This is a genomic window from Methylobacter svalbardensis (assembly GCF_037671525.1).
GTDB classification, from domain to species: Bacteria; Pseudomonadota; Gammaproteobacteria; order Methylococcales; family Methylomonadaceae; genus Methylobacter_A; species Methylobacter_A svalbardensis.
This window is the reverse complement of record NZ_JAWPOH010000007.1, coordinates 57,394-109,069: the sequence shown is the minus strand read 5'-3', so window position 1 is coordinate 109,069 and position 51,676 is coordinate 57,394. Positions and strand designations below refer to the sequence as shown.

The window sequence follows — 51,676 nt, the reverse complement described above, 5'->3', positions numbered from 1 at the left end:
ACCTTGAGCAGCTTGCATTGCAGGGATAGCGCCATCGCATCATCCGGCGCTATCCATGTGTGTCGCTCCTCTATAGGCTGATCCCAGACTTTTTTTTAAGCCAATCCAACTCCATATTCAACTGCCCGATTTTGGCATACAGCCGATCCGGATCGCTCTGTGCATTGGTCGGCTTCGGCCCTCGTTTGCCTTCAAACAAGCTGCTTGCGTTGTCCATCAATTCCTTTTTCCATTGGTTGACCTGGGTCGGGTGCACGTTGTTATCTTGGGCGATTTCATTGATCGTCTTTGTGCCCCTAACCGCTTCCAATGCAATTTTGGCTTTTTGAGCCCCTGTAAAAATCTTCCGTTTGCTTTCGCTCATTTCCTGCTTCTCATTTTTCGACAGAGCATAGCTTAAACTATTGTCCGGAATTCGGGGTCCACTATACTGTCCCAATTTTTTTATACGAGAACTGATGTTTCTGTTGCCCCGTATTTATCCACAATCTTGGCGCCACCGCCCATTGCTGTTTGGTAGACCACGCTGGGGGTTTCATGCTATATGAGCCACAATCATCCCTATCGATTTATTCGCTTGGGCAAGAATATTGAACGCGTCGACATGACCAGCCGGATTCCGGATTTGGCCTCCTTGTTTCTGGCTGATTCGCGTAGCGATGAAATGCGCCAATACGAGACTATTTTGTGGGTGAATATGTTAAAGGCGCTCAACGCCCAGTTAATGTATCGGCAACATGTCAGAAGCAGCGTTAATGGCGACGATGTGCTCAACTTTTTATTACAGAACACCAGCCTGTCCAGATCGGTCAGCTGCTGTATCGCTGAAATTGCCGGTTGCATCAATGACCTGCCGAATAACGATGCCTTAATATTGAAGCTTCCTTATTTCCAAATGCTGACAATATTGGTGAAGTCATCCGTCCATGGCTTCATGTCGAAATATAAGGGCATTTTCTGCCATTTTCCGAGACGGCTTAGGCGTAGCGGTTCCAGCGTTTCGGCATGCTTTGCCATGACTACCCAGTCTGTCGCAACGATCAGCGGGATGTCCTGTTGCGGTTGGAATTCCTGAATCAAGGATGCCAAGTGCAAGGCTTCCGCATTAATCGACAATACTTTTTTCAGCGACAAATGGCGGTTGGTCATGTGAAATGCCAATATGCCGTCGGTTTTGAGTTTTTTAAAATAGAGCGTCAACGCTTCCTTGGTCAGCAGATGGGTCGGCACCGAGTCGGAACTGAATGCATCCATGACCAATAAATCAAAATGCTGATCCGGCTCTTTTTCCAGCGATAAACGGGCGTCGCCGATACGCATCGTGGCGTTGGGAGCGCATTGGCTCAGGTAGCTGAAATAGGCGGGGTTGCCGGCAATGTCTACCACCAGCGGATCGATTTCGTATAGTGTCCAGTTTTGTTGGTCTTTGGCGTAACAGGCTAAGGCGCCTGCGCCTAGCCCGACTATGCCGATATTCCAGGCTTGATCGTTACTGTCATATTCTTTAAACAGTTGTCCCATAGGCCCGGGACGACTGTAATAGGTCAGCGGTATTTGGCTCAGGTTTGCCGCAAGACGTTGCGCTCCGTGTTTGGTGGTGCCGTGAAATAATTCATGATAGCTTTCAGGCTGGCCTTGTTCATCGGTTAACACGGCTTCACGCACGGCCAGCACGCCAAAAAAACTGCGTTGCTGATAAAGCGTATGCGATGACAGCCCATGCAAGCCGAGAGCAAGGAAGATAATGGCTCCGGTCATTAACGCGTAGCCGACCGGACGGGCTCTGAGCAGGTAAGTCAACAAGGTTAAGCCCATCAGGCCGATGACAATAATGTCGAAATACTGGACTAAATTGTCGACGGTGGCATGAGCAATAATCCCGATAATAACCAGCAGTGCCGGGGCTATTATTTGCTGTAGGGGTAAATTTGTCATTCGCCCTGGTCGCAGCAGCAAAGCCGCAATAATCATGATCGGGTATTCATAGACGGCATTGAATACAAACGGCGCAACAAAGGTGTTGAACATGCCGCCCAACATGCCCGCAAAGGACATAATCAAATAGAAGGTGGTTAAATGCCGGGTATGCGGCCTTAGTTTAGCCAATTCGCCGTGACACACCATCACCGCAAAGAAAAATGCCAGCAGGTGCAAAATGAGATAGGCCCAATAAGGTAAATCCGCCGGATTAATGAAAGCGTAGGCGATAAACGGCAACAGGAAAAGCGGTTGCAGTTTGACCATTAACGGATGTATTTTGTCGTTCCATTTGGAAAAAACAATGACAAAAGATAATAAGTACAGCGTTAACGGGATAATCCACAATAACGGCACCGAGGCAATATCGGTACTGATGAAGTTGGTAAGTCCCAGCAGCAGACTGGACGGTACAAAGGCCAGCGCCAGCCAGTGTAATTTGGTGGCAAGGCTGAGATTATTTTCATCTGTAGCCGTAACGGCTTCTGCATCTTGTAGGGGCGAACTTATTCGCCCTGGGCGAATAAATTCGCCCCTACAATGTTGCCCTCTTTTCCACAGCGCAAAAGCGCAGCCTGCAATCAGCAGGCACAGCAGCAGATAGCCGACGCTCCAGTAATTTTTCTGGTTAGCCAGTCCGATATTGGGTTCAAGCAGGAACGGGTAGCTCAGCAACGCAATCAGGCTGCCGGTATTGCTGGCCGCATAGAGATAATAAGGGTCGTGACTGGTATGGTGGCCGACATTGGCGAACCATTTTTGAATCAGCGGCGCGGTGGTGGAAACCACGAAAAAAGGCAGGCCGATAGCCAGAAATAATGTCCAGAGCAGCCAGAAGGTTGGGTTGCTGTCGGTCGGCGGGACGGTATTTTCCGGCAAGGCTAAAGGCAGCGCCAGAAAACTGATCAGTATGAGCGCGGTATGGATCAGTATTTGACGGCGCTGTGTGTGGCGCGTAGAAAGATAATGCGCATAAAGATAACCCAGAAACAAGATGCTCTGGTAAAACACCATGCAGGTGTTCCAGACTGCCGGTGAACCACCGAGTAAAGGTAATAAAATCTTCCCGAACAGGGGTTGCAGCACAAACATCAGCGATGCACTGGTAAACAAGGTTACGGCAAACAGGAAGATCAGGGGTAAATTGCGGTCGGTTGTGGCTTTTGACTGGTGGCTCATTATTTTTATAGGTAGCCCTTGGGGGCTTTTAATTTTTAATGGGCTAATGATAATGCATTTGTTGCTGGATGGGGCAGTTGAAAAATAAAAAAGGCGGTGTGACCGCCTTTTTAAAATCAGAATTCAACGATTTTTTGGTGTTTAGATGATTAGCGCCTGTATCGCGGCTGTCCTTCCGGTAATTCTCTGGTTTTCTGGTTGATATTATCGATGGTTCTTTGTTGTATGTTATCCATTCTAGATCTGACATCATCTATATTTCTATCGACCGGATTTTGTTGGTTATATTGATTATAGCGCGGTTCCTGACCTCGCCAGTCATCAGCATCACGGGAATTATCATGGTCTCTGGATTGATTAATATCTTGTCTTTCGTCGGCCCTCTCCCTGCCGCGAAGATTGTCCCCTGTTTCTGACTGCTTATTGCTATTCAACAGTCGGGCATCAGGACCAGAGCTTTCATTGTGGTGATTGTCGTGAGTATTCGGTTGCTTGGCAATAGCCGCGCCAGATATGGATAGGGCTAAAACGGCTATCGGAAGTGACAAATAGTTTAGGGTTATCATAATGAGTACCTGAGTTATTATAACGAACCAAAATAAGCCGCTAACGCTTTAAAATCAGCCTCGGACAGGTTGGCGATAATGGCTTGCATCGGCCCGCTCTTACGTGAACCGTCCTTGAAGGCTTTTAATTGTTGCACAAGGTATTCAGGGTGCTGTCCGGCAAGCCTTGGGAACTGGCCGTTACCTTGAGCCGCGGAGCCATGGCATCCCAGACACATAGCGGCTTTGGCTTCGCCTGATTTTGCCAATGCCGGGTCGCCGCCAGCTTTGACAGGTTTCTGGCTGGAAAAATAACCGGCAAGGTTATTGATGTCTACATTGCTCAGGTCAGCGGTCATTGATTGCATCATGATATTGATGCGGTCTCCGGCCTTGAATGCTTTGAGTTGGTTGACCAGATAGGTTGGTTGTTGTGCCGCCAAGTTGGGCCATTGCGAGTTGCTGCTGTTACCATTAGGACCATGACAGCTGACACAGGAACTTGCTTTTTGTTCTCCGCCTGCACTATCTGCGGCTAAAGTCGGCAATGTAAAAAAAACAGCGAAAAAGAAAGATAAGATAAGCGATTGTTGTGGTAAGTTCATGGTTCACCTTATAGGATAGGGTTGTCTATCTGTTAGACTGGTTATTGAACGAATCTGCCTTTTCTGATAGGAACTTCACTATACAACCAAAAAGATTAACTGATAACAAAAAGTTAGAGAAACCTAGGATGGGAGTTGATTTCAGAGAATGTCATTTATTTTTACCATGAAGAGCACGAAAGGCATGAAGAATTTGCTGTATTTACTTCCTGCGTTTTTTCTTCATTATCTTCGTGCTCTTCATGGTAATAAAAACAAGTTATAAACTCAATAATAGATATTGTTACGCATCAGCCCCCCCTTAGGATCGAATTTGCAAGGGAGGTGAAATGTCTATGTGTTGTACGCAGGAGAAGAGTCCTATGTCCAGGACTCCTGAACATGGCAAAAAATACCGTTATTTTACGATGCGTAAATTGGGTTTGGCTGTCGGTTTTTTTACCGGCGGCGGTTCATCGTCACCATCGTTGTCTTCCTGATCGAAGATCATGCCTTTGCCGTTTTCTTTAGCGTAGATTGCCAATACTGCGGTTATTGGTGTGGCAATGTGCATGGGTTTTCCGCTAAACCGGGCATTGAATTCAATTTCATCGTTGCCGAGAGAAAGACCCTGTATGGCTTCCGGCCTGATATTCAAAACGATTTTTCCGTCTTCAATAAATTCGGTCGGTAAAATGGCGCGGGTATCTTGTGCATCCACAAGCAGATGCGGCGTCAGATTGTTGTCAATAATCCATTCGTAAATTGAACGAATTAAATAAGGCTTTAGAGAGGTCATGTTGCTAAGGTTTATTTTAAAGGCTCGATCATTTCTTTTTCGGCTTCGCTCAGGCTGCGTTTAAATGCGGCTCTGTTGAATATGCGCTGGGCATAATTGGTGATGACTTCACTGGGTGTTGATATGTCAATACCTATGCTCGGTAGGCGCCATAATAAGGGCGCGATGACGCAGTCTATCAGAGAAAATTCATCACTCATAAAATAGGGTCTGGCGGCAAAAATAGGCTCGGCAGCCAAGATACCTTCCCTGAGCATTTTCTTAGCGCGGGCTGATTTTTTCTCGCCGGAAAATAAAATTTCATCCAGTAACTGATACCAGTCCTGGTCGATACGCTTGATCAGCATTCTGGCATTTGCCCGTGAAACCGGATCCATTTGGTGCAATGGGGGGTGCGGAAAACGTTCGTCCAGATATTCCATGATGATGCGCGAGTCATAGAGAACCAAGTCGCGTTCAATCAGTGTTGGCGACGTGCCGTTGGGATTTAGCTCTAGTAAATCCTCAGGCGGCTCAGTCGGGTCGTAATATTCTATGTCTGCGACAACTCCTTTCTCGTGCAAAACAAAGCGGGCGCAGTGGCTCATCGCGCATGTTGGAGATGAGAAAAGCGTCATTACAGATTTACGAGTAATATTTGTCACGAATAACAACCTCTTTAAGACGTGTAGGGCGGTAAAAAAAAGCATTATAACATGGTTGTCGAGGTTTTTATTTTCAGTTGTTGGCAAGATGTGTTGACGACTGCATGGATGCAGAGTAATGCAGGAACAGCGTAGCGGTGTGTCGAGGTGCGCCGTGTAATGATGGGCTTTGTTTCTCAGTCCATCATTACACGGCGTTTCCCACCTCAAGAATTAATGGATATTTTTCCAGTATTCTTTCTTTAGCAGATAAGCTAAAACGATAAACATTAAAATAAAAAATAGCACATATTTTCCGATGCGCTGTCTTTCAAGCTGCACCGGTTCACCGACATACACCAAGAAATTAACCAAGTCATTGACGAAAATTTCAAACTCGCCTTCGGATAAGGTACCAGGCTCTTTAAGAACTAAGTTGGTATATTCATGACCCCATATATTTTTTCTAGGTTCTGCATGCTGCTCACCTTGCAATTGCCAGAGCGGGTTAGGCATAGCGGTATCCTCGAAAATCAGGTTGTTTACCCCTCTAGGGCTTTTGGGATCAATATAGTAACTTTTTAAATAGCTGTACAGCCAATCCGCACCACGCGATCTGGCAATTAACGACAAGTCGGGCGGCTGGGTACCAAACCATTTTTCTGCGTCGTGGCCATTCATAGCGCTGTGCATTTGATCATAGATATTGGCCCCTTCCGGCGCAATGTCTTTTAACACTTTCTTAGGGTCGACATCAATATCAAGAGCAATACGCAAGTAACGGATATGCTTGATTGAATGGCAGCCCAGACAATAAGTGACAAAGTGTTTTGCACCGCGTTGCAATGAATCATTATTGGAAAGATCAATACTCGCTTCTTGCAGCTTAATACCTTCCGAGGCGACAGCCCCAAAAGATAGTGATAACAATAAAAGCAATGCTGTTAAATTTTTCATATTAATCCAGACTCCCTTTTGCATTTTTTGCTAACCGGCTGATAAGGTTTTTTATGCCTTTGGGATTAGGTCTTATGGCAAAAAAAGAGCTTTGAAAAGCAGGGTGGCCGATTTCAGTAGATCCCGGTTTTATTTGGATGATTTCCTCAATTAATGCAGGCAACTGCTCCTCAATACTATGTACTGAGGTTAAGCGTTTTGGCACCGGCTTGGTTTTTTCCCAGCGGGTATACAGGGGCATCAACAAGAAGAAGCCGAAATAAATCGCGGTAAAAAATCGCGCGACGATTGTCGCTGTAGGTGTTGCAGGTTGTGTGCCTAAATAGCCTAAAGCTATAAAACTGATAACAAACAGCACCAAGGCTTTTTTGTAGATGCCGCCGCGATAACGAATCGATTTGACCGGGCTGCGATCCAGCCAAGGCAACAGGAACAATACGACAATCGCGCCGCCCATGCCGATAACCCCGGCAAATTTATCGGGAATTGCTCTTAAAATGGCATAGAAAGGCGTGAAATACCAGACGGGCGCTATGTGTTCCGGGGTTTTCATCGGGTCGGCAGGGATAAAATTGGCGGGCTCGAGAAAATAGCCGCCCATTTCCGGCATGTAAAAAATAACCGTGGCGAAGAACAACATAAACACGCCGACACCGACCAGATCTTTGACGGTGTAATAGGGATGAAACGGAATACCGTCGACAGGATGGCCCCAGGGGTCTTTGGAATCCTTGATTTCAATGCCGTCCGGGTTGTTTGAACCCACTTCATGCAAGGCAACAATATGCAGGAATACCAGCATGATCAAAGCCAGTGGTACAGCAATAACATGGAAGGCGAAAAAGCGGTTCAGGGTGGCATCGGAAACCACATAATCGCCCCGTAGCCAGAGTGACAGGTCATCGCCGATCACAGGAATGGCGCTGAACAGCGAGATGATAACCTGGGCGCCCCAGTAGGACATTTGTCCCCAAGGCAACAGATAGCCCATAAAGGCTTCGGCCATCAGGGCGACAAATAACAGCATGCCGAAAATCCAGACCAGTTCACGGGGATGTTTGAACGAACCGTACAGCAAGCCTCTGAACATGTGCAGATAAACCACGATAAAAAATGCCGATGAACCGGTCGAGTGCATGTAGCGAATCAGCCAGCCCCAGCTCACATCGCGCATGATGTATTCGACGGAATCGAAGGCCAGCTTGGCATCCGGTTTGTAGTTCATCGTTAAAAATATACCGGTCAGAATCTGGTTAACCAGCACCAGCAAAGCCAGTGAACCGAAGAAATACCAAAAGTTAAAGTTCTTGGGCGCGTAATAATGCGCCATGTGTTCATTCCAGAGTTTGGTCAGCGGAAAACGCGCCAAAAACCAGTCGTTACATTCAGTTATGCGGTTACGTTTCATGCGCTTTCTTCCTCTGGAGCTTCACCAATAATCAGCTGTGTCTCAGTAATATAGCGGTAAGGAGGTATTTCCAGGTTGGTAGGCGCCGGTACGCCGCGATAAACGCGACCAGCCAGATCAAACCAGGAGCCATGGCACGGACAGAAAAAACCGCCTTTCCATTTTTCGCCAAGGTCATTGGGGGCTATTTCAGGACGAAACGTGGGTGAACAGCCTAAGTGGGTACATAAACCCACGGCTACAAAAACTTCCGGCTTAATGGAACGCACCGGGTTTTTGCTGGATTCCGGTTGTATCGATTCCAGAGAAAGCGGATCTCTGAGTTCATTCTCCAACGTTTTTAGTGTTTTAAGAACCTGAGGAGTCCTGTTGAGTATCCAGACCGGTTTGCCTCGCCATGCGACTCTGATTAATTGGCCGGGTTCCATTTTACTGATGTCAACTTCAACAGGAGCGCCGGCGGCCATGGCCTTGGCGCTAGGTTGCATTTGAGCAAGAAAAGGAACGGCTAAATAGCCAGTGCCGACTGCGCCAACCACGGTCAAGGCCGAGGTTAAAAACTGGCGTTTGGACTGATCGACGCCTTCATTATTCATTATAGAACTCTCCTGATTAAGTCTGCGCTTCTTTAAGGGCGCATTATTTCTAGCGCCAATATACCATCAGAGCTTATAAGATTTGAAGTGCTTATGCCGCCGGTTTAGGTATTTGTTAGCTATTTAAAAGGGCTTAATGTAATGCGTGATACACAAGCCTATGATATTACGATATATTATTGTTTTGAAAAACACGATAACACAGTTAATTTTTTTATTTATGGGGCGCCTAGACATTTTGTTAGTGCGGTAATAAACGCTGTATTTTCTTCAGGTTTGCCGATGGTTACCCGCAGGCAATCGGCCAGCAAGCCGCCTTGAGCGCTAAGATTTTTAATTAAAACGCCTTGTTGTTTTATCGACGCAAAGATGTCGTTTGCCCGATTTTCTGGCGTTTTAAAAAGAATAAAATTTGCGGAACTGGGATAAACGGTAATGCCGTTCAGCGTATTAAGCCGGTTAAAGACGACCGACCGTTCAGCACAAATCTGTTGCGTTTGCTGATCAAACAAGGCTTTGTTGGACAGGGCAAAATCGGCGGTGATTTGAGTTAGACTGTTAATATTATAGGGCAGGCGAACTTTATGCAGTTGTTCAATGGTATCCGGTGTGCCTGCGATGTAGCCGAGGCGTAAGCCCGCCAGGCCCAGTTTCGATACGGTGCGCATGACCAGCAGGTTGTCATATTGTCCCAGGCTGCTGATAAAGCTGGCGTCGGCAAAAGGGGCGTAGGCCTCATCAATCACCACCAAGCCTTTGGCGGTTTTTATGATGTCCCGAATCGACGCTTCGGAAAATAAATTTCCGGTGGGATTGTTAGGATAGGCCAGAAAAATGACCGAAGGCTGATATTTTTCTATCGCAGCGAGCATGGCCGGCATATCCAGGTCGAAGCTGTCTGCCAGCAACGGGATGCCTTGGTAGTTGAGTCCCAGACACAGACTGAGCTGTTTATACATCACAAAACCGGGATCGGGCGCCAATACGCAGGCACTGGCAGGCAATGCCATCAGTAGCAGTTGAATGATTTCATCAGAGCCATTGCCCAGCAGCACATCGAACTGATCGGGTATTTGATTCAGGTGTTTGATGGTTGCCGTCAGCTGTCTGGCTTCAGGGTCGGGATAGCGGTTCAACGGACAGTCTTTCAGGGTTTCCAGCCAGTCTGTCTTGATGTCTTCAGGCCAGCTGTAGGGGTTCTCCATCGCATCCAGTTTGATCAAACCGGTCGCATCGGCCACTTTGTAAGCGGACATTGCCAGGACTTCTTTGCGGAATATGGAAGTGATTGTCATAGGTTTAAGATGAAAGATGAAAGGCACAAGGCGAAAGACCAAGGGCGAAAGGCTTGACACAAGCAGGGTTGTTTTCGCCCTTGGCCCTTCGTCTTTAGCCTTCTTTTAGTCTGTTTTTATTCTATATTCCGCAGATCGCGCATGAGCGGTCAGGCTTTCGCCCCGCGCCAATATCGATGCGGTTTTACCCAGCGTATCGGCACCTGCCTGGGAACAGTTGATCAAGCTGGAGCGTTTTTGGAAATCGTAAACACCCAACGGTGAAGAAAAACGTGCGGTGCTGGAGGTCGGTAACACATGGTTAGGCCCGGCACAGTAGTCGCCTAAGGCTTCGGCGGTGTAGCGGCCCATGAAGATGGCCCCTGCGTGGCGAATGTTTTTACATAAAGCTTCCGGGTCTTCAATGGAGAGTTCCAGATGTTCAGGCGCAATAATATTGGCCACATCAACGGCGGCATTTAAGTCGTTGACCTTGATTAATGCGCCGCGCGTAGTCAGCGATGTCCTGATAATCCCGGCGCGTTCCATGCTCGGCAATAGTTTGTTGATGCTTAGCTCAACAGCGTCCAGGAAAGCTACGTCAGTACTGATTAATATGGATTGAGCATTTTCATCATGTTCAGCCTGCGAAAACAGATCCATCGCAATCCAGTCGGGATTGGTTTGGCCGTCGCAGATAATCAGGATTTCCGAAGGCCCGGCAATCATGTCGATGCCCACTTGTCCGAATACCAGCTTTTTCGCAGTAGCCACATAAATATTGCCGGGGCCGACAATTTTCGCCACAGCAGGGATGGTTTCCGTGCCGTAAGCCAGCGCGGCAACGGCCTGAGCGCCGCCGATGGTAAACACGCGGTCTACACCGGCCAGATAAGCCGCCGCCAGCACCAGTTGGTTAGTTGCGCCATCCGGTGCAGGGACAACCATGATCAATTCGCCGACGCCTGCGACCTTGGCCGGTATCGCATTCATCAACACCGAAGACGGGTAGGCGGCTTTACCGCCGGGCACATAAAGCCCTACGCGATCCAACGGGGTGATTTTTTGTCCAAGAACGGTGCCGTCTGCCTCGGTGTATTGCCATGACTCCATTTTCTGGTGTTCGGCATAAGCGCGAATACGGTCTGCGGCGGTTTGCAGCGCTTGAGCCTGTTCGGCAGGTAAACCATTCCAGGCCGATTTCAGGGTTTCCGGCGACAATTCCAGTTCGGAGGCTCGCGTGACCGCGCGATGATCAAAGCGGTTGGTGTATTCAATAACCGCTTTATCGCCGTTGTTGCGGACATCGGCAATAATAGCCAGAACGCGCTGATGAATTTCCAGATCGTCGGCATCATCAAAGGCCAGCAAATCTTGTAATTGCCGGTCAAAATCGGCTGATGAGGCATCGAGTCGGGTGATATTTATGTCGGACATAAGATAACCAAAGTTTAGGATGTGTTGATGTTATGTATTGTCCACGAAAGGCACGAAAAGCACGAAAAAGTTTTTAAAACGTTATCGTTCCCACGCTCCAGCGTGGGAACGCAGTTGGCAATGCTCCAGCGTTGCCAAGCTTGGTGCTGCGCCTGTTCTTGTTAGTCATGGCAATGCACTTGTCATCTGTTAATAATTAAAACTGCTGCTGGCAGTCTCAAGCGGGGCAGCATATCCCGTCCGGGTTGTGGAAGACGCTGGAGCGTCAGTGACTGCATTCCCACGCCGGAGCGTGGGAACGATGCAAATCATTTTTCGTGTCTTTCGTGCTTTTCGTGGACATTAAATGAGTTGCTAAGATCTTTTTGCCAGAGTCTTCTCAAACTGATCCAGCAGCGATTGGATCGCCTGATGCTTCATTTTCATCGCCGCTTTGTTGACCACCAGTCTGGAGCTGATATGCATAATCAGGTCTCGTGGCTCCAGGTCATTGGCTTTTAGCGTGTTGCCGGTATCAACCAGGTCGACAATGCAATCGGCAAGACCGACCAGCGGCGCCAGTTCCATTGATCCGTACAGTTTAATGATTTCAGCCTGTATACCAAGGCTTGCAAAATAACGCTGGGTTATTTTGACGTATTTGGTCGCAACGCGAACGCGGCCGGCAATCGGCGGCGCGTCTTTATGCGCTGCGGTCATTAACCGGCAACAGGCGATGTTCAAGTCCAGCGGTTCATACAGGCTTTCTGCGCCATGCTCCAGCAGGATGTCTTTTCCGGCAATGCCCATGTCGGCGGCACCATATTCAACAAAGGTAGGCACGTCGGTGGCGCGGATGATGACCAGCTGCACGTCATCCCGGGTGGTGCGTAATATCAGTTTACGGCAGGTAAGCGGGTCGTCAATCGGCGTAATGCCGGCTTCTGCCAATAACGGCAGGGCATCTTCATAAATCCGGCCTTTGGATACGGCTATGGTTATCATAATAATAAAACCTTATCTTGGGACGCGGCGTATGGTCGCACCGAGTTGGGATAGTTTTTCTTCGATGTGATCATAGCCCCGGTCGATATGATAAATACGATCGACTAAGGTATCGCCTTCGGCCACCAGAGCGGCTATTACCAGACTTGCCGAAGCCCTTAAATCGGTTGACATAACCGGTGCGCCGGTCAATTTTTTAACGCCGGTGACGATGGCGGTATTGGATTCCAGCTTGATGTCGGCACCCATGCGCTGCAATTCCTGAATATGCATGAAGCGGTTTTCAAAAACCGTTTCAGTGATAATACCGACGCCATCGGCAATAGCATTCATGGCGGTGAACTGTGCCTGCATATCGGTCGGAAAAGCCGGATAGGGCGAGGTGCGTACCGAAACGGCTTTGGGTTTTTTGCCGTGCATATCCAGTTTGATCCAGTCCTTGCCGGTAGTGATGTCAGCACCGGCTTCAACCAGTTTTTCCAGCACGGCATCCAGAATATCCGGACGGGTATTTTTGAGTTTGATGCTTCCGCCGGTAATTGCCGCGGCAATCAAATAGGTGCCGGTCTCGATCCGGTCGGGAAGAATGTCGTAGTGAATGCTGTCAACACCCAGTTTTTCCACGCCTTCAATAACCAGCACATCGGTGCCGATGCCGGTGATTTTGGCGCCCATTTTGTTAAGAAAGTGAGCCAGGTCGGTGACTTCAGGTTCCTTGGCGGCATTTTCAATAATCGTGGTGCCTTCGGCCAGAGCGGCAGCCATCAGCAGATTCTCGGTGCCGGTAACGGTGATTTGTTCCAGAACCAGGCGGCAGCCTTGAAGTCGGCCCGCTTTGGCGTGGATAAAACCGTTTTCGACGGTGATATCAGCGCCCATCTTTATCAGGCCGTTAATATGGATGTCGACAGGACGCGAGCCGATAGCGCAGCCGCCGGGCAATGACACATGGGCTTCGCCGAATCGGGCCACTAAAGGCCCTAATACCAGTATCGAGGCGCGCATGGTTCTGACCAGTTCGTAAGGCGCGACAAAACTGTTGATAGTGCTGGAGTCGACTTCGATGTTCATTTTCTCGTCGACGGTGAGGTCAACACCCATTCGCCCCAGTAATTCCATGGTGGTGGTGATGTCATGGAGATGCGGTATGTTGCCGACGCTGACCGGAGATTGCGACAGTAAAGTGGCAGCCAGAATCGGTAAAGCGGCATTTTTGGCGCCGGAGATACGTAGTTCTCCAGAGAGTCGTGCGCCGCCGGTAATAATGAGTTTGTCCATGAGTTAAAGGATGTGAGGTTAAGGGTTAAAAGGCGAAAGGCGAAAAAAGCTAAGCACTGATGTCTAAGCTTTCGTCTTGAATAGTTTCCCTTGAGCCTTCATTAAAATGGCTAGATTGATCAAAGCCGCTGAGTTTGGCAAGGTTGAACAATTGTTCGGGAATATTTTTGAAGATTATGTGGGTTCTGTTGTGCTGGGAATATTTTATCCATTCAATCATCAGCGCCAATCCCGCGCTGTCTGTAGAGGAGACGCGGCCCAGATCAATAGTGATTTCTTTTGCCGATTTCAGGAAAGAAAATGATTTGAGGGTCTGCTTGTCGATGGTAGCAAAAGTTAAATCGCCAGCAATAACAAAATTTCCAGGCCCCTCTTTAGTGATATTCAATTGGCTCATTTTTTTTCTGATGCCGATTTAAACAGAAATTGACCGATCGCCTTTTCCAAAATAATGGCGGATTGAGTGATTTCAATTTCCCCGCCATCTTTTAAGAGTTCATCCGATCCGCCCGCTTCCAGGCTGACATATTGTTCGCCTAATAAACCGGCAGTAAAAACGCTGGCGGTGGTGTCTTCGGGTAGCGTATTGTATTGTGAATCAATATTCAGCTGCACAACCGATTGATAGGTTTTAGAGTCGAAGCTAATGGCGCTGACCCTGCCGATTTTAACGCCGGCTGATGAAACCGGTGATTTAACCTTCAAGCCGCCGGAGTTCTCAAAACGGGCAGTAATCGTATAGCCATCGTGCTCGGTAAACGAGCCTAGATTACTGACTTGCATCGCAAGAAAAAACAAGCCGACTATGCCTGATGCGACAAAGAGTCCGACAAGCGTATCTTGAGTACGGGTGTGTTGCATATTAATTATCTCCAAACATGAGTGCGGTCAGAATAAAATCAAGACCTAAAATACTAAAAGCTGAATTAACGACGGTACGGGTAGTGGCTCGACTGACTCCTTCAGAAGTCGGGATGGCGTCATAACCTTCAAACAGTGCTATCCATGAAGCGACAAAGCCAAACACGATGCTTTTGATAACGCCATTGATAATGTCATCCTGAAAATCCAGTTTGGCTTGCATTTGTGACCAGTAAGCGCCTTCATCAACGCCCAACAAGCCAGAGCCAACCATTTGTCCGCCAATAATACCCACAGCACTGAAGAGTGCTGCAAGTAACGGCATGGACAGGAATCCGGCCAAAAAGCGCGGAGAAATAATGCGTTTAATCGGGTCGACGGCCATCATTTCCATGCCCGATAGCTGTTCTGTCGCTTTCATCAGACCAATTTCCGCCGTTAACGCAGAACCGGCCCGGCCTGCGAATAACAGCGCCGCAACCACGGGGCCGAGTTCCCTGACCAATGAGGCCGCAACCATGACTCCCAGCGTTTCTTCCGCACCGAAATCAGAGAGTATGTAATAGCCTTGCAGGCCCAACACCATGCCGACAAACAGCCCCGAAATGGTGATAATCAGAAAAGATAGCACGCCGACCGAATACATCTGGTTAAACAGCAGCTTGGGGCGGGCCAATACACTGAGTATGCCGGAAAGGGTTTGTAGCAGGAAAAATGTGCCGCGCCCGAGTTTGGTAAAGCTGGTGCGGGTGTTTTCGCCCAAATGCTGTAGAAATTCAATCATTTTAAAGTAAGGTGCAAGTGCAAGGCTAAAGGTAAAAAAGTGAACCTTAATAACGTTTTCCAGTCGACAATAAGTCATCGATATAATCTTTTGCCGGATAATGAAAATGCGCCGGGCCGTCGGCAGCGCCGGTCATGAATTGCTGCACCCAGTCCGATTCGGATTGTTCAATTTCCTTAGGGCTGCCTTGACCGACAATTTTTCCTTCGGAAATGACATAAATATAATCCGCTATGGCCGCTGTTTCCTGAACATCGTGAGAGACAACGATACTGGTCAGTCCCAAAATAGTGTTCAGCGACTTGATCAGATGAACCAATGCGCCTTTGGAAATAGGATCCTGGCCGGTAAAAGGTTCATCGTACATGATCATCATCGGATCCAGCGCAATGGCCCTGGCCAACGCAATACGCCTGGCCATGCCGCCGGAAAGTTCGTTAGGCATTAAGTTACGCGCCCCTCTCAAGCCGACTGCTTGCAATTTCATCAGCACCAAGGTGCGAATCATCGACTCGGGAAGGTGAGTATGTTCGCGCAACGGGAAAGCCACATTATCAAAGACATTCATGTCGGTTAATAACGCACCGCTTTGGAACAACATGCCCATGCGTTTACGCAGATTGTACAGCTCGGAACGGCGAAGGCGGTGGACATTGTTACCATCGACGCTAACCGTGCCTTGCGCAGGAAACAGTTGTCCGCCGATCAGTTTTAACAGCGTCGTCTTGCCTGTGCCGCTAGGTCCCATGATGGCAGTAATTTTACCGCGCTCAAATTCCAGCGAAATATCGTCAAATATTTTCTTGTTACCGCGAGAAAACGACAAGTTTTTAACAGAAACCAGGCTGTTTTGCGGGGAGACGCTGTTATCCATGCGTAGTTTGAGATAATGTGAAAATTAAACAGACTATTTTCTATGACTATTCCCTGTTAAGTCAATCTATTGTGCAGCTGGTCTGAAAGGCAGCCGATATATAAGGTTGAATTTGCCTGGGCCTTGTGGATGCCTGAACACTATTTTTGTCAGGATTGTCGGTATGTTTGCTGTAGTCAAGATCATCGGCAGCCATTATCGACATAGGGAGTGATGTAAATCTAAAATATTTCGTGTATCCTTTTTTAGTAACCAAGCTAACCGTCAGGGACACGAAGTCGCTGAACGTTTCGTTTATACCGTAATCGGTTTATTTAGCAGATAGAAGACAATAAAATCCTATTGTCGCCGTTATTCGTGGAAAGAAACGATTGATAATAATATCTTGGACCGTTCAGTCTCATAAACCTGCAATATCATTGTGAAAAAACTTACCCAAAACTATCTAGTCGGCATCGACCTTGGCACAACGCATACCGTGGTCGCTTACGCTAAAGCCGATAATAAAAGTCAAGAAATACAAATTTTTCAAATCGAGCAGCTGATCGCTCCCGGCCAAGTTGCCGCAAGACCGTTGTTGCCGTCGGTGCGTTATCATCCTGCGACCGGCGAATTGTCAGAGGCCGATCTTTCGTTCCCTAGCGGTGCGGAATTATCGGGTGCTACCGCCGTCATTGGCGAGGCCGCACGTCTGTTGGGTGCGAAAAGCAAAGGCCGATTTGTCACCAGCGCCAAAAGCTGGCTATCGCATCCGTCGGTGGATCATGCCGCTGACATTCTGCCGTGGGGCAGCGGCGATGACATTAGCAAAGTTTCGCCTATAGCGGCCAGCGCCAGTTATTTGTCGCACATCCGTACCGTCTGGGGACATCAATTTCCGGATGCGCCGCTGGAAAAACAGGATATTGTGATTACCGTTCCCGCCTCGTTCGATGAAGCTGCCAGATCCCTGACGCTGGAGGCGGCGAAACTTGCGGGATTGTCTAATGTCCGGCTGCTGGAAGAGCCACAGGCTGTTTGCTACGACTGGTTAAGACGCAATACCGGCACCATTAAACAGGCGTTGGCTAATGTGCATTTATTGCTGGTGTGCGATGTAGGCGGCGGCACTACCGATTTGACGCTGATCAAAGTAGAGCAGGGCGAGCAGGAGCCTAAATTAACCCGCATCGGGGTCGGCGACCATTTAATGCTGGGCGGCGACAATATCGATCTGGCCTTGGCGCATCTTGCCGAAAGCCGCCTGGATAACGGTGGAAAACGCCTGTCGGCGGCGGATTTGTCGCAGCTGATCGAACAATGTCGGATTGCCAAAGAGCGCCTGTTGGCAGACGATGCGCCGGAGCAAATCAATGTCACCTTGCTGGGCGGAGGCTCCAAACTGATCGGCGGCTCCCGTTCTGTTCCTCTGTCTAGGGATGAAGTCAGGAGCATTGCGCTGGACGGTTTTTTCCCGTTGTCGGGTCTTGATGAATTGCCGGACAGAAAACGTAGCGGCGTGGTCGAGTTTGGCTTGCCGTATGCAGCAGAACCTGCGGTCAGCAAACATATCGCCGCGTTTTTAAAGCTGCACGGCAGCGCATCCCGCGAGGCTTTCTCCGCGCCTACTCCCGGCAGGCTTGCGGCATACACACCATCCCTGGCGATCGCCGCGCCGGTTCCTGACCGGCCTGCGACATACACACCATCCCTGGCGATAAAAGGGGAGGGCGGCGTACCGGATGCACTGTTGCTTAATGGCGGCGTGTTCCGCAGTCAGCCGATTACCCAGCGCATGGTCGATTTAATCCAGTCATGGCGCTCCAGTCCGCCGCTATTGCTGGAAAACAAGTATCCCGAATTGTCCGTCGCTTTCGGAGCGGTCAGTTATGCGCTTGCGCGGCGGGACAAAAAACTTAAGATTGGCGGGGGCGCGGCACGCAGTTATTTCCTGCTGGTCGATACCGACGATTCTGCCAAGCAGCAAGGAATTTGTATCTTGCCCAAAGGCAGTGAAGAAGGCGATGAAGTGATCCTGAAAAACCGGCGTTTTGCGCTGCGCTTAGGCGTGCCGGTGCGTTTTCACCTGGTTTCATTGTCTGGCGACGGCGACTTCAAACCGGGCGATGTGACCGACATTACCGACTTGTTTCATTCCCTGCCGCCGCTGGCTGTGGCGTTTGAAGGCGATGACAGCAAGCTGAATGCCGAGGTCATTGTCGAACTGGCGGTTAGCCAAACCGAAGTCGGTACGCTTAAGATTCAATGTATTGCCGTTGAAGATAGCAGCCAGCGTTGGGATGTAGAGTTTCAGATCAGAAAAAAAACAGTCGGGTTGCAAATAGATGCGGCTTTGCCCGGAAATTTTAACCAGATTGCCGAACGGATACAGGCTGTTTTCGGCGCGAAATCCAGACAGATTGACCCCAAAGCGGTAAAAAATCTGCGCGCCGATCTGGAAAAACTCATCGGTGTAGCCCGTACCGAATGGACGACGCCGTTGCTGAGAGCCATGTTCGCGGTCTTGCTGGAGGGAGGGAAATACCAACGCCGCTCAGATAATCACGAACGCGTCTGGCTGAGTCTGGCGGGTTTTTGTTTGCGTCCCGGATTCGGTTATCCTCTGGATGACTGGCGCGTCGAGCAGCTGTGGAAAAACTATCCGCAAGGCATCCAGTTTGTTAACGAAACCCAAAACTGGACGGAATGGTGGACGCTGTGGCGACGGATGGCGGGCGGCCTGGATGCGGCGGCGCAGGAACGGATTTTTACCGATATTACAAAATTCCTGGACCCTGCTGCGGCAAGGCAACCCGGCGTTATCAAGCAAATCAAAAATCGCGGTTACGACGATATGGTTAGGCTGGCGGCGGTTTTGGAGCGTCTTCCTGTCGCCAAGAAAATACAACTGGGCGAATGGCTGTTAAAACGTCTGGAAAAAGCCAGCGAACCCAATCAGACCTGGTGGGCCGTGGGACGCATCGGGGCAAGAATGCCGTTTCACGGCAGCAGCCACAATGTTATTCCCGCCAACATCGTCTGTTTGTGGTTACAACAGATGTTGGCGGTAGACTGGAAGAAAATTCCGCAGGCCGGTTTTGCTGCTACACTCATTGCGCGTATGAGCGGCGACAGGGCGCGGGATATTGATGAAACTACGCGCCTACAAATCATCGAAAAACTAAAGTTAAATAAAGCGCCTGCATCCTGGATAGACATGGTCGAGCAGCAAAAAGAGCTGGACGAAAAGGAAGAAAAACAGGTCTTTGGCGAAGCATTGCCGCCGGGATTAAAGCTTATTACTGAAGCGTAGCATTTAAAGAAGGTCACAATGAAGTTAGTCAGTATCGTCATCGTCGTAGGATTTATCCTGCTGTATTTTATAGATTCGGCATTTAAACTTAACCCGTTTAATGTGGAAATGTTAATTCATAGTGGTCTGAGGTTTCTTACCGGCTTTATGGTTCTCGGAATCGGGGTTTTTTATGCTCATCAAATCAAACTCAGATATGCGGTTGGTCTGGTATTGCTACTTGCCTTGGGCGATGACATTTGGGATTACACCAGAGATGTCAACAGTTTCCGTTTTGAAGTCATGCTGCACAGCATCTATATGTTGGCATGGGGGGCTTTGGCGGGGTATGCGCTTATGAAGGGATTGATGACTAAGGTTCGTAGGTTGGAATAAGGCCTCCCAATCTGTTCTGCGTGAGTCCTTCGGCTTTTGTTCAGAAGAGCCTTGTCGAAAGGCGTAGCGCGTGGTCGCGTTTCCGGCGGAACACCGGAAACGCCTATTTTTGCTTACGCGCTAACTGGCTTATTCCGGTTTACTTGGCTACCGGCACGATGACCGGCAGAAACAAAAAACTCGATATTGTTTGTTGTCGGTGCTGTTGGCGTTGGATACATGACAATCAACTTTGCTTGTTTCATGGTTTTTTCATATCGATTATTAATTAGGAGTGCTTATATAAAGCTTATTGGTAAGGTTTGTAAAATACCCGCTTGCTATCAAGCAATAGGCTTTGCCTATTGATAAGGAATTTCCATGGAAATGCATCATGGCTGTTTGCGATAAGGGATGTTTACCCGCGGCGCAATTCGTCTATGTATCCCAAGCTTCTTTGACGCCAGCGATTAAGAAACTTGAACTGGGCGGTGAGTTGTTTACCTGAAAACCGCAGTTAGTCCACGAAAGACACGAAAGAAATCAGTATGTTGTATTTTGCAGCCATTCACCCTTTGGGCATAGCTATCTACACAAGTTTTCCTGAATTATGCGTTCCCACGCTCCCGCGTGGGAACGCGAGAACACACGATAAATTGTAGGGGCGACCGGCCGCCCGCCCATTGCCCACCATAGCTTGACGGGCCATGGTGTCTCGGCCAAAACGTTTAAATACGCCAGGAAGTGGGAGTAACGCCTACATCGCGATGAGGGTGTGACTTCGTTTAAAGCGCCTACTGTAGGTAGTCGCCGATTGAACAACGCATTGTTGACTGACTGGGCGACTAAAGTCGCCCCCGCAACCCTGTCCATGCGTCAACTTAATGGTGGTGACACTCTTGCGTGAAAGCGAGCGAATAACTTGCGTAGATAGCTATGCCCTTTGAGTGACGATCTACAACTTGGTATCTCTCTGAATATTTTCGTGTTTTTCGTGGATCAAATGATTTTTCTAGGTTTAAGTGGGACAGGGCGGACTGTCAGTTAACGGCATTAGGCCACATCCGACAGGGCCTGGAATTAGTCGTAAGATTTACGCGATTTACAGGCAGTCGATATCGACAAAACCTGAATTGCAGGCGTTGATTTCAAAATTGGGTTTAGGAGGGGGCGACTAAAAACTGATCATGTTTCCATAAAAGCCGCAATGGCTTATTGACTGGTTGAGTATGCGATTGAGCGATGCGTATTCGTTTGTGCCGGTCATCCTAGAAAAATCATTTGATCCACGAAAAACACAAAAAGCACGAAAATATTCAAAGAGATACCCAGTTGTAGATCGTCACCCAAAAGGTGAATGATTGCGTAATACAACATACTGATTTCTTTCGTGTCTTTCGTGTCTTTCGTGGACTAACTGCGGTTTTTAGTGTTATGGCCTCAACTCCCAAGCAATGTAAGCATCTCGTCCCTACTAATCACCTCTTTCTCTTGTAACAACTCGGCCAGTTTTTCCAATGCCGACCTGTTTGCAACGATGATTTCACGCGCACGTGTTTCACCTTCTTCGACCAGCGCTATTATTTCGGTATCGATAAGTCGGGCTGTCACATCGGAGTAATTACGATACTCTGAAACTTCTGTTTCCAAAAACTGAAGCTGCTGGCGCTTGCCGTATGTCAATGGCCCCATTTTTTTGCTCATGCCCAGATTGCAAACCATGTTGCGGGCAATCTCACTGGCCTTTTCCAGGTCATTCTGGGCGCCAGTTGAGATACTGCCCAAAACAATTTCCTCGGCCATGCGTCCGCCCAGCAATATGGCTATCTGGTCTTTCAGCTCATCTTCTGTCGATAAAAACTTTTCCTCTACCGGCAATTGCAAAGTGAATCCTAAGCCCGATACGCCACGGGGAATAATGGAAATTTTATGCACCGGCTGTCCGGTTGGCACATGCTCGGCGACCATTGCGTGTCCTGCCTCGTGAAAAGCCACTCGGCGCTTTTCGTTGGGATTTAAAACCCGATTCTTTTTTTCCGGCCCGGCCAATATGCGATCGATAGCCGACTCGAAGTCTTCTTTTTCGACCTTATTGTGATCGACCCGTATCGCCATTATCGCCGCTTCATTGGCTATGTTGGCAAGATCTGCACCAACCAGTCCAGGCGTACGCCTGGCAATGATTGACAGATCGATATTTTCAGCCAGCGTCAGCGCTTTGGTATGCAATTTAAGGATCTCAATACGGTCTTGCAAATCCGGTTTATCAACAACAATTTGACGGTCGAAGCGTCCGGAGCGCAACAGCGCTTTATCAAGTATTTCAGGGCGATTGGTTGCCGCCATCACCACCACGCCAACCGATGTATCGAAACCGTCCATTTCGGTCAGCAGCTGGTTCAAGGTCTGTTCGCGCTCGTCATGCCCGCCGATCATCACCGGGCCGCCACGGCTACGACCAATGGCATCGAGCTCATCAATAAAAATGATGCAGGGCGCTTGATTTCGTGCCTGCACAAAAAGCTCACGCACTCTGGCTGCGCCAACGCCGACAAATAGTTCAATAAATTCTGATCCGCTGATGTTAAAAAACGGCACCTGCGCTTCGCCGGAAACAGCGCGCGCCAGCAGGGTTTTGCCTGTTCCTGGAGGCCCAACCAGCAACACACCTTTGGGCATGCGTCCACCTAATCGCTGGAATTTTTCCGGTGTTTTTAGAAAATCGATGGACTCTTTAAGTTCTTGTTTGGCGCTATCGGCACCGGCTACATCGTCAAAGGTGATTTTGGCTTGGGTGTCCTGATGAATGTGAATTTTGTCGCCCAAATTAAGAAAAGACTGCGCACCACCGGCTGTGGTACGGCGCATGACCCACGACCAAATAAGCACCAGGATTAACATCGGGATAATCCAGTTGAAAAAAAGATTGCTTAACCAGTTCTCGCTGCTTCTGACGACAAAATCAACCTTGTTTACGGCCAACATCTCAGCAAGATCGGTTTGCCACAACGGAATGGTCATGAAATTTTTGGCAGGTTGCTTGGCGTCATCCGACTTGATAACACCGGTAATAAACCGCTCGGTTACCACCGCCTTATCAATTTTGGCCTCTTTGACAAGATTAATAAATTGACTATAAGGGATTTCATCACGCTGCACTTCTTGAACACTATTAAACAATGTCAGCATCGCGATGAATAACAATGCAAAGTAAATGATTTTTTGTCGTCTGGAGTGGGTGGTTTTTTTATCTAGCGGTTTATTCAGTTCCCGCTCCGGTTCCTGTTTGGATAGATAAGCAAAACCCGCCAGCAATAAATTTTTCAGATAGACGAATAAATTACCCAGTAAGGTGAGTACGGTCTTAATAATATTGTTCTTTGAATCATCCATAACGATGGTGCCTAGCCCTAATTCTTCTATTTTGAAAATGTTCTACCGACTGATCAAGCAATGAAACAACCTCGTCGCAGCCAATAATATTTTTACTGCTATCAAAAATGTAACGAGCCAGATTGGTGATTGCTGCCCAGTTTGCATCATCATTGACAAAATCAAATGCTACGGTAAATAATTCGTTCAGTTTTTTATCTTTTTGTTGCTTATCGGCAGAGAAACAGTGTAAATATTCATTAGTCAAGGCCAGATCGGAGCTGCCGCCATAATTTTTTAGCGCTTTCAGATTGACTAACCGATGGTTAAATAGTTCATCATCAGTGTCTGCGACATGTTTAGCTTCAGCCAACGGCCCGATGAGCAGATTAATAATATCCGCCTCAAAGGCTAACATATAATCCTTTAGCAACTGCGCTGCTGTGTCATTGGGTTCCGTTAATTCATCTACCAGGCCTTCTATTGACGATGGCAACAATTCAATTAACCGGCCGCCTTCGACTCGAGCAATACAATCGTCATGGGTTGTTTGGTAGGCCATGATCTCCGCAGCGGTCACGCGGCTCATTTCCTTGAAAATAATTTTAAAAAAAACCGGTGGCAGCTGTCTGGCTTTGTTATTTAAATGAATGCCCGCCGCATGCCCCGCTTCATGATAAGCAATGCGTTGTTTATGTTCTATTAATTTGTCCTGGTCGAGGGTTTCAATCATCTTGTTTCGTTTCATAATAAACACCATTTCTTTATGCTAAATTTCACAATTAAATATTGTGAAATAAGGAATTACTCTTCATCCTGGAACCAGTAAAAGTATTGATTTCTAATTTCCCATTCGGCTTCAAGCCAGTCTTCCATCTCATGCCCGGCAACAAACCCCCTTTTTTCGGCTTTACAGTAAGCCCGTTCGGCAATCATTTTTTGAAACCTGTCTTTGCTAATATCCTCCCTATTTGTCTTCCGTCTTGCATTGAACTTGGCCACAACCTTACCCCCCTGCACATTTTGAAGGAAAATCCTTCGCTTAATTATTCTATGTGCAAAAAAAGGGTAGAACAATTCGTAGGAATACGTAGTATGCAGTAAATCTAACATGAAAAATGAGGTGAAATAAGTCGTATGAATACCTACTTCTGCCTTATTTTTAGAAATTCAGGCGGTAATCAATCTGTTTAAATCGGGAAAAACATCGCTCACTTCATTAATTTTTGAAAAATATTTGACCATGGTAAGACAGGAGAACTGTATAAATAACCTTGCCCTTCATCGCAACCTAAGTTCACTAAGCAATTTTGTTGGGCAATCGATTCAATCCCCATCGCAATAACCTGTAAATGCAAGCCATGGCCTAAAGCTATCACCGCACGGGTAATGGCCTCTTTATTGACGTTAGTCAATACATCGACGACAAATGAACTATTAATTTTCAATTTCTTGACCGGAATACGATTTAAGTTATTAAACGAAAAACAGCCCACGCCAAAATCATCAATAGTCAAATCTATTCCCGCTGCAACCAACTGATTAAGCGCCTTGATGGTTTGTTCAGAATTATCCATAAAACTGCCGCCGGTAAGTTCCAGCTCAAGATAAGACGGAGCTAGCCCACTCGAATGCAGTATCCGCTCAACCGTTGCCACAAAATCGGAGCGTGAAAACTGAATCGCAGATACATTAACGACCATTTTTTTGACTTGCAATCCCTCATCCAACCAGCGGCGCATCTGCATGCAAGCGTTTTGCAATACCCATTCACCCAGGACCACAATAAACCCGCTTTCCTCGGCTATAGGTATAAACTGTCTGGGTGACATCAATCCCAGCGTTGGATGCATCCAACGCACCAAGGACTCAACTCCCACCAGTTTTCCGGTTTTAAGGCAGACCTGCGGCTGGTAATATAAAATCAGCTCATGTCGCTCTAGTGACTGACGTAACGCCGATTCCATCGACATTTTTTCGAAAGCTTCCGTGTTTAACTCCAGGCTATAATATTGAAAGTTATTGCGGCCTTCATTTTTGGCACGGTACATAGCGGCATCGGCATTCTTAACCAAAGTATCCGTATCCTTGCCATCCTGTGGAAACAGGCTTATGCCCACGCTGATCGATATTTTCAATCGATAGCCTTTAATATAAACGGGAGCATTAAAGGTATCTATCAGCTTTTGTGCGAGCTTGGCAGGATTTTTAGCATCGGAAATATTTTCCATAAACACCACAAACTCATCGCCGGCATAACGTGAAACCGTGTCTTCTTTTCTGACCAGATTTTTTATGCGTTTTGCCGCCTCCCTTAACAAACCATCGCCGACAGCATGCCCGTAAGTATCATTAATGCCCTTAAAACGATCAAGATCGAGAAATAATACGGCTGCCTGCGAACCCTCCCGCAGTGCATTTTGCAATGAATGATCAATACGATCCTTCAATAACAGTCGGTTTGGCAATTTAGTCAATGGGTCGTGGTAGGCTAAGAATCCCAGATGATCCTGAGTCTTCTTAAAATGCGTTATATCCATAAATACATGGACATAATGAGCTGCATTGCCACTTGAATCCTTTATCTCGCTAACGGTAGTCCATGATGGGAAATCCATGCTGATTTTATGACGACGCCATATCTCACCCTGCCAGTTATTGACCTCCCCTGTACGGTTGTTTAAATCATCATCAATTTTTAGGCTGTTTTTCTTTGAGTGTAAAAAATGAGCGCTCTTTCCGTAAACATCCTGCTGGGTAAAGCCGGTTATGGTGGTAAACGCCTCATTAATTGAAATTATCTTTTTGTCTTTGTCGGTAACAAATATACCTTCCCCTATATTATTAAAAATAACCGATGCCATGCTCAGATTGCCTTCAGACTGCTTTTGCCGGGTAATATCGGTTAATGTCATTAATATCTGATGAGGCTGATGTTCGCCCGCCCTGAATTCAGGTACTGAATGAACGGCAACCCAGATATAACTTTGCCGTTCAGCATTAAACAGTCCCATAACCACACCTTCCACAGGCTTTCCAGTACGTAAGGTCAATAACGAAGGCTGTTGTTCTTCGGGGAAAACCGAGCCATCTTCCTGGATAACGTTAAAACAGGAATCAACAAACTTGCGCCCTATAAGCATGTCGCGAGGCAGGCCAAGAAGTTGTTCGGCTGCCTGATTGACGGCCAGCACCACTCCCGTCGCATCCAGATAAATGACGCTTTGATCAATATTTTCAAATAGACTGCGATATTTGGCCTCGCTAATTCGTAAGGTATCAATAGCCAGTTTGCTATTTGTTAATTGCGGCATCATAAAAAAAACGAAGCCAATATTCCAAAATCTTCCTTAAATTTTTCGAACATGGCATGTCTACTCCTTGGGTAATAAAAATATCCAACATTTGACTGGGTTTATTCATTAAGGAAACAATCTGCCCAGATCATTTACTGTTCAGCGAAAAAACCTGGGTTTTTTATTTTCCGCATGCGAATTTTTTTTTGATTTTGTTTTTACCTCCTTGTAATATTCAAGTTCGTCATTCATAAACTGCTTTTCTTTTAGTTCAATATCAATCCTGGGGATTCTGTATTGGCAGTTTTTATCCAACTGTTGCCTATCATCTTCTATCCAAGTTGCCATATTACTCTCCAGACTTTCTAGCATGGGTCTTGTAAAAATTAACTAAAACCATTTTAATTTTCAGGTAATTACCGTTAACGGTTGCCGCTGTCGAAAACTCAAACCTACAATCCACGCCATCAGCGTATGACTATGGCTAAAGTCTATAACAAAGAAAATAACTGCAAAATTCGTACGCATACCTAAGTAGTTTTACTTATGTATTTCTACTTATTAATGTCGTACCTTATTGATGAGTCGTTACAATAGATATAATATGAAAAGGAGGGTTAGAAAATAAAGATTAATCTCGTCAATTCCGGCATATTACGGAAAGAACTGAGCAAGGTAAGGTGTTGATACTGCGAGAGAATAGCATGTGTATTCTTCAGTATCAGCTTGTTTCCTCGGCTCGCAGAAACAGATATTGGTTATGAGTAAATCACCTAATGGACACCTGATGACTGAAAGCCTTGGCAGAAAAGCAGAGGCCTTCTTGGATGAGCACCGTGAAACTATCCGAAAACAGGCAGAAATCATGCTTGCTCATTCCGCTGCCGATATTGCCCGAATGTCCACTGAAGACATTCAAAAACTGCTGTTTGAATTTCAGGTTCACCAAATAGAACTGAAAATGCAAAACGAGGAATTAAACCGGGCGCATCAGGAATTGACTGCGTCCCGTGACAGCTATGCGCAACTTTATGATGCATCGCCAATCGGTTATCTGACGTTAAATGAAGCCGGGATCATCCAAAAAGCCAATGTTGCGGTGGCAGTCTTGTTGGGCGGTCTAAAAGAAGAACTTATCAACAAGCGCTTGGGGCAGTTTATTCACCCTTCGGATCAGGATAATTATTACCTGTTTCTACATCGCCTTTTGGCCCAAAAAACCGAGCAAGTCCTTAGTGCCAAAATCAGGAAGTCGTGTGACTCGCTCACCGATCCAAAATGCCAGTACGTTAGCTTGTGTGAGGAGGCGCGTTTGTCTCAACCCTGCGATAGAAACAACAATATAACGTATATTGAATGCTGCGCAAGCGTCATTTATAATGATAACAATGTGTTACAAATATGCATGATCATTCATAACGTAACCGAACGTAAGCAAGCGCAAGAAACCATCGCCTGCCTTAATGATAAATTGGAACAAAAGATTCGCAGACAGACCAATGAACTGACCTTAACTAATCTGAGTTTAGTGAAGAAAGTTGAAGAGCTCCGCCATTCCAAGCGACAATTAGTAGAACGGGAAGCCAAACTCAACTCCATTTTTAATGCGTCAGTGGAGGGCATTATCACCATTGACATGACCGACATTATCGTATCGGCTAATGCCGCAGTGGAAACTATTTTTGGCTATAAACCGGAAGAGTTGATAGGGTGCAATATTAACAAGCTCATGCAGTCATCACCCAGAGAAATGAATGATTGCAACATGTCCCGTACAGTAAAAATGGCCGATCAAATTCGGGAGATTGAAGGCATACGAAAAAATGGTTCCATAGTGCCCCTGGATTTGTCCGTAGCCGAATTTTCAATTGATAATGCGCACTATTTTACCAATATTGTCCGTGATATAAGTTTACGCAAACATCAGGAACTGCAAGACAAGGAACATCTGGACGAACTCGCCCATGTCACTCGCCTTGGGCTGATGGGTGAAATGGCCTCGGGCATTGCCCATGAAGTCAATCAACCCCTGGCTGCCATTTCCAGCTATACGCAAGCCAGTCTAAATCTTATGAGCGCTAAAAATCTCGACAAGATAAAGCTTTCCGAGATCTTATCCAAAACTCAGCAACAGGCTCTAAGGGCAGGGCGGATCATTCATCGCATGAGGGAATTTATTAAATCGCATCCAAAACATCGCTCAACTGCCGACCTTAATACTTTGATTCATGAGGCTGCCGACTTATGTATTGCTGAACTTAAACAAAACTATATAAGGCTGACGTTTCAACTGGAAAACAATCTGCCGCCGATTGATGTCGATCATGTACAGATTGAGCAGGTTCTCATAAACCTGATCCGGAACAGTGTTGACGCGTTAAAAGACTTACCCGCGAACCAGCAACGCCAAGTATCCATCCATAGTCAGTTGATTCCCAACGATGGCATACAGGTCAGGGTGAAGGACAATGGACCGGGAATTGATGAAGAACAACAACAAAAAATATTGACGCCTTTTTATACCACCAAGGCAGACGGTATGGGTATGGGGCTGTCCATCAGTCGCTCACTTATCGCAGCCCATGACGGTAATTTACAGTTCAATAGCCAGTCCGGCAAAGGCACCACTTTTTATTTCACTCTACCCGTACGGAGAAAATCTAATGAGCGTAATTAAATCGACACCTCTCGTTTATTTAGTTGACGATGAATTTGCAATACGTGACTCGTTAACGCTGTTGATTGAATCAACGGGACAAAAAGTCAGGAGTTTTGAATCTGCCGAGGCGTTTTTGCATAGCTATGACCCTGAACAGCCAGGATGCCTGCTCCTGGATGTTAGAATGCCGTTAATGACCGGTCACGAACTTCAGGCTGAATTGTTGAACAGAGGCATCAGTATTCCTATCATTTTTATCAGCGGCCATGCCGATATTCCAGACTCGGCAAAAGCATTTAGGGCTGGTGCGATCGATTTTCTGGAAAAGCCGTTCGATAATGAAATGTTGCTGGAACGAATCAATGAAGCCATTCAAAAGGACGTTGCGTTCAGGGAAGAGTTTATCAAGAAACGCCGTATACAAGACCGTATCGATCATTTGACAACGAGAGAAAAAGAAGTGCTGGGCCTGATAGTTAAAAGTCACTCCAACAAGGAGTCAGCAAAAATACTCAATATCAGCAATCGCACCGTAGACGTACACCGGGCAAGCATCATGGAAAAAATGCAGGCTGAAAATGTCGCCGAACTGATAACGATGGTCATGTATTGTGAAACGCCGGGCAGCAGTTCACTGGAAGAAAGGTTTCATTAGTTTTGTGGTTTCCCGTGCGCTGATATTCCATACACCATAACACCTGAGGGCGGCTCAAATTCCGTTCTGCCTCATTCGCACCCTGCTTTCAGAAGATAACATGTCAAACCCCGTCACCCCTTTGTTGGCAGCCGATATTTTAATCGAACTGATCGACCAACCCGACCGGCCGTTTGTGCTGATCGAACGCGCCTACCCGCCTTACGGTTGGGCAGTGCCGGGCGGTTTTGTCGATGTTGGCGAAACCGTGGAAAATGCCGCGATTCGCGAGGCCAAGGAGGAAACCTGTCTGGATATTACGCTGACGGCTTTACTGGGCATCTATTCCAATCCCGAACGAGATTCCCGCAACCATACCGTCACCGCCGTCTACATTGCCGAAGCCTCGGGAATGCCGCGAGCCGCCGATGACGCAAAAAATTTCGGCATTTTTACGTTCGACAACCTTCCCGCCGTGCTGGCATTCGATCATGCCCAGGTTGTGGCGGATTATCGAAATTACCGAATGACCGGAAAAGTCACGCCGTTGCGGATGTAAATGAAAAAAGCCTTTGTCCACGAAAAGCACGAAAGGCACGAAAAAGTCTTAAAAACTTCGAAGTTCAAAGCTGGCTTTGAATGATTTACAAGTACAAGGCCAGCCTTGTACTCCAGTAATACACGAAGCTTATCTTGATCCATTTTTCGTGCCTTTCGTGGACAACTCTTAACATCAGTTACTCATCATCCATCACCGGCGGACAGCTGCAAAACACATGTCGGTCGCCATACACATTATCGATACGCCCGACCGGCGGCCAGTATTTATCGCCATGCTGATCGTTGTTCGGGAAAAAAGCCTGTTGTTTGGAGTAAGGGCGCGTCCATTCTTCCAGCAGCAAGCTGTGGGTGTGCGGCGCATTATGCAGCAGGTTGTTTTCGGCGTCGGCAGCGCCGGTTTCTATGGCCTTGATTTCTTTGCGGATGGCGATTAACGCTGCACAAAAACGGTCAATCTCGGCTTTGTCTTCGCTTTCGGTAGGCTCTATCATCAAGGTGTCGGCGACCGGGAACGACACGGTGGGCGCATGAAAACCATAATCGATCAATCGCTTAGCGATGTCTTCGACGGTGACGTTGCCGGTCTTTTTAAAGGCATGGCAATCGATAATGCACTCATGCGCTACCCAGCCGTTTTTGCCGGCGTATAAAATCGGGTAATACGGCGCTAGCCGTTTGGCGATGTAATTGGCGTTCAGAATTGCGGTCAGGGTTGCGCGTTTTAACCCGGCTGCTCCCATCATCGCGATATACGCCCAGGAAATGGTATAGATGCTGGCCGAGCCCCAGGGTGCTGCGGACACCGTGCCGATAGTGCCGTGCTCGCCTTTGGCCGGATTAACGCCTTCAACAACCGGATGGTCAGGCAGGAACGGAGATAAATGCGCGCCCACGCCTATCGGGCCGACGCCGGGACCGCCGCCGCCATGCGGAATGCAGAAGGTTTTATGCAGGTTAAGATGAGCGACATCGGCGCCGATTTTGCCAGGACGACTCAAGCCTACCAGTGCATTAAAATTGGCGCCATCCAGATAAACCTGCCCGCCGTGCTGGTGGATCAGGTCGCAGATTTCCCGGAACGCCTGTTCGAACACGCCGTGCGTAGATGGATAGGTAATCATTAATGCGGCCAGCGTATCCTGATATTCGGCGGTTTTCGTGCGCAAATCATCCAGACTGACGTTGCCATTGTCATCGCAGGCGACCACCACGACCTTAAGCCCGGCCATCGTGGCGCTGGCCGGATTGGTGCCGTGCGCGGAAGCGGGTATCAGGCAGATGTTGCGCTGCGCCTGGCCTCTGACTTCATGGTATTTGCGGATCACTAACAGACCGGTGTATTCGCCCTGTGAACCGGCATTGGGTTGCAAAGAAAAAGCGTCAAAGCCGGTTAGGTCGCATAACATATCTTCCAGCTCGGCAAACATCTGTTGGTAGCCGTGGGTTTGGTACAGCGGCGCAAACGGGTGCAGCGCGTTAAATTCATAATAGGAAATGGTCTGCATTTCCGTCGCGGCATTGAGCTTCATCGTGCAGGAACCCAGCGGTATCATCGAGCGATCCAGCGCTATATCGCGTCTGGCCAAGCGGCGCATATAGCGCATCATTTCGGTTTCGGAATGGTAGCGGTCGAACACCGGATGTTGCAGGATTTGATCATTGCGCAACAAGGCTTCCGAGATGCACTCGCCGACCGTGGCATCCAAGCCGTTGATGTCGGGGAGGTCTGCTACCGGGGATGCAAAAACCTGCCAGACATCCCTTAAGTTTTCCCGCGTAGTGGTTTCGTCCAACGATATGCCGATGTGATCCGCATCGATCACACGCAGGTTGATATTGGCTTCCGTGGCTTGGGCGGCAATGCGTTTCGCCCGGTTCGGGGTGCTGACCACCAGGGTATCGAAATAACACTCGCTAAGCACTTGATGGCCCAGTTGGGTAATGCCTGCGGCCAGGATTTGCGTGTAACGATGCACCCGGCCTGCAATCAAACGCAAGCCTTCCGCGCCGTGATACACCGCATAAAATCCGGCGATCACCGCAAGCAACACCTGGGATGTGCAGATATTGCTGGTGGCCTTGTCCCGGCGGATATGTTGCTCTCGGGTTTGCAGCGCCATGCGCAACGCAAGCTGTCCGTGGCTGTCTTTGGATACGCCGATAATGCGGCCGGGAACCGAGCGCTTGTATTCGTCTTTGGTCGCAAAATAGGCGGCATGAGGCCCGCCATAACCCATCGGTACGCCAAAGCGCTGGGAGTTGCCGACTACGATGTCGACGCCGAATTCGGCAGGCGCTTTAAGCAACACCAGCGCGAGCAAATCCGCAGCTACCGTGACCAGCGCCGATTTGGCCTGGGCTATCGCGGTGACGGCGCTCAGGTCTTTTATTTCGCCTTTACCGCCGGGATATTGCAGCAACAGCGCAAAAAAATCGTATTGCTCCAGATCTTGATAAGGATCGGCAACGATAACCTCGTAACCCAGGGAACGGGCGCGGGTCTTGATCACGGCCACGGTTTGCGGATGGCAGTCCTGATCCACGAAGATGCTGTTGGCAGCGCTCTTGGACAAACGCCGTGACATGGCCATAGCTTCTGCCGCCGCCGTGGCTTCATCCAGTAGCGAGGCGTTGGCAAGCGCCATGCCGGTTAAATCGATAATGACTTGCTGAAATGTCAGCAGCGCTTCCAGTCGCCCCTGGCTGACTTCGGCCTGATAAGGCGTGTAAGCCGTATACCAACCGGGGTTTTCCAGTACATTGCGTTTAATCACGGACGGCATGATGGTGTCGTAATAGCCCATGCCGATCATCGAGGTGAATACCTTGTTGCGTTCGCGCATTTTGCGCAGATGCTTGATCACCGCGCGTTCGCTGACCGTTTCGGTCAGTTTTAACGGTTCATGATTCAGGATATTGGCCGGAATGGCCAGATCGATAATATCTTCCAGTTCGCTGATGCCCAGCTCTGCCAACATGTCTTGGGTTTGCTGAGGATTGGGGCCGATATGGCGGTTGATGAAATTACCGCGCATTTCCAGTTGAGCCAAGCTAGGGCGAGATGGGGGCATGGTTTGTACCTACTCGGTAATTAGGGAAAAAACATTGTCCACGAAAGACACGAAAAAAAATATAGGTAAAAGGCGAAGGGCGAAGGGCGAAAAACTAGACTTCAACATGGCCAATCTTCGCCTTGCGCCCGTCATTTATAGTAGCGGTGGGGAACAAAGGGTAATGGGGTCACGGTAACCGGGATTTTATGATCCCGCACCTTGGCGTATAGCGTATTGCCCAAGTTGGCAGCAGTCCGGGCCAGCAATGCCATTGCAATCGGCCGCCTCAACGTGGGAGAAAAACCGCCGCTGGTAACACGGCCTACGGCAATATCCTCATTGTTGAAAATTTCACTGCCATCCCGCACCGGTATTTTGCCTTGCACCAGCAAACCTGCGCGGATTTTTTCTGAACCTTGCTGCAGTTGAGCCAGAATTTTGTCGGCTCCGGGAAATTGGTCATGACCTTTTTTAAATAACCACTGGAGGCCTGCTTCTACCGGCGTAATCGATTCATCGATTTCATGGCCGTACAGACATAGACCCGCTTCCAGGCGCAAGGTGTCTCGGGCCGCCAAACCTATAGGCTCAACATCGTCTTTAGCCAGCAGCAGACGGGCAAGTTGTTCCGCGTAATGATGGCCTACCAAAATCTCAAAACCGTCTTCGCCGGTATAGCCGCAACGCGTGATGTTGCACTTTATACCTTTGATGTAGGTTCCGCAGGCTTGCATAAAGGAGAGTTCAGAGGCTTGCACAGAAAGCTTTTTCATGACCGATGCGGCAGCAGGTCCTTGCAAGGCGAATAAAGCCTGCCCGGTCAATTCATTGAAGCAACACCGGCCGGATATTTGCTTATACAGATAGTTAAAATCTTTGTCTTTGCAGGCGGCATTGACAATAATCATCACCCCCGATTCGATGCGGGTAATCATGATGTCATCAATAATTCCCCCCTCGCTGTTGGTTAATACCGTATATTTCTGCTCGCCGGGTTTAAGCTTGGCAATGTCGCCGGGTATCAGTTGCCCAAGTTCCTGAACGGCATCATCGCCCAGAATCAGACACTGCCCCATGTGGGAAATATCAAAGAAACCGGCGTGGCTGCGACAGTGTAGATGTTCGTGCAGCGTGCCGTTACCGTATTGCAGCGGCATAAGGTAACCGGCAAAGGGCACCATTTTGGCACCCAGTTCGAGATGGAGATTATAAAGTGGAGTCTGTTTTAACATGTCCGTATTGATTTTGGCGGGTAAGCTTAAGATGATAGTGTAGTTATTTGTTCGATTATTTGCCACGAACAGCGCGAAAAACGTGAAGAAAAAATCTAACGACTCGATTCTCACCATAACACGGATTAGGCGAGACTTCATACAGGCTACCCACCAATAACTTGTTTTTAGTTTTTTAGATTAAAGCCATAGCTTGTATAATCCCTGCTTTGTTTCGGCTTGATTCATCTTGCTGCATTCACTTCTTCTAAAATCTCAGAGAACTCTATGGCGCTGTATTGTGGAATCGTTGGTTTACCCAACGTTGGAAAATCGACCTTATTTAATGCATTAACCCGCGCGAAAATCGCGGCCGAGAATTACCCCTTCTGCACCATTGACCCTAATGTAGGCGTCGTTCCCGTACCTGACGCCAGAATGGACAAGCTGGCCGAGATTGTAAAACCCGAGCGCGTGTTTCCTACCACGATTGAATTTGTAGACATCGCAGGTTTAGTTGCGGGCGCATCAAAAGGCGAAGGCCTGGGCAACCAGTTTTTAGCCAATATTCGTGAAACAGATGCGATTGCTCATGTGGTGCGTTGCTTTCATGATGATAACGTGATCCATGTCGCCGGAAAAATCGACCCACTCTCCGACATTGAAATCATTAATACCGAATTGGCCTTGGCCGATATGGCTTCCGTCGAAAAATCCCTGTTACGTGCGACCAAAGCGGCCAGAACCGGCAACAAGGACGAACAGGCTAAAAAAGACGTGCTGGAAAGGGTGTTCAAACAATTGGACTTAGGGGAACCCGCACGAACCCTGCCGTTAACCGAAGATGAAAAAGCCCTGATTAGGGATCTGTGCCTGATGACGCTCAAACCGGCCATGTACATTGCCAATGTTCAGGATGACGGTTTCGAGAACAATCCCTTGCTGGATAAAGTGCAAGCCCTGGCCGACAAAGAAGGCGCGATGGTCGTACCGATTTGCGCCGCCATAGAGGCGGAAATAGCCCAGTTAGATGATGCAGAAAAAAAGGAATTCCTGGACGATCTGGGACTGGAAGAACCCGGCTTGAATCGCGTCGTAAGAGCCGGATATGAATTGCTGAATCTGGCGACCTATTTTACTGCGGGCGTAAAAGAAGTCAGGGCCTGGACCATTCCGGTAGGTGCGACCGCACCCCAGGCGGCCGGTGTGATTCACAGCGATTTTGAAAAAGGCTTTATTCGCGCCGAAGTCATCGCTTATCAGGACTTTATCGACTATAAAGGCGAGCAGGGCGCAAAAGACGCCGGGAAATGGCGGCTTGAAGGCAAAGATTATATCGTTAAAGACGGTGACGTCGTTCATTTCAGATTCAACGTTTGACAAAGGAAGAGCGGGTACTTATAATTCCCGCTCTTCAAAAGAGCCGTTTACATGGCGATGTAGCTCAGCTGGTTAGAGCACGGGATTCATAACCCCGGGGTCGGTGGTTCAAGTCCACCTATCGCCACCATACACTCTGCACTGATTATTCAGCACCATCCGTACTAAATGCCTACCCAATTGTTGTAGGTGTTTTGTCGGAATCAAGCACAGCAATACCCATCCCCAACTCAAGCCAGAAACCCTACAAATACAGTAACTTTTACCGGTAAATAAAAGGTCAATCAGTGGTAAACTGAGCCTGAAATCAACAAAAAACCTTTGAAGCATTTGTACTGGGTCTGACAAATATCAGCATCGTAAACAGCGCTCCTAGTACAATATAGAACAGTCTTATTATTGAGGAACTCCCATGCAAACCTATCTGCCCTTTATCAAAGCGCTTCTTTCCGAATGGTATCTTTTGACCCTGAACAATCCGTTGTATGCTGCGGCATTAGCGTCAGCCGTCTGGCTGCTGACCGCTTTGCTTTACAGTATCCGAATTGCCTCGGTAAAAAGAGCAAAAGTTGCCAGTGAAAAGGCGGGCATCGAAAAGCTCAATGCCGCACAACAACAGTTACAGCACAACCAGGAGGAATTGGCGGAGGCTGTTATGCACAGGGAAAAAGCCCAATCGGCAGCTCAAGGTGAAACACAGCGGGCTTTAACGCTGGAGCAGTTGCTTTATCAACGCAACCAGCAGATTGCCGGAATTATTCAGACACTGGCGACAAGTTTCGATCTTGGCGAACGGCCATTACTGGCCAGTGAAGATGTTAAGGCGGACTCATTGTGGCAGCAGCATGATAAGGTCATTACGCAATTAACCGAGCGTCTGCGTACCGAGCAGCAAGCAAAAATAGAGTTACAACAAGCCTGTCAGGCGGAGGCGACAAAACTGGTCGAAAAGGATGTGCTGATTAAGGCTCTGCAAACGACGTTAGACAGCCATACCAGTCAGCTTTCCAGGCTAGAGGTGGCGTTTGAAGAACAAAAAACCCTGCTGCAACAGCAGCAGCATAATGCTCACCAGGTTTTATCCGACACCCTGAAAAAATACCAGGCGGATACGGCTCGCCCGGTAGAACCGGAACAGGAAACGATTAAGACCGTTACTACTTCGCAACAACCCATAAGCTTGGAAGAAAGCCCGGTTATTGAAGAGTCCCCGATTGCACAGCCAAAGCCGGATAGCCCTGTCATTCAGGTCAGTGACGTATCGCATGCAGCGGTTAGTTGGCAGAAAGAAGCTCCGACTGAATGGGTAACGACTGAAGAAGCGGCTGCGCCAATGCCGTCAGCCATAAAGCCTCAAGCGGCGGTTGAAGAAGCGCCTTCTGTAACAGCGGACACCGGTCAGCAGCCGGTTATTCCCGCTAAAGGATCACTGGGAAAATTCAAAAACCTGTTCGGTAAAAAACAACAGCCGATTAAAACAGAGCCGCAATGGGCAGACCTCAAGTCGAATGAACCGCTGTCATCGGATGAGAAACAACAGCCTGAAAAGGAAGTCAAAAAAGAGTCGGGAAAACTGAAAGGCTTTTATAGTAAGTTCAGATCGAAAGGTAAATAAGCGGCTTCAACATGGGACAGTTTAAGGTGATTTTCGTGGATTCATTATTCGAAATCACCTAATCCTTGCCCGTGTCCCGTCTTAAGCGGGAAGCCCAAAAGGGGCAGGGGATTCAAATCAACAGTATTGCCCTGCACACCACGCTGACGACCAGGCCCACTGAAAATTATAACCGCCCAGCCAGCCGGTAACATCCAGTACTTCACCGATAAAATAAAGCCCCGGCACTTGCTTGCTTTCCATAGTTTTAGAGGAAACAGTATTGCAGTCAACCCCACCGGAAGTCACTTCAGCGGTACGATAGCCTTCGGTGCCATTGGGTTTAATCGTCCAGTTATTAAACTGATCCGCAACCCGCTGAATCTGTTTGTCCGACAAATTCTGTAACGACAAATCCAGTAAATCCTCAGGCAGAAAACTAGCGATCAGCCGCTTCGGCAAATAGCCTTCCAGGATCGTTTTTAACTTGTTTTTAAGCTTTTGTTGGCGCCTCGATTTTAACTCTGCCTCCAGATTTAGCTGCGGCAACAAGTTAATCACAACGTCCTCACCGGCCTGCCAATAGGATGAAATCTGCAAAATCGCCGGACCGCTTAAGCCGCGATGCGTAAACAAGACGTTTTCACTAAAGCTCTGCCGTTTGTTGCTGACCACACAAGGCACGGCAATACCCGATAACGCCGAGAATTTTTCTTTATCTTCCGGCTGCAAGGTAAACGGGACCAGACCTGCGCGGGTAGGCAGCACATTAATGCCGAATTGCTGGGCTATTTTATAGCCCAGAGGTGTCGCGCCCATTTTGGGTATCGACAAGCCGCCGGTCGCAACGACTAATGACTGACAGCTAGAATCGCCCTGTTTGGTTTTAACAGAGAAACGGTTATCTAGCCGTTCAATTGAATCAATGTCGGTACTCAATTGCACCATTACGCCTGCCTTAGTGCATTCTACCAACAACATATCCAGAATATCCCGGGCGCTTTCATTGCAAAACAATTGCCCGTGATCTCTTTCATGAAAAGCAATCTGGTATTTTCCGATTAAAGCCAGAAAATCCCATTGGCTATAGCGGCTCAGCGCCGACTTGCAAAAATGCGGGTTCTGCGAAATAAAGTTATCCGGTTCAATAGAATAATTGGTGAAATTGCAGCGACCGCCGCCGGACATCAGAATTTTTTTCCCCGCCTTATTGGCATGATCCAGAACCAGCACCTTACGTCCGCGCTTGCCCGCCTCAATGGCGCACATCAGACCCGATGCTCCGGCCCCAATAATAATGATGTCGACCTCAGTCATTGTTTTCCTTTAAAACGCTGTTAGGCAAAGCCTGCATAAATAAACTAATTCTATAGCAAAACTATGACCCGTCAACGATAGGCATCGCGTATTTTTTTAAAACCTTTCGGTCCATCAAATCAAAAAAAAGGCAGGCTACAGATTCATTAAGCCTGATTCCCCGGGTCCCGGCCCTTGATTTTTCAGTCGCACTTTAATGGCGGGTAAAATCCTGGGTCGAAACGCATTTCGTGTAGAGGAATGAATTAATAATACGCTTAAAAAAAGTGTTGACTTTTTTTGGCGAATTGCTAATTTAATTGCGTTATTTTTTGAATAACAGGCCTGGGTTTAGGCTTTTGCATGGCATAAGGACTGTTGCCCAACACTCCTAAAAGATAAGGGGGCGCCATGAATAAAATAACTCCACATCTATTACGCGATTTACACAAAACACTCCCTCAAGGCACAGAATGCTATCTCTGCGCCGCTGCCAGGAGAGCTTTAGCTAAATACCGCAAGAGTCGCGAACCAATGGTTTTTTCGAAACCAGCAGCTTTTTTGAAAAAAAGATGAGGCTTTGTCTGTCTTGTCGCAAAGGCTGGGTCGGGGCCTAAAACGCTTTTTCACCGACGATATTCAAGCGGCATTGTAGCTTCATACCGGTAATTAAGCCCAATAGAATGGCTTAACTTATCCTACTGACATTACTTCCTCTCCTGCGGGAGGGAAGTTGCCATCATTCCTTACATCCCCCTCTTCGCAGGGGGATTTTTTTGCGGCTTGCAACGTATATTCTGTGCGGACAATGCGCGAAAATATCGACCTAAAAAACACATGACGCGGAGTGTGGGAACCAGTCATCTCTTGTCCAATAAATTTTCTAACAAAAATGGATCATCGAAATGGCGTCTGCCGATGAAAGCGATTGCGTGAGCGCCCCATTGCCGCATAGCGCCCGGACTAGCGATTCCGTAAGGCCAAAGCAGAAATCGTTCGGTGCGTTCGCTGGCATCAATAATACCGGCATTATTGTACAGACTGCGTTTGCTACCGTTGGGCATCGGCAATGAGCGCAGCTGTTCTACATCATCGAACAGATAGTTGCGAGTCGCCACCTCTGAAGCATCGTCCACGAACGACACTTGTTGCAGGTAATGCGTACGGCTTTGTAAGCGCAACAACAAACGGCGGCCGGGTGAAATGGTTGGTATGGATTTAGGACTTAACACCGGTTCTGCGCCATCTTTCGGCGCTACCGCCCGGTATCCCCGGCTGGGGAACAGCAGATAATAACAGCCGCAACCATGAATGCTGTCGAAAGCGATAGGCACGCCTTCGGGGTCTAGCGTAACGCGCCAAATCAGACTATCCAACGGCCCGCCGTATAAATCCAGCATGCCGGTTTTCTCGCGCGCGGGCAGCCAGATTTGATAGATCAATTGCAACACCACCCTGCCGTGCCAACGGGCATAGCTATGCGCGACATAAACCGTCGGTTGATCGGTGTCGATTCGCGGTTGCTGATCGCTGTCCAGAGCGACAGCGCCTATTTTATCGGTATCGTTGCGGGTATCGATTTCCCAGACAGGCGCGAAATGCTCCAGCAACTGTTGCAATTGCAAGAAAGTCAGGTGTGGAATCCCTAGCGGGTTATCGTAAGCCGAGCTCAGCATTGCGGCAATGTGTTCGGACGGTAACGGATTGCTGTGGGGTGGGCTGTTGCGGATAAGCTCGCCTTGCCGGGGCAGTGTTGCCAACGGTATTTTAAAACTGGCGTCCAAGTTCCGGTGCAAACGCTCGATAGCGATAGAGGCCGCGTAACGTGCCAGAGGATATAGGCCGGCAACGCGTTTCCAGCTTTGATACGCGTCGGGGACCTGGGCCTGTTCCAGTAGTCTTTTTTTATGTTCGGGATTATTCAAACTGAGCTGGTTCAGGCATTTGCCGCAATGCTCCAAAACTTGTTCAAAGGAGCCCTCTACAGGTATTTTAGAAAAAAGTTGCTGCCTAGCTGAGGCCGGCAAGTTGGCGAACTCAAGCTTTTTACCCGTTGCATCGAGTTGCCGCATGTGTTCCAGCCATTCAGCAAAGGCATCATTTGATGTGGTCCATTCGCCCATCGAAGCCAGGAAACGGTTGACCCCGAGATGAGGAAAACCGTTGATGCGGACGGTTTCCGGATCATTTAAATCGTATTCGTTCAGCGTGGCCTCGATGTTCTCAAACCAACGCTGACACGTTCCATCCTCGCCTGACAGCGAAGCATCGGGATAAGGTTTTAGGGCCGCACAACCTTGAATAAGGAGAACCAGACAACAGGCAAGTGTGGAATACCGCATGTGGATTCCTCTAAAAGCGGATGTTCAGTGGTGAAAAAAAGTGCCCGATATTTGCCATTTCTAACGTCCTTTTTTGCCGTCAAGTAAGGCACCGTTTCGACAATAAACTCAAAGGACTAGCCAGTGGCGCTGACTCCGACATCAAGTGATTCCGGCAAAAATACCGGTGCCGAGGATTGTTTATAATAACTGCCCTGCACTAGATCAAATCCGGTATTGCGAGCCAGCAGCTCGGATTTTTTTTGATCGATTTGTTGCAGGATACTTTGCCCGCCTGTACTGGCCACCATGGCTTTTAATTTGTGTAATTTTGCCGGCAAGGTATTATCACGCCCATTATCCAGAAATTGCGCTGATAAACTGACATAATCCGGGGATAACTTTTGAATGAATTCAAAAGTTTGACTTTCTTTAGCAACGGAATCGAATTTAAGCCCAATTTGATAGCCTCGATGTCGATAGTTTTCCAAGCCTTCAATCAGTACTTGATGATAACGTATATATTGGCTGTTTACGGCCAGTATGATAACGATATTTTTAGTTTCCAATCCGCACTGGGTAATGACTTCTTGAAAATAAGCACCGTGATCCTGTTTAATGCCAAGTATATGGCGTGGATCTACCTCCAAAAAAAGCAGGTCGTGCAAATGCGTCAACGGTAAAAAATTCAGCATGTGCACGGTGCGGGATAAGCGGTCAAAATTAATGATAGATTCAAATTCATTGGTTTGGGGTGAATTATGAGGCAGCAGATTTTCAATTTCGCTTGAATACAGGTGCTGAACTTCATAAGTGGAAACTTTGATTTTGGCGGTATGTCCAATGATCACCGCAGGATTTAAGGTCTGTCGTAGCGGCGAAAAACTGCTGTCTATCCGAACCGGGCCGAACAGGCCGCTTATTTTTCCCTCTTCCAGAATAAAGGGCCGAAAACTGGAACGATGCTCCTGCCCGAATCGGTCATTGAAATATTCAACTAAATTTTGTAATGGCATAAACTTACTCCTTACATTTAATAAAAACTTTTGATCATCAGCGGGATTCCTCATATAACAGCCCCCAGTTTAAAAAAGCGGGTCGAAACCCGCTCAAAAACATCCCTGTATAGAAGGAAGGCGCACTTAAAAAGCTTCAAACAACTGTGGCAAACAATGCTGGATTATTCTTTGCAACTGTTTTGCTGAGGTTGGAAATAGTGTAGTGCGATCTTTGTTCTTAATAAAACGATATTATTCGATATTTGTATCGAATAAACTGATATATAGGGGTATTTTTCATTCAGCCAACAAAGCGGTTAATGGCCAAAAGGATCCACGTCATTGAAGATGATAACCGGCGGGTGCTTTATTACATTTTGCGTTTAGTGATATTTCAATCATCAAGAACACTGAACGAAAATGATACCCCTGCAACTCATAGACGACGGCAAGACAACCGTCGCGCATGAGCGCGTGGATTGAAACAAGCTGGGCTGTGGCAAATGTTGCTGTCAGAAAGGTTTAGGGTACATCTCGAATGAGGATGATTAACGGCTTGACCGTAACAGGATAGGCGTGAGCAAGAGGACTGGCGCGTCTCCTGCTCACGCGATTGTCATTAACTTTTCCCGGGCAACATGCCGACCGAACCGGGTTTGATGCGTTTGCAAGTGACAACCATATCTTCCAGATGACACTGGCTTTTGCCTTGATTAGCGCCCGCGCATGGTGTACAGGCAGCCTTGCCTTCATCTTTCACTTTTTCAACATGCCAGCCGTAACCTTGCGACTGACAAAATGTTTTGCTGTATCTTTTAATGTTATAGGCTTTTGATGCGGTTGCAATGGCTTGAGATTCTACGTCACATCCCGCCGAGGGCAGCGTATTAGCCATAAGATCTCGGTAAATATATTCTGTTGCCAACGTTGTTCCGGAAAAAAAAGCTAATGCCACCGATAGGCAGATCAAATTAAGTTTCATGGTTCTCTCCTGATTATTGTTTTACGTGATGTGTGACCACGCTAAGGTTGATAAGAGCTATCGCCCTATCTCCAGGCAGGTTAGTTAAAGCCTGCTGCCCCGTTTAAAGGGAAGGATGATGAATGTTCAGTTCAATACTCGGATATTCATCTGGGCTGTCTCTTCTTCCAGTTGCTGTTTGATGGGGGCAAATTTTTCATTCTCGCTTTGTTTGACTACGGTAATGACTATCAATAAAGTAATGACCGTACCACCCACATATAGCCAGAAATTGTCTTTTGTTTTTGCTGCTTCGCTCATTTTTTTATACCTTTTGTTGTGTTAAATCATCAATGGGCGTACCAAGGTTGATGTGAAAATTATGCCTCTCATCAACTCAGGAACCGATTTCCACCTGAGGTTTGTGCTTCCTCCGGATAAACTACTTCACTTTGATATTTTGAGCGGTCAACAATCTTGGTGGCCAAGTTGGCAGGAGAATGACGCATAAAATATCCTCTTTTTAGTATAGTAGCGGATCAATACTATAGAAGAAGCTCAAGAGCGCTGTCAACTAATATCGATTCGATACATGGATATATTAAACCGTTCTGTCCCCCTATGCCGTCAAAATAAAAACTTCGGGTTTAGGGTGGCCTGACGAAGAAAGCTGATCAATCGCGATTGATGCACTTCGTTCCTCGGTACAGCATTACGCTGCGCCTGCATTCGTCAGGCCATCCTATGACCCTGAAACAAATTCTGCGATAATAAGATGTTATAATCTGCTTATAAATTGCTGGACTGATGCCGGCTATCACTATTTACTCATCAACGCATCTATGAACGAAACAACAGTATTCAAACCTTGTGATCTGGTTATCTTTGGCGCTTTAGGCGATTTATCCCGCCGCAAGTTGCTTATTTCTCTGTATCGACTTGAAAAAGCCAATTTGATTGAAGTTGATACTCGTATCATTGGCATAGATAGGCATGAGGGCGATAATTCAGGGTTTATCGGGATTATCCATGAAAGTTTGCAAGAGTTTTTAAATGAAATAATTGATGAACAAGTCTGGGTGCGGTTTTCGGCAAGATTGGCTTATCTGAAAATAGATTTAACCCAGATGGATCAATACCCGCTGTTGAATACCCTTATTGATGGGCAATCCAGAGTCATGGTGAATTATTTTGCCGTTGCCCCTTCCTTGTTTACCAATATTTGTCAGGGACTGGCTAAGTGCGGGGTTTTGAATGAAGAATCGCGCATGGTGATGGAAAAGCCGATAGGTCACGACCTTAAATCCTCAAAAGCTATTAATGATGCGGTTGCCGAGGTATTCAACGAAAAACAGGTCTACCGTATCGATCATTATCTGGGTAAAGAAACAGTACTCAATTTATTAGCGTTGCGCTTTGCCAATTCCATTTTTACCACCAACTGGGATCACAATACCATTGACCATATTCAAATTACCGTCGCTGAAGAAGTCGGTATTGAAGGGCGCTGGGATTATTTCGACAAGACCGGGCAGTTACGCGATATGCTGCAAAACCATTTGTTGCAGATTCTGACTTTTGTGGCGATGGAACCTCCGGTCAATCTGGAAGCGCAAAACATACGCGATGAAAAGATAAAAGTTCTTGCCGCGCTACGGCCGATTACCAAAGAAAATGTAAAACTTAAAACCGTCCGTGGATTGTACTCGGCGGGGGAGATCAAGGGCAAGCCGGTGCCGGGCTATCTTGAAGAAGTAGGCGCTAATATTGAAAGTACCACAGAAAGCTTTGTCGCGTTGAAGGTGGCCATTGATAACTGGCGTTGGGCGGGCGTGCCGTTTTACTTGCGCACCGGCAAACGGATGGCCTATAAGCGCACTGAAATCGTCGTTAATTTCAAGCAGTTGCCGCATAATATCTTCAAAGAAAGCTTTGACGATCTGCCGTCTAATAAACTGATCATTCACTTGCAGCCGAATGAAGGCGTAGAGATTCAGGTGCTTAACAAAATTCCGGGCATCGATGAAAATATTAAGCTGCAAAAAACCAAGCTGGATTTAAGTTTTTCCGACACCTTCAAAAACAGCAAGATTTTCGGCGGTTATGAGAAGTTGGTGCTTGAAGCGATGCGGGGCAACCCCACCTTATTTCTTAGCCGTGAAGAGATTGAGCAAGCCTGGACCTGGATCGATTCCATACAGGATGCCTGGGCGCATGCCGATGTTGCACCGCAACCTTATCCCGCCGGTACTTGGGGGCCTGAGGCCGCTGACGAATTAATCGCCAGAGACGAAAGAGTCTGGGAAGAATGAAACAGCTGACGCGATGGGTTTCACTGCGTTCTACCCATCCTACCGTATCGATTAACCGTAGACAGAAGGAACAAATATGCATCCTGTATTAGAAAAAGTGACTAACGAAGTTACCCGGCGCAGTCGTGAAACGCGCGGTGCCTATCTGGCGCGTATTGATGCGGCGGTAAAACAAGAGCCGCATCGTGGCGAGCTTGCTTGCGGTAACCTAGCTCATGCTTTTGCCGCTTGCGGGGCCGATGAAAAGAGCGATTTAACCGGACATCAGAAAGCCAATATTGCGATTGTCTCTTCTTATAATGACATGTTGTCGGCACATGAGCCTTATAAAGACGCGCCTGCGCTGATCAAAGCAGCCATCAAGGAAGCCGGGGGCGTCGCCCAGTTTGCTGCCGGCGTACCGGCCATGTGTGACGGCGTTACCCAAGGCCGCCCCGGCATGGAACTGTCGTTGTTCAGCCGCGATGTGATTGCGATGGCTACGGCCATAGGTTTAAGCCACAACATGTTTGACGGCGCGCTGTACTTGGGGGTCTGCGACAAGATTGTGCCGGGGTTGCTGATCGGCGCGCTGAGTTTCGGCCATTTGCCCGCGGTGTTCGTTCCGGCAGGACCGATGCCTAGCGGTTTGGCCAACAAGGAAAAAGTGCGTATCCGCCAGCTTTATGCCGAAGGTAAAATCGGCCGTAAAGAACTGCTGGAGTCCGAATCGGCGTCCTATCACAGTGCGGGCACCTGTACGTTCTACGGCACCGCAAACAGCAACCAGATGATGGTTGAGATTATGGGCCTGCATCTGCCGGGCAGTTCGTTCATCAACCCTTATACGCCGTTGCGGGATGAACTGACCAAAGCCGCCGCCAGACAGGTTTTAAAATTTACTGCGCTGGGCAATGATTTTCGTCCGATTGGCCATATGATCGATGAAAAAGCGATTGTGAACGCCATTGTCGGCTTATTGGCAACGGGCGGTTCCACCAATCACACCATCCATCTGGTCGCCATTGCGCGTGCAGCCGGCATCATTATCAACTGGGATGATTTTGATAATCTTTCCAGAGCCATACCGTTTTTAACCCGTATTTATCCGAACGGTCATGCAGACATCAATCACTTCCAGGCAGCCGGCGGCATGGGGGTACTGATTGCCGAACTGTTAAAGAACAGCCTGTTGCATGAAGATATTCTGACGGTTGCCGATCAGCGCGGCATGAAGAATTATGTACAAGAACCAACATTGATTGATGGCAAATTAACCTGGGTGCCTTGCCCTGAAGCGTCTTTGGACCCGAAAGTTATCAGTACCGTCGCTAAACCCTTTGCAGCCGGTGGCGGCTTGCATGTTATGCACGGCAATTTGGGGCGCGGGGTGTCAAAAGTTTCTGCTGTGGCGGAAATACACCAGATCGTTGAGGCGCCGGCGATGGTATTTGATGATCAGGACGATGTGGTTGCGGCCTTTAGACGCGGCGAAATGGAGAAAGATGTTATTGTGGTGCTCCGCTTCCAGGGGCCGAAATCCAACGGTATGCCTGAACTGCACAAATTGACGCCGTCTCTGGGCGTGCTGCAGGATAAAGGCTTCAAGGTCGCGCTGGTGACGGATGGACGCATGTCCGGCGCTTCGGGTAAAGTCCCCTCAGCCATCCACATGTGTCCCGAGTGTGAAGAGGGTGGTCCGTTAACGAAAGTGCGCACCGGCGACATCATCCACTTGAACACTCAAACGGGCGAGGTCAATGTACTGGTAGACGCAGATGAATTTAATGCCCGCATTCCGGCGGCAAATAGCGCCAAGGGCCACCATTTCGGCATGGGCCGCGAATTGTTCGGTGCTTTCCGTCAGGGTGCGACATCTGCTGAAACCGGGGCCTGCAATCTGTTTGTCATCGATTAATAACTATAAGAATTTGGTACAATAATGAATAAAAAGAACTGGAAAATTCAACCCGCTGATGTTTTAAATGCCGGTCCGGTAATGCCTGTAATGGTTATCCAGAATTTGGAGGATGCTGTTCCTCTGGCCAAAGCTTTGGTCGCTGGCGGCATTAAAGTGCTGGAAATTACGTTACGCACGCCGATAGCGCTTGATGCGATCAGGCTTATCAGCCAGGAAGTCGAAGGCGCCATCGTCGGTGCGGGCACCATTACTACGCCCGAACAATTGAAAGCGGCAGAAGAGGCCGGTGCCGTTTTTGCGATCAGTCCCGGATTAACGCCGAAGCTGTTAGCCGCTGCTCAAGCCGGAAATATAGCATTGATTCCGGGCATAGCCACCTTGTCGGAACTGATGTTAGGCATGGAGTATGGACTGGATCATTTTAAATTCTTCCCGGCCGAAGCAGCAGGTGGTATACCGATGCTGAAATCTATTTCCGGGCCTGTTCCTGGCGTGACTTTTTGCCCGACAGGCGGTATTTCGCCGGAAAATTACAACAGTTATTTGCAGTTAAGCAATGTTGCCTGCGTTGGCGGATCATGGCTGGTGCCAGCGGATGTGGTAAAAGCAAAAAACTGGGCCAAGGTGACTGAATTGGCAAAACAGACCATAGACAGGGCTGTTTCGGTTTGAGTGCATGCTTTACGCCATTAGCTAAATAGATGAAAGGTATTTTGGGGTTTGTTATTTTATAAGCAAGTTCCCTTTAGAATACTAGCGAAGATCAATTACACAAAAGGCTAGCTAAACCTCGGAACTTCGCGGCTTAGCTAGCCTTTTGATGACGCTACAGATCACGTTTTAAAACCGAGAAAACCTATGACTAAACCGCGCAGTGTTACCTTAAATGAGAAAACTCAGTCTTTATGCGAGTTGCCTGTCTTATCTGGAACTATTGGCCCCGATGTAGTCGATATTCAAACTTTTTATCAAAAGACCGGCATGTTTACTTATGACCCCGGTTTTACTTCCACGGCCAGTTGCAGCTCATCGATAACTTATATCGATGGTGAAAAAGGTATACTGCTTTATCGCGGTTACCCTATCGAGCAACTCGCAGAACATTGCACTTTTTTGGAGGTTTGTTATCTGCTGCTGAATGGCGAATTACCCGACACCGATGAAATGCAGCAGTTCGAAGACACCATAACCCTGCATACTATGGTGCACGATCAGCTGACTAACTTTTTTAAAGGATTCCGTCGCGATGCACACCCGATGGCCATTATGGTGGGTGTTGTTGGTGCATTGTCATCGTTTTATCATGACGCGCTGGACATTAAATCTAAGAAAGATCGTGACCTGAGCGCCATTCGCCTGATCGCCAAAGTACCGACCATCGTGGCGATGTGCCATAAATACAGCACCGGCTTACCGTTTATGTATCCGCAAAACAAGCTAAATTACGTTGAAAACTTTATGCGGATGATGCTGGGTACGCCTTGTGACGAGTTCCAGCCCAATCCGGTATTGGTCAGAGCGTTGGACAGAATTTTGATCCTGCATGCCGATCATGAACAAAATGCCTCGACTTCAACCGTGCGCTTAGCCGGTTCCAGCGGCGCCAATCCCTACGCCTGTATCACTGCCGGGATTGCCTGTCTCTGGGGGGCCGCCCATGGCGGTGCCAATGAGGCTGTACTCAATATGCTGGAGGAGATTGGCGATGTTTCGAACATTGCTGTATTTATAAGCAAGGCCAAGGACAAAAGCGATCCGTTCAGGCTGATGGGTTTTGGTCATCGGGTTTATAAAAATTATGACCCGCGTGCCAAATTAATGCGTGAAACCTGTCATGAAGTGCTCACGGAATTAGGTCTGCATGATGACAAAATATTCAAATTAGCGTTGGAGTTGGAGCGCATCGCCCTTGAAGATCAATACTTCATCGAGAAAAAACTTTACCCGAACGTCGATTATTATTCCGGCATTGTGCTGCATGCATTAGGCATACCCAGTAACATGTTTACCGCGATGTTCGCGATGGGCCGAACCGTGGGCTGGATCGCTCATTGGGATGAAATGATAGCGGATCCGGAACAAAAAATAGGACGGCCAAGACAGCTTTACACCGGCGCAACAAAACGTGATATTCCGCCGCAGCATATTAAACGGAGGTAGTGCTCGTAAAGTTAGGCATTGTTAATCCTAAAAACCGCAGTTAGTCCACGAAAAGCACGAAAGAAATCAGTATGTTGTATTGCGCAGTCATTCACCCTTTGGGTGACGATCTACAACTGGGTATCTCTTTGAATATTTTCGTGCTTTTTGTGTTTTTCGTGGATCAAATGATTTTTCTAGGTTAATGCATAACACCGCAACGACTTGTATGGATGCAGGAGCAAATAGCTATTTTTGCGGTCGTTCGTCGTTTCAGTCATTTGCTGAAGGGCATCTAAAAATTGAATTGATAAACGCTGAAATGTGTACAATTTCTTCAATGCAAAGACTGTGTTCCATTATGTAATCATGCCATTCGACGTTGTAATCCATCGATTTTAGCGTATCGAATGCGGCTTTGCCGGACTCGACTGCAACGACGGGGTCTATGATGCCGTGAGCCATAAATATCGGTGTAGTTTTATTAGCGGCTGAATGCTCGGTTTTTAATTGTTCAATTGTCGGCAAATAAGTCGACAGCGCAACAATTCCGGCCAATTGATGCGGGTACTTTAAGCCGGTATGAAGCGCAATCACGCCTCCCTGGGAAAACCCGGCCAGTAAAATATGGGTTGATGGGATACCCTTGTCAATTTCCTGCTGGATCAATGGTTCAATCAAGTCGGCTGATTGATAGATACCGTCAACATCGACTTTGTGTTCCTGCGACATCTCCAAAATATCGTACCAGGAGCGCATCGACATACCACCGTTGATGGTGACAGCCTGAATCGGCGCATTGGGAAAGATGAAATGGATGTTGGCTTTCGCGGTTAACAGCAGTTCGGGAACCAGTCTTTCAAAATCATGACCATCGGCACCTAATCCATGTAACCATATGACAGAATATAGGTGCTCCGATTCGGGTTGTATTTCGATGGTGCTAAGTTGTCTGGAATTCATAAATCCTCCAAGATAGTCGTCAATGCCAGGGATTGCCGTCAAATTTCGGCAGATCAGGGTTCATAGTGTCCCATGGCTGGGCATCTGCCACCCAAATATCTTTTTTTGGCTGAAAAATGCCGGGATCGTCAAGCGTTGCGGCGGCGACCGTTCTTATGTCGGTAAAGGTGCTGTTCCTGCCAAACAACGAAGTCCCGCATTCCGGGCAAAAGGCACGATAAACGGTATTGCCGCTTGCCGCAACTGTGGCATATTCTTTATAGTTGCCGGTTATGGTAAGTGCTGAGGCAGGAACAAACAGGCCGGCAAAATAGGGGGCGCCAATCGCTTTTTGACAGGTTCGACAATGGCAGTTGAAACCACTGATAGGTGGGGTCGATATTTCATATCTGACCGCACCGCAAAGACAGCCGCCGGTAATGGGCAGTTCCATATTTTTCTCCTTCGACTGCACGGACAGATATTTGCTTCCCTGTAATTGCAGGGAAGATTTACCGGTAAATCTTAGTACAATAGAGCGAACATAGCTAAACTTTAGCAAACAATACAGAGTCATAAACAATGTGGGACAATCTTATTTTAATCGCTTTATTGCTGGGTGCATATCTGTACTGGTTTAACGGGCAGCAGGTGAAAGAGATTGCGCTTAAAGCAGTCAGGGCGCATTGCTTGAATCTGGAAGTCCAAATGCTGGATGAGTATGTTGCGCTAAACAGCATCCGGCTGGACAGGGATCAAACCGGGAAGATGCGGGTGCGACGGGCATTTTTGTTTGAATTTTCTTCAACCGGAAATGAACGCTATAACGGAGCTTGTATTATGCTCGGGCGGCGAGTCGAATCCATTCATATGGAGCCGTACCGGTTTGACGAGGAATTTTAAAAAATAGTTTTGTGGAGGATCAAATGAGTCAGTGTTCAGTCTGTGGTCATGAGCGTAACGATCGTGATATCAAGTGCCCGGAATGTGGTCATTTTTACTCAAAAATTGCCGAGATTATTGCCGAACAGGAAGCGCAGGAGGAAATGCAAACATTTCGTGGGCGATGTAAAAGAATCTTTAACGCGGATGATAGTAAGCTCGCATTGCAGGCCGAGTTGAAGCTGATGAGGGAGGGGCTGACTAAAAAAGGCCTATTTGCACTTTTTGTGATTTTCGTATTTGTGTTTGCTTTGGTTGCTTCTGTTTTGTAGTCATCATTAAGCGATGACGTGTGCCAT

The 51,676-nt window shown here is 47.8% G+C and carries 46 protein-coding genes, 1 tRNA gene and 1 pseudogene; 16 read left to right on the top strand and 32 right to left on the bottom strand.

The annotated features are described in order from the left end of the window. Positions 1 to 70: 70 nt before the first annotated feature. Positions 71 to 364, bottom strand: a complete 294-nt coding sequence (locus tag RW114_RS04885) for a transposase (RefSeq protein ID WP_340121596.1) — start codon at positions 362 to 364, stop codon at positions 71 to 73. A gap of 180 nt (positions 365 to 544) precedes the next feature. Here RW114_RS04885 and RW114_RS04880 point away from each other — a divergent pair. Further along, positions 545 to 850, top strand: a pseudogene (locus RW114_RS04880) (alpha-E domain-containing protein); the annotation flags it as partial. A 35-nt stretch (positions 851 to 885) separates the two neighbouring features. Here the strand turns inward: RW114_RS04880 and RW114_RS04875 are convergent. The 16 genes from RW114_RS04875 to RW114_RS04800 all read right to left on the bottom strand — a co-directional run bounded on the left by RW114_RS04875 (position 886) and on the right by RW114_RS04800 (position 16,160). Next, on the bottom strand, positions 886 to 3,156 hold the full coding sequence (locus RW114_RS04875; RefSeq protein ID WP_340121595.1) for a fused MFS/spermidine synthase: 2,271 nt from the start codon (positions 3,154 to 3,156) through the stop codon (positions 886 to 888). Between the two features lie 149 nt (positions 3,157 to 3,305). Then, a complete protein-coding gene (locus RW114_RS04870) occupies positions 3,306 to 3,722 on the bottom strand; it encodes a hypothetical protein (RefSeq protein WP_340121594.1) in 417 nt (138 codons plus the stop codon). A gap of 17 nt (positions 3,723 to 3,739) precedes the next feature. Continuing rightward, complete coding sequence (locus RW114_RS04865) at positions 3,740 to 4,306, bottom strand: c-type cytochrome (protein WP_340121593.1); 567 nt, start codon at positions 4,304 to 4,306, stop codon at positions 3,740 to 3,742. A gap of 397 nt (positions 4,307 to 4,703) precedes the next feature. Further along, complete coding sequence (locus RW114_RS04860) at positions 4,704 to 5,084, bottom strand: ClpXP protease specificity-enhancing factor (protein ID WP_340121592.1); 381 nt, start codon at positions 5,082 to 5,084, stop codon at positions 4,704 to 4,706. An 11-nt stretch (positions 5,085 to 5,095) separates the two neighbouring features. Continuing rightward, complete coding sequence (locus RW114_RS04855) at positions 5,096 to 5,701, bottom strand: glutathione S-transferase N-terminal domain-containing protein (RefSeq protein ID WP_340121599.1); 606 nt, start codon at positions 5,699 to 5,701, stop codon at positions 5,096 to 5,098. Between the two features lie 240 nt (positions 5,702 to 5,941). Next, positions 5,942 to 6,664, bottom strand: a complete 723-nt coding sequence (locus RW114_RS04850; RefSeq protein WP_340121591.1) for a cytochrome c1 — start codon at positions 6,662 to 6,664, stop codon at positions 5,942 to 5,944. A gap of 1 nt (position 6,665) precedes the next feature. Then, positions 6,666 to 8,072, bottom strand: coding sequence for a cytochrome b (locus RW114_RS04845; protein WP_340121590.1), 1,407 nt, complete (start codon positions 8,070 to 8,072; stop codon positions 6,666 to 6,668). Beyond that, positions 8,069 to 8,668: a ubiquinol-cytochrome c reductase iron-sulfur subunit gene (gene petA / locus RW114_RS04840; RefSeq protein ID WP_340121589.1), complete on the bottom strand. Its 600-nt coding sequence runs from the start codon at positions 8,666 to 8,668 to the stop codon at positions 8,069 to 8,071. Before petA ends, RW114_RS04845 begins: the two co-directional genes overlap by 4 nt. Positions 8,669 to 8,886: 218 nt before the next feature. Then, positions 8,887 to 9,963, bottom strand: coding sequence for a histidinol-phosphate transaminase (gene hisC, locus RW114_RS04835; RefSeq protein ID WP_340121588.1), 1,077 nt, complete (start codon positions 9,961 to 9,963; stop codon positions 8,887 to 8,889). 105 nt (positions 9,964 to 10,068) lie between these two features. Beyond that, positions 10,069 to 11,379: a histidinol dehydrogenase gene (hisD, locus tag RW114_RS04830; protein ID WP_340121587.1), complete on the bottom strand. Its 1,311-nt coding sequence runs from the start codon at positions 11,377 to 11,379 to the stop codon at positions 10,069 to 10,071. Between the two features lie 354 nt (positions 11,380 to 11,733). Further along, positions 11,734 to 12,363, bottom strand: a complete 630-nt coding sequence (hisG, locus tag RW114_RS04825) for an ATP phosphoribosyltransferase (RefSeq protein ID WP_340121586.1) — start codon at positions 12,361 to 12,363, stop codon at positions 11,734 to 11,736. Positions 12,364 to 12,375: 12 nt separating this feature from the next. Beyond that, on the bottom strand, positions 12,376 to 13,641 hold the full coding sequence (gene murA, locus RW114_RS04820) for a UDP-N-acetylglucosamine 1-carboxyvinyltransferase (RefSeq protein ID WP_340121585.1): 1,266 nt from the start codon (positions 13,639 to 13,641) through the stop codon (positions 12,376 to 12,378). A 49-nt stretch (positions 13,642 to 13,690) separates the two neighbouring features. Continuing rightward, entirely contained in the window at positions 13,691 to 14,038 is a 348-nt protein-coding gene (locus RW114_RS04815) for an STAS domain-containing protein (RefSeq protein ID WP_340121584.1), read from the bottom strand. Beyond that, on the bottom strand, positions 14,035 to 14,502 hold the full coding sequence (gene mlaD / locus RW114_RS04810) for an outer membrane lipid asymmetry maintenance protein MlaD (protein ID WP_340121583.1): 468 nt from the start codon (positions 14,500 to 14,502) through the stop codon (positions 14,035 to 14,037). The genes RW114_RS04815 and mlaD overlap by 4 nt, the downstream gene beginning before the upstream one ends. Position 14,503: 1 nt before the next feature. Then, the gene (gene mlaE / locus RW114_RS04805; protein ID WP_340121582.1) at positions 14,504 to 15,286 is read right to left on the bottom strand and encodes a lipid asymmetry maintenance ABC transporter permease subunit MlaE; all 783 of its coding nucleotides are present in this window, start codon (positions 15,284 to 15,286) and stop codon (positions 14,504 to 14,506) included. Between the two features lie 46 nt (positions 15,287 to 15,332). Then, positions 15,333 to 16,160: an ABC transporter ATP-binding protein gene (locus tag RW114_RS04800; protein ID WP_340121581.1), complete on the bottom strand. Its 828-nt coding sequence runs from the start codon at positions 16,158 to 16,160 to the stop codon at positions 15,333 to 15,335. A 421-nt stretch (positions 16,161 to 16,581) separates the two neighbouring features. Here RW114_RS04800 and RW114_RS04795 point away from each other — a divergent pair, with 421 nt between their 5' ends. Together RW114_RS04795 and RW114_RS04790 are read left to right on the top strand one after the other, a co-directional pair. Then, entirely contained in the window at positions 16,582 to 19,452 is a 2,871-nt protein-coding gene (locus RW114_RS04795) for an Hsp70 family protein (protein WP_340121580.1), read from the top strand. Between the two features lie 18 nt (positions 19,453 to 19,470). Continuing rightward, on the top strand, positions 19,471 to 19,827 hold the full coding sequence (locus tag RW114_RS04790) for a hypothetical protein (protein ID WP_340121579.1): 357 nt from the start codon (positions 19,471 to 19,473) through the stop codon (positions 19,825 to 19,827). A gap of 113 nt (positions 19,828 to 19,940) precedes the next feature. Here RW114_RS04790 and RW114_RS04785 read toward each other — a convergent pair whose 3' ends face one another. The 6 genes from RW114_RS04785 to RW114_RS04760 form a co-directional block, all read right to left on the bottom strand. Then, positions 19,941 to 20,072 carry a hypothetical protein gene (locus RW114_RS04785; protein WP_340121578.1) on the bottom strand — a complete coding sequence of 44 codons (132 nt, stop codon included), beginning with the start codon at positions 20,070 to 20,072 and terminating at the stop codon, positions 19,941 to 19,943. 1,174 nt (positions 20,073 to 21,246) lie between these two features. Then, positions 21,247 to 23,199, bottom strand: a complete 1,953-nt coding sequence (gene ftsH, locus RW114_RS04780) for an ATP-dependent zinc metalloprotease FtsH (protein ID WP_340121577.1) — start codon at positions 23,197 to 23,199, stop codon at positions 21,247 to 21,249. Then, a complete protein-coding gene (locus RW114_RS04775) occupies positions 23,192 to 23,926 on the bottom strand; it encodes a hypothetical protein (RefSeq protein ID WP_340121576.1) in 735 nt (244 codons plus the stop codon). The genes ftsH and RW114_RS04775 overlap by 8 nt, the downstream gene beginning before the upstream one ends. Before the next feature lie 56 nt (positions 23,927 to 23,982). Then, complete coding sequence (locus RW114_RS04770) at positions 23,983 to 24,291, bottom strand: DUF2934 domain-containing protein (RefSeq protein WP_340121575.1); 309 nt, start codon at positions 24,289 to 24,291, stop codon at positions 23,983 to 23,985. Between the two features lie 98 nt (positions 24,292 to 24,389). Next, a complete protein-coding gene (locus RW114_RS04765; protein ID WP_340121574.1) occupies positions 24,390 to 26,492 on the bottom strand; it encodes a putative bifunctional diguanylate cyclase/phosphodiesterase in 2,103 nt (700 codons plus the stop codon). A 141-nt stretch (positions 26,493 to 26,633) separates the two neighbouring features. Continuing rightward, positions 26,634 to 26,846 carry a hypothetical protein gene (locus tag RW114_RS04760; protein ID WP_340121573.1) on the bottom strand — a complete coding sequence of 71 codons (213 nt, stop codon included), beginning with the start codon at positions 26,844 to 26,846 and terminating at the stop codon, positions 26,634 to 26,636. 388 nt (positions 26,847 to 27,234) lie between these two features. On the opposite strand from RW114_RS04760, the gene RW114_RS04755 reads away from it, so the two are divergent. From RW114_RS04755 to RW114_RS04745, 3 genes are all read left to right on the top strand, one after another. Continuing rightward, positions 27,235 to 29,151, top strand: a complete 1,917-nt coding sequence (locus tag RW114_RS04755) for a PAS domain-containing sensor histidine kinase (RefSeq protein ID WP_340121572.1) — start codon at positions 27,235 to 27,237, stop codon at positions 29,149 to 29,151. Further along, positions 29,138 to 29,788 (top strand): response regulator transcription factor, encoded by a 651-nt coding sequence (locus tag RW114_RS04750; protein WP_340121571.1) that lies wholly within the window; start codon positions 29,138 to 29,140, stop codon positions 29,786 to 29,788. The genes RW114_RS04755 and RW114_RS04750 overlap by 14 nt, the downstream gene beginning before the upstream one ends. Positions 29,789 to 29,888: 100 nt before the next feature. Beyond that, complete coding sequence (locus RW114_RS04745; RefSeq protein WP_340121570.1) at positions 29,889 to 30,326, top strand: NUDIX domain-containing protein; 438 nt, start codon at positions 29,889 to 29,891, stop codon at positions 30,324 to 30,326. Positions 30,327 to 30,504: 178 nt separating this feature from the next. On the opposite strand, the gene gcvP is transcribed toward RW114_RS04745, so the two are convergent. Together gcvP and gcvT are read right to left on the bottom strand one after the other, a co-directional pair. Then, a complete protein-coding gene (gene gcvP / locus RW114_RS04740) occupies positions 30,505 to 33,399 on the bottom strand; it encodes an aminomethyl-transferring glycine dehydrogenase (RefSeq protein WP_340121569.1) in 2,895 nt (964 codons plus the stop codon). A 131-nt stretch (positions 33,400 to 33,530) separates the two neighbouring features. After that, a complete protein-coding gene (gcvT, locus tag RW114_RS04735) occupies positions 33,531 to 34,613 on the bottom strand; it encodes a glycine cleavage system aminomethyltransferase GcvT (protein WP_340121568.1) in 1,083 nt (360 codons plus the stop codon). A gap of 267 nt (positions 34,614 to 34,880) precedes the next feature. Here gcvT and ychF point away from each other — a divergent pair, with 267 nt between their 5' ends. From ychF to RW114_RS04720, 3 genes are all read left to right on the top strand, one after another. Continuing rightward, positions 34,881 to 35,972 carry a redox-regulated ATPase YchF gene (ychF, locus tag RW114_RS04730; protein ID WP_340121567.1) on the top strand — a complete coding sequence of 364 codons (1,092 nt, stop codon included), beginning with the start codon at positions 34,881 to 34,883 and terminating at the stop codon, positions 35,970 to 35,972. A gap of 53 nt (positions 35,973 to 36,025) precedes the next feature. Beyond that, a tRNA-Met gene (locus RW114_RS04725) sits at positions 36,026 to 36,102 on the top strand. A gap of 282 nt (positions 36,103 to 36,384) precedes the next feature. After that, the gene (locus RW114_RS04720; RefSeq protein WP_340121566.1) at positions 36,385 to 37,587 is read left to right on the top strand and encodes a hypothetical protein; all 1,203 of its coding nucleotides are present in this window, start codon (positions 36,385 to 36,387) and stop codon (positions 37,585 to 37,587) included. A gap of 117 nt (positions 37,588 to 37,704) precedes the next feature. Here the strand turns inward: RW114_RS04720 and RW114_RS04715 are convergent, their stop codons facing one another. Continuing rightward, on the bottom strand, positions 37,705 to 38,883 hold the full coding sequence (locus tag RW114_RS04715; protein ID WP_340121565.1) for a BaiN/RdsA family NAD(P)/FAD-dependent oxidoreductase: 1,179 nt from the start codon (positions 38,881 to 38,883) through the stop codon (positions 37,705 to 37,707). A gap of 390 nt (positions 38,884 to 39,273) precedes the next feature. Here RW114_RS04715 and RW114_RS04710 point away from each other — a divergent pair, with 390 nt between their 5' ends. Then, on the top strand, positions 39,274 to 39,438 hold the full coding sequence (locus RW114_RS04710) for a hypothetical protein (RefSeq protein WP_340121564.1): 165 nt from the start codon (positions 39,274 to 39,276) through the stop codon (positions 39,436 to 39,438). Between the two features lie 284 nt (positions 39,439 to 39,722). On the opposite strand, the gene RW114_RS04705 is transcribed toward RW114_RS04710, so the two are convergent. From RW114_RS04705 to RW114_RS04690, 4 genes are all read right to left on the bottom strand, one after another. Next, on the bottom strand, positions 39,723 to 41,204 hold the full coding sequence (locus RW114_RS04705) for a hypothetical protein (protein WP_340121563.1): 1,482 nt from the start codon (positions 41,202 to 41,204) through the stop codon (positions 39,723 to 39,725). A gap of 116 nt (positions 41,205 to 41,320) precedes the next feature. Then, complete coding sequence (locus RW114_RS04700) at positions 41,321 to 42,199, bottom strand: EAL domain-containing protein (protein WP_340121562.1); 879 nt, start codon at positions 42,197 to 42,199, stop codon at positions 41,321 to 41,323. A gap of 601 nt (positions 42,200 to 42,800) precedes the next feature. After that, positions 42,801 to 43,163 carry a hypothetical protein gene (locus RW114_RS04695; RefSeq protein ID WP_340121561.1) on the bottom strand — a complete coding sequence of 121 codons (363 nt, stop codon included), beginning with the start codon at positions 43,161 to 43,163 and terminating at the stop codon, positions 42,801 to 42,803. A gap of 126 nt (positions 43,164 to 43,289) precedes the next feature. After that, positions 43,290 to 43,463 carry a hypothetical protein gene (locus RW114_RS04690; protein WP_340121560.1) on the bottom strand — a complete coding sequence of 58 codons (174 nt, stop codon included), beginning with the start codon at positions 43,461 to 43,463 and terminating at the stop codon, positions 43,290 to 43,292. Between the two features lie 521 nt (positions 43,464 to 43,984). On the opposite strand from RW114_RS04690, the gene zwf reads away from it, so the two are divergent. The 4 genes from zwf (at position 43,985) to gltA (ending at position 49,514) form a co-directional block, all read left to right on the top strand. Continuing rightward, entirely contained in the window at positions 43,985 to 45,454 is a 1,470-nt protein-coding gene (gene zwf, locus RW114_RS04685) for a glucose-6-phosphate dehydrogenase (RefSeq protein WP_340121559.1), read from the top strand. A gap of 76 nt (positions 45,455 to 45,530) precedes the next feature. Further along, complete coding sequence (gene edd / locus RW114_RS04680) at positions 45,531 to 47,351, top strand: phosphogluconate dehydratase (RefSeq protein WP_340121558.1); 1,821 nt, start codon at positions 45,531 to 45,533, stop codon at positions 47,349 to 47,351. A 24-nt stretch (positions 47,352 to 47,375) separates the two neighbouring features. Continuing rightward, positions 47,376 to 48,026 carry a bifunctional 4-hydroxy-2-oxoglutarate aldolase/2-dehydro-3-deoxy-phosphogluconate aldolase gene (locus tag RW114_RS04675; protein WP_340121557.1) on the top strand — a complete coding sequence of 217 codons (651 nt, stop codon included), beginning with the start codon at positions 47,376 to 47,378 and terminating at the stop codon, positions 48,024 to 48,026. 186 nt (positions 48,027 to 48,212) lie between these two features. Next, positions 48,213 to 49,514, top strand: a complete 1,302-nt coding sequence (gene gltA / locus RW114_RS04670) for a citrate synthase (RefSeq protein WP_340121555.1) — start codon at positions 48,213 to 48,215, stop codon at positions 49,512 to 49,514. Positions 49,515 to 49,766: 252 nt separating this feature from the next. Here gltA and RW114_RS04665 read toward each other — a convergent pair whose 3' ends face one another. After that, a complete protein-coding gene (locus RW114_RS04665) occupies positions 49,767 to 50,456 on the bottom strand; it encodes an alpha/beta hydrolase (RefSeq protein WP_340121553.1) in 690 nt (229 codons plus the stop codon). A gap of 19 nt (positions 50,457 to 50,475) precedes the next feature. After that, complete coding sequence (locus RW114_RS04660) at positions 50,476 to 50,889, bottom strand: GFA family protein (RefSeq protein ID WP_340121552.1); 414 nt, start codon at positions 50,887 to 50,889, stop codon at positions 50,476 to 50,478. Positions 50,890 to 51,017: 128 nt separating this feature from the next. On the opposite strand from RW114_RS04660, the gene RW114_RS04655 reads away from it, so the two are divergent. Both RW114_RS04655 and RW114_RS04650 read left to right on the top strand, forming a co-directional pair. Next, positions 51,018 to 51,338, top strand: a complete 321-nt coding sequence (locus RW114_RS04655) for a DUF3301 domain-containing protein (RefSeq protein ID WP_340121551.1) — start codon at positions 51,018 to 51,020, stop codon at positions 51,336 to 51,338. 11 nt (positions 51,339 to 51,349) lie between these two features. Beyond that, complete coding sequence (locus RW114_RS04650; RefSeq protein ID WP_340121550.1) at positions 51,350 to 51,649, top strand: hypothetical protein; 300 nt, start codon at positions 51,350 to 51,352, stop codon at positions 51,647 to 51,649. Positions 51,650 to 51,676 lie beyond the last annotated feature (27 nt).

Excerpts from the sequence above, each read along its gene's own strand:
- mlaD (WP_340121583.1), bottom strand. The coding sequence starts at position 14,502 with ATGCAACACACCCGTACTCAAGATACGCTTGTCGGACTCTTTGTCGCA.
- RW114_RS04695 (WP_340121561.1), bottom strand. The coding sequence starts at position 43,163 with ATGAAACTTAATTTGATCTGCCTATCGGTGGCATTAGCTTTTTTTTCC.
- RW114_RS04705 (WP_340121563.1), bottom strand. The coding sequence starts at position 41,204 with ATGCGGTATTCCACACTTGCCTGTTGTCTGGTTCTCCTTATTCAAGGT.
- RW114_RS04690 (WP_340121560.1), bottom strand. The coding sequence starts at position 43,463 with ATGAGCGAAGCAGCAAAAACAAAAGACAATTTCTGGCTATATGTGGGT.
- hisD (WP_340121587.1), bottom strand. The coding sequence starts at position 11,379 with ATGTCCGACATAAATATCACCCGACTCGATGCCTCATCAGCCGATTTT.
- RW114_RS04875 (WP_340121595.1), bottom strand. The coding sequence starts at position 3,156 with ATGAGCCACCAGTCAAAAGCCACAACCGACCGCAATTTACCCCTGATC.
- gcvT (WP_340121568.1), bottom strand. The coding sequence starts at position 34,613 with ATGTTAAAACAGACTCCACTTTATAATCTCCATCTCGAACTGGGTGCC.
- RW114_RS04665 (WP_340121553.1), bottom strand. The coding sequence starts at position 50,456 with ATGAATTCCAGACAACTTAGCACCATCGAAATACAACCCGAATCGGAG.
- RW114_RS04845 (WP_340121590.1), bottom strand. The coding sequence starts at position 8,072 with ATGAAACGTAACCGCATAACTGAATGTAACGACTGGTTTTTGGCGCGT.
- RW114_RS04720 (WP_340121566.1), top strand. The coding sequence starts at position 36,385 with ATGCAAACCTATCTGCCCTTTATCAAAGCGCTTCTTTCCGAATGGTAT.
- RW114_RS04770 (WP_340121575.1), bottom strand. The coding sequence starts at position 24,291 with ATGTTAGATTTACTGCATACTACGTATTCCTACGAATTGTTCTACCCT.
- hisC (WP_340121588.1), bottom strand. The coding sequence starts at position 9,963 with ATGACAATCACTTCCATATTCCGCAAAGAAGTCCTGGCAATGTCCGCT.
- RW114_RS04860 (WP_340121592.1), bottom strand. The coding sequence starts at position 5,084 with ATGACCTCTCTAAAGCCTTATTTAATTCGTTCAATTTACGAATGGATT.
- RW114_RS04655 (WP_340121551.1), top strand. The coding sequence starts at position 51,018 with ATGTGGGACAATCTTATTTTAATCGCTTTATTGCTGGGTGCATATCTG.
- RW114_RS04775 (WP_340121576.1), bottom strand. The coding sequence starts at position 23,926 with ATGAAACGAAACAAGATGATTGAAACCCTCGACCAGGACAAATTAATA.
- RW114_RS04715 (WP_340121565.1), bottom strand. The coding sequence starts at position 38,883 with ATGACTGAGGTCGACATCATTATTATTGGGGCCGGAGCATCGGGTCTG.
- gltA (WP_340121555.1), top strand. The coding sequence starts at position 48,213 with ATGACTAAACCGCGCAGTGTTACCTTAAATGAGAAAACTCAGTCTTTA.
- zwf (WP_340121559.1), top strand. The coding sequence starts at position 43,985 with ATGAACGAAACAACAGTATTCAAACCTTGTGATCTGGTTATCTTTGGC.
- RW114_RS04675 (WP_340121557.1), top strand. The coding sequence starts at position 47,376 with ATGAATAAAAAGAACTGGAAAATTCAACCCGCTGATGTTTTAAATGCC.
- RW114_RS04785 (WP_340121578.1), bottom strand. The coding sequence starts at position 20,072 with ATGAAACAAGCAAAGTTGATTGTCATGTATCCAACGCCAACAGCACCG.
- RW114_RS04755 (WP_340121572.1), top strand. The coding sequence starts at position 27,235 with ATGAGTAAATCACCTAATGGACACCTGATGACTGAAAGCCTTGGCAGA.
- murA (WP_340121585.1), bottom strand. The coding sequence starts at position 13,641 with ATGGACAAACTCATTATTACCGGCGGCGCACGACTCTCTGGAGAACTA.
- edd (WP_340121558.1), top strand. The coding sequence starts at position 45,531 with ATGCATCCTGTATTAGAAAAAGTGACTAACGAAGTTACCCGGCGCAGT.
- RW114_RS04870 (WP_340121594.1), bottom strand. The coding sequence starts at position 3,722 with ATGATAACCCTAAACTATTTGTCACTTCCGATAGCCGTTTTAGCCCTA.
- RW114_RS04700 (WP_340121562.1), bottom strand. The coding sequence starts at position 42,199 with ATGCCATTACAAAATTTAGTTGAATATTTCAATGACCGATTCGGGCAG.
- RW114_RS04750 (WP_340121571.1), top strand. The coding sequence starts at position 29,138 with ATGAGCGTAATTAAATCGACACCTCTCGTTTATTTAGTTGACGATGAA.
- RW114_RS04850 (WP_340121591.1), bottom strand. The coding sequence starts at position 6,664 with ATGAAAAATTTAACAGCATTGCTTTTATTGTTATCACTATCTTTTGGG.
- RW114_RS04815 (WP_340121584.1), bottom strand. The coding sequence starts at position 14,038 with ATGAGCCAATTGAATATCACTAAAGAGGGGCCTGGAAATTTTGTTATT.
- RW114_RS04855 (WP_340121599.1), bottom strand. The coding sequence starts at position 5,701 with ATGACGCTTTTCTCATCTCCAACATGCGCGATGAGCCACTGCGCCCGC.
- RW114_RS04865 (WP_340121593.1), bottom strand. The coding sequence starts at position 4,306 with ATGAACTTACCACAACAATCGCTTATCTTATCTTTCTTTTTCGCTGTT.
- ychF (WP_340121567.1), top strand. The coding sequence starts at position 34,881 with ATGGCGCTGTATTGTGGAATCGTTGGTTTACCCAACGTTGGAAAATCG.
- mlaE (WP_340121582.1), bottom strand. The coding sequence starts at position 15,286 with ATGATTGAATTTCTACAGCATTTGGGCGAAAACACCCGCACCAGCTTT.
- RW114_RS04760 (WP_340121573.1), bottom strand. The coding sequence starts at position 26,846 with ATGCTAGAAAGTCTGGAGAGTAATATGGCAACTTGGATAGAAGATGAT.
- RW114_RS04885 (WP_340121596.1), bottom strand. The coding sequence starts at position 364 with ATGAGCGAAAGCAAACGGAAGATTTTTACAGGGGCTCAAAAAGCCAAA.
- hisG (WP_340121586.1), bottom strand. The coding sequence starts at position 12,363 with ATGATAACCATAGCCGTATCCAAAGGCCGGATTTATGAAGATGCCCTG.
- RW114_RS04800 (WP_340121581.1), bottom strand. The coding sequence starts at position 16,160 with ATGGATAACAGCGTCTCCCCGCAAAACAGCCTGGTTTCTGTTAAAAAC.
- gcvP (WP_340121569.1), bottom strand. The coding sequence starts at position 33,399 with ATGCCCCCATCTCGCCCTAGCTTGGCTCAACTGGAAATGCGCGGTAAT.
- RW114_RS04710 (WP_340121564.1), top strand. The coding sequence starts at position 39,274 with ATGAATAAAATAACTCCACATCTATTACGCGATTTACACAAAACACTC.
- RW114_RS04790 (WP_340121579.1), top strand. The coding sequence starts at position 19,471 with ATGAAGTTAGTCAGTATCGTCATCGTCGTAGGATTTATCCTGCTGTAT.
- RW114_RS04660 (WP_340121552.1), bottom strand. The coding sequence starts at position 50,889 with ATGGAACTGCCCATTACCGGCGGCTGTCTTTGCGGTGCGGTCAGATAT.
- RW114_RS04745 (WP_340121570.1), top strand. The coding sequence starts at position 29,889 with ATGTCAAACCCCGTCACCCCTTTGTTGGCAGCCGATATTTTAATCGAA.
- petA (WP_340121589.1), bottom strand. The coding sequence starts at position 8,668 with ATGAATAATGAAGGCGTCGATCAGTCCAAACGCCAGTTTTTAACCTCG.
- RW114_RS04765 (WP_340121574.1), bottom strand. The coding sequence starts at position 26,492 with ATGCCGCAATTAACAAATAGCAAACTGGCTATTGATACCTTACGAATT.
- ftsH (WP_340121577.1), bottom strand. The coding sequence starts at position 23,199 with ATGGATGATTCAAAGAACAATATTATTAAGACCGTACTCACCTTACTG.